This window comes from Roseovarius sp. TE539, assembly GCF_003298505.1.
In the GTDB taxonomy this organism is placed as follows: Bacteria; Pseudomonadota; Alphaproteobacteria; order Rhodobacterales; family Rhodobacteraceae; genus Roseovarius.
This window is the reverse complement of record NZ_QNGB01000006.1, coordinates 113,522-169,809: the sequence shown is the minus strand read 5'-3', so window position 1 is coordinate 169,809 and position 56,288 is coordinate 113,522. Positions and strand designations below refer to the sequence as shown.

The window sequence follows — 56,288 nt, the reverse complement described above, 5'->3', positions numbered from 1 at the left end:
AGGCGATGAAGTTCGGGCGCTCCGAGGCGCCGCTGAACGAACTTTCACGGATCTACCGCGGCACTCTTGCCGAGACCTTCGCCTGATCCTGCCACCGCTCGCGTCCACGCGGGCACGCGAGCGGTGCGAGAGGCGGGAACGAGCCCCGCCCCGCAAAAGGGACCAGTCAAGCCGTGCTTCAGGCGTTGGCTTCCCGGATCTTGTCCGCGGCTTCCTTGTTGTAGGCAACGCCGCTCTGATCGAAATACTGGTCGAGCTCCCCCGAAAGGGTCATCTCCGTGACGATGTCGCAACCGCCCACGAAATCGCCTTTCACATAGAGCTGCGGGATTGTCGGCCAGTCGGAATAATCCTTCACGCCCTGCCGGATCTCCTCGTCGGCCAGCACGTTCACGTCCGAGAACTCCACCCCCATGAAGTTCAGGACCCCCGCCACGCGGGACGAAAACCCGCATTGGGGCATCTCCTTGGTTCCCTTCATGAACAGGACAACATCATTGGATGTCACGGTCTCCTGGATACGGGTCTTGGCATCTGTCATCTGTTTTTTCCTTGCTCGCTGTCGTCATTTTGGTGGGTGTCGCCGTCCGCCTTGCGGGTTTCGAAACCATCCAGCTCGAAGCCGGGGGCTGACGGATCGAAAGGGAACGAGGCCCGCTTGTTCTCGGACGGACCATATCGCCACCAGCGGCTGAATTCCATCCATGCGGCCCAAAGGAATACAACGATGAAGGGCGCGAGAAGCAGGATCACGAACGGGTGGCTGGCAATGTCCACCGCTTCCGTGATCTCGAACGGGAATCTTCGGGATTCTTCGTCTGCCAAGTCGCGCTCCTTTCAGGGCGGGTTTCTTGCCCTCACTCCCTGTTGTCGGTCCGATCGTCTTCATCATGCCGTCCCCGGGAGGTCCTGCCGCCCTCCTCATCGTCGCGGGATGCGTGGACCCGGTCGCGCGGGCGCCGCTTGCCGGAGGAAACGAACCCCTTTGCGTATTGCTGCGGATCGCGGGTGACGCGGATCACGCCGCCATGTCCGCCCCCCATGCCGCCGGCATAGTAGCCCGAATCAATCAGCTGATCGCCCTCGCCCGGGTCGGTGCCGCGGCGGTTCTTGGCGGACTCGGCGCGTGCGCGGCTGCGCGCCAGAAGGCCCACCAGGATCACGATCAACGCGATCCCGCCCGGTATGACAAGCCAGTCCACCGGTCTACTCCGGCGCCTTTGTCGTCAGCGCCAGGGCGTGCAGATCGCCCGAAGGACCATCCATCCGGCCCTTCAGCGCGGCATAGACGGCGCGCTGCTGCTGCACCCGGTTCTTGCCCTTGAAGGATGGGTCAATCACCTCCGCAGCGTAGTGATTGCCGTCTCCGGCCAGGTCGGTGATTGTGATCTGCGCGTCCGGAAAGCTGGCGCGGATCAGATCCTCTATTTCCTGGGCTTGCATGGCCATATGCGCACTCCTCCGCTTGTGACCCACGATGTAGACCGCGTGCCGGCCCGGCGCAAGGCGTGCAGGTGCATGACCGGCGAACCGGCGCCGCAAGCCAGCCCCCGGCCGTCGTCCGCACGGCCTTGCGTCCGCCCGCCGGCTTGGCCATCCTGCGCCGTATGAGCATTGCCACCCGACAGCCCCGAAAGCCACGCACATGACACCGGCGTCTCCGCCGACATGGGGGCTTGTGGCCACGATAAAGGCCAACTCTCGCGATATTCTCGATTTTGCCGCCCATCATATCGCCCTTGGCGCGCACCGTCTGCACATCTACCTCGATGAGGACGCCCCGACAGCCCGTCGTGCCCTCAAGGCGCATCCCAAGGCCCGCGTCACCGTTACCGACGCCGCCTACTGGGCACGGCGCCGCGATGGCCGCCCGGAAAAACATCAGGCACGGCAATCCATCAACGCCACCCGCGCCTACCGTCGAAACCCACAGGTGGACTGGCTCTTGCATCTCGATGTGGATGAATTCCTTATCCCCGCCCGCCCGGTGAGCGCGCAGCTCGCGGCCCTGCCGCCCGGCACCCTCAGCGCCCGCGCCCGCCCGATGGAGGCGCTGGCCCCCGATCCCGACGACCCCCCGCCAGACGGGCTGATACATGCCCGTGCGCTCGCCCTCGATCCGGCCGTGCGGCGCCGGCAAACACGCGCCATCCATCCCGATTTCGGCGATGACCTTGACGGCGGCTTCCTGAGCCACGTCGCTGGCAAAGTCTTCACCCGCACCGGCCAGGACGGCATCGGCCTGCGCATTCACAACGCCCTGCGCGACGGCAGCCGCGATCCCGATTGCGTCGAATTGCCCGACTGCCCGCTCCTGCACCGCCATGCGCCCGATCTGGCGCATTTCCTCGCCGCTTTCCGGTTCCGCCACGCGCGCGGCTCTTACCGGTCGGAACTCAAGCCGGCGCGTGGCGGCGCCGGGCTGACCATGCATCAGTTTTTCGCGGCCCTCGAGTCCGAGGGCGGGAACGACGCGCTCGCCGCCTTCTTCCACGAGGTCTGCACCGCCACGCCGGCGCTGCGCGACAAGCTTTCCCGGCATGGGCTGCTGCGCGAGATCGCCTTCGATCCAGCCCGGACACGCCGCCGGATATTCCCCGACTTGCCCGCGGACGGCTGACCGGGCCGGCGCCCCTGCCACAATTCCCGCCCATCCGTGCGCCGCGCATTGACCCCTGCCCTTGTTTTCCGCTAAAGCACTTGCGATAGGGTCGCCCCAAAAGGGGCCGGCCGGGCCACGCGGGCCCTTATCCGATTTGTCCGACGGGCCGTGAAGGGTCCGTAAACCACGGAACCTCATGACCAAATTTTCTGAACTGAAGCTGAACCCAAAGGTTCTCAAGGCCGTTGAAGAAGCGGGCTACGAAACACCCACCCCCATCCAGGCCGGGGCGATTCCCGCCGCGCTCGAGGGGCGTGACGTGCTTGGCATCGCACAGACCGGAACCGGCAAGACCGCCGGGTTCACATTGCCGATGTTGTCGATGCTGGCACGCGGCCGGGCCCGGGCGCGCATGCCGCGCAGTCTCGTGCTCTGTCCGACCCGTGAACTCGCGGCTCAGGTGGCCGAGAATTTCGATACCTATTCCAAGCATCTCAAGCTCACCAAGGCGCTGCTGATCGGCGGTGTCAGCTTCAAGGAGCAGGACAAGCTGATCGACAAGGGTGTTGATGTGCTGATCGCCACACCGGGCCGCCTTCTCGATCATTTCGAACGCGGCAAGCTCCTGCTCACCGGGGTGCAGATCATGGTCGTGGACGAGGCCGACAGGATGCTCGACATGGGGTTCATCCCCGATATCGAACGGATCTTTTCGCTCACGCCCTTCACACGGCAAACGCTTTTCTTCTCGGCCACCATGGCGCCGGAAATCGAGCGTATCACCAACACCTTCCTGTCCGCGCCCGAACGGATCGAGGTCGCCCGCCAGGCCACCGCCAGCGAAACGATTGACCAGGGCGTCGTGATGTTCAAGCCCTCCCGCCGCGACCGCGCCGACAGCGAGAAACGCAAGGTGCTGCGCGCGATGATCGACGCCGAGGGCGGGGCCTGCACCAACGCGATCATTTTCTGCAATCGCAAGATGGATGTCGACGTGGTGGCGAAATCACTCGCCAAATACGGCTATGACGCCGCCCCGATCCACGGCGATCTGGACCAGAGCCAACGCACCCGCACGCTTGACGGTTTCCGCGCCGGCGACTTGCGTTTTCTCGTCGCCTCCGACGTGGCGGCGCGCGGCCTTGACGTACCGGCGGTCAGCCATGTCTTCAACTACGACGTACCCGGCCACGCCGAGGACTATGTTCACCGCATCGGCCGCACCGGCCGCGCGGGGCGGGAAGGCAAGGCGATGATGATCTGCGGCCCGCGCGATGAAAAGAACCTCGACGCGATCGAAACCCTGATCCAGAAGCCGATTCCGCGCCTCGAGAGCCCGCTGGCCGGGACCGCGACACCTGCCACCGACGCCAAGTCCGCGCCCGCCGCGACAACCGGCGCCGCCGACAAGCCCAAACCCCGGCGCAAGCCTGCGCGAAGCCGCAAGTCCGACAGGCCGGAAACGACACCGGCCTCGGGAACGCCCCGCGAAAACGCCGACTCCGCGCCGCCCGACGACACCGGGCGCCGCCAGCCAGAGGCGGCCACGCCACAACAACCGGACCCGGCGGAGACGCCCGTATCGCAGCCGGAGGCGGAAACCGCAGCAGAACAACCCCGCCGCAAGCAGACCGGCGGACGTGGCGGACGTGGCCGGGGCGAGCGCAAGGGCGGCGACAACAATGTCGTCGGGATGGGCGATCACCTGCCCCAGTTCATCGCGCTCAGCTTCGAGGAACGCCGCGCCGGCTGATCTGCGCCGGTCCGCTTCGGTCGCCCGCCATCCGGCAGCACGCCCGTGCGGCGCCTGAACGCCTTGAAAGGCGACGTCACGATCCTGGTCAAGGCTGCCTTGCAACCCCTTGAGAACGAACAAACATCAGCCCGACATGCGGCTGATGATGATCGTCGTTTCGGGTTTCTTTCCGATCTCGTTGAGGGCGCTTTGCCGCGCCACGCGCCGCAGCCCTTCCTCCAGCTTGTCGTCATCGGCGAGGATCTTGGCCCCGGCCCGGCCCATGAACTGGGAAAGGTCTTCCTCAAGAACCTCGACCAGCGGCGCGCGGCTCCGCCCGGTTTCCGCCAGGCCCTTGATTTCACACCAGGGCTCGCCAAGCGGATCATCCTCCTCATCGAGGATCACATTCACGGTAACGTGGCCGTTCAGGGCCATGCGGATGCGATCCCGCACGATCCCGTCCAGCGCACCCACCTGCACCGATCCGTCCAGGTAAGTCCGCCCGGTCTCGACATACTCCACCACACCCGGCTTTTCCGCACCCAGGTCCAGCATCGTGCCGTTGACCGCAAGAGCGCCCCGTAAGCCATTGTCATTGGCCAGTTTAACATGCTCACGAAGGTGCCGGTGTTCGCCATGCATCGGCACCACGACACCCGGTTTCATCAGATTGTGAAGGCGGATCAGGTCCGGTCGGTTGGCATGGCCCGAAACATGGTAGCGTTCGCTGCTGTCGTCGATCACGTCAACGCCCAGCTCACTGAACTGGTTGATAATCTTTATGACACCCCGCTCATTCCCCGGGATCGTCTTGGAAGAAAACAGGAAACTGTCGCCTTCTTTCATCGTAATCCCCTGAAACTTGCCCTGCGCCAGTTGCGCACTCGCCGCACGCCGTTCGCCCTGGCTTCCGGTGACGATCAGCATCAGGCTTTCGCGTGGAATTTCCTTTGCATTTTCAGGATTTACAGTCTTTGGGAATTCTTTCAGAACGCCGGTTTGAACCGCCGCCTCGATCATCCGGCGCATCGCCCGGCCCATGAGGCACACCGAACGTCCAGCACGTTGCCCCGCCTCCGCCAGGGTTTTGACCCGCGCAACGTTGCTTGCAAATGTCGTCGCCACCACCATACCTTTCGCCGCGCTCACCAGACCTTCGATAGCCGGCGCCAGGCTGCTTTCGGAACGGCCTTCATGGGTATTGAAAACATTGGTGGAATCGCAGATCATCGCGGTGATTCCGGGCGCGGCCACCTCGCGCCAGAGCGCTTCGTCAAAGGGCTCTCCGACGCCCGGATCGGTGTCGATCTTGAAATCGCCAGAATGCACGACGCGCCCCGCCGGGGTGTCGATCGCCAATCCTGAACTCTCCGGAATCGAATGGGAAATTGGAACAAAACCCACAGTGAACGGCCCCGCCGTCACGGTTTCGGGCCACGCACCCGCGGTACGCACCGCTTTCTCGGGGTGGCCATGTTCCTCCATCTTGCGACGCGCGATATTGGCCGTGAAGGCCCGTGCATGAATCGGCGCCCCCAACCGTTCGTAATAATGCGCCACCGCGCCCACATGATCCTCGTGGGCATGGGTGATGAAAATCCCGTCCAATCTTTCGCGGCGGTCCTGAAGCCATTGAATATCCGGGAAAATAAGGTCAACGCCAGGGCTGCTGTCCATGTCGGGAAAGGTCACGCCGAGATCCACGAGGATCAGACGCTCCTTGCCGGGCTTGCCATAGCCATACACATAGGCGTTCATGCCGATTTCACCCGCCCCGCCAAGTGGCAGATAGATCAATCTTTCACTGCTCATAGGTTGTTGTTGTCCTTGTTGTATTGGTAGATAACGGAAAGGCCGTGGATGGTCAGGAACTCATCGAAGTCGTCAAACAAATCCCCGGCCTGTGCAAATAGCGGCGCCAGTCCGCCGGTCGAGATCACCTTCATCGGGGTCTCGTATTCTCCCTTTATACGTTCACAAATGCCGCTGACCAGTCCGGCATAGCCCCAGAATACGCCGGATTGCATGCAATCCACCGTGTTCGTGCCGATCACCTTTTGCGGTTTGGTCACGTCCACATGCGGCAATGCGGCCGCCATCTCGTGCAAGGCCTGCAGTGACAGGTTGACCCCCGGTGCGATCACCCCGCCCACGTAGGCGCCATCATGGGCCACGACGTCGAACGTGGTGGCGGTGCCGAAATCGACGACGATGAGATCCCCACCATACCGCGCATAGGCCCCCGCGGCATTGACAAGGCGGTCCGGCCCGACGGTTGTCCCCTCGTCCACGCGCGGTTGCGCCGGCAGCATGCAGTCCGGCTTGCCGACCACCAGGGGCCGGCAATTGAAGTACCTGTCCGAAAGGACCCGCAGGTTGAAAACCACCCGTGGCACGGTCGAACTGATGATGACGGCGTTGATATCCATCTCGATGCGGTGATGTCGCAACAGCGAGGACAGCCATACGTAGTATTGGTCCGCCGTGCGCTGATGTTCCGTCGAAGCGCGCAGCGTGCAAAGGAAACGCGACCCGTCCCAGATCGCGAAGACGGTGTTGGTATTGCCGCAGTCAATCGCCAGAAGCATTATCCGACCCTCATTTCAGAAAAACACGTCGGCAGCGGAAAGCGTCACTCGCCCGCGCGGCGTGGATAGAACAAGATTGCCGGCGGCGTCCACAGTCTCGAATTTCCCGGCAATCTCCTCACGGGCGGTGCGCGCGGTTATTGCCTCGCCCAAGCGCGCGGCCTGGTCCAGCCACGCGGCGCGCACCGGTGCAAACCCGTAAGTGACAAGCTGCGCCTCGTGTCGCGCAAAAGCCGGCGCCAGAAGATCGAGGAAGGCCTCGGGCGCCACGTCCGTCCCGGTTTCGGAGAGAAGCGAAACGGGGCGCACTGCGCCCGCCTCCAGAGAGTCCGGCGCCGGTGCGCTCCGCAGGTTGACACCAAAGCCGATGGCGACATGGTCGATCCGCCCGGATGCGCTTGCGCTCTCCAGAAGGATCCCTGCCAGCTTGCCGCCGTTCAGCAACACGTCATTGGGCCACTTGAGGGCAAATCCCTCGGCCCTGCCGGTGACAGCCACGGTGGCGTCGAAAAGCGCCAGCGCCGCCACGAAGGATCGCAAGGCCACCAGTTCCGGCGCTCCCCCCACGGGCATCACCAGAGTCGCCGCGAAATTGCCCTGCGGATTGGCCCATGCCCGGCCGCGCCGGCCGCGCGCGTCAGTCTGATGTAGCCCCAGGATCCATTCGGGACCTTGCAGGGACGGTGCGATGCGTGCAGCTTCCGCGTTGGTGCTGTCCACCCGGGCAAGCACACGTCGTCCATAGCCGGCGGGCCAGCTGTTCACGGGCATCGCGCCTTCATCTTTCCGGAAACACTCCCGCCGGAGGCCCGCGCCCGGTACGGGCGCGTCACCGTCATGCGGCGCGCCCCCGGCGCGCCACCACCGGGAAACGATGCCCGACCTCTGCCCGGATCAGTTGACAAGTGTCGCCGCCGCAGCCTGCGCGACGCTCTCGACACCGAACATGTTGACGATACCGACAAGCATCACCGCCGAAGACGCCATCAACAAGCCCCACAAGACGGGTGAACGTCCGGCGTCCAGCGTTTCCCCCTCCTCGCCGAAATACATGTAATAGACGATGCGCAGGTAATAGAACGCGCCGATCACGCTGGCGATCACGCCGGCCACGGCCAGCCACACAAGACCCCCTTCATAGGCTGCGCGCAACACGTAGAGCTTGCCGAAGAACCCCAGGAGCGGAGGAACGCCCGCGAGGCTGAAAAGCAGTACCAGCATGGCCAGCGCCCGTCCCGGATGGGCCCGGGAATAGAGATTGAGGCTGGAGATGTCGGTTACGGGCTGCCCGTCACGTTCCATTGAAAGGATGAAGGCGAACGTCCCGACGTTCATTGTGACGTAAATCGCCATGTAGATCAGCATTGCCTGCACCCCGAAGACCGTCCCGGCAGCCAGCCCCATCAGCGCATACCCCATGTGCGCGATCGAGGAATAGGCCATCAGCCGCTTGATATCGGTCTGCCCGATCGCGGCGACCGCCCCCAGGAACATCGACAACACGCTGAGCAGCGCCAGGATTTGCTGCCAGTCCCGCACCACGCCTCCGAACGCGTCATGGACCACACGCGCAAACAGCGCCATCGCCGCCATCTTGGGCGCGGTGGCGAAAAAGGCCGTGATCGGCGTGGGCGACCCTTCATAGACATCCGGCGTCCACATGTGGAAGGGCACCGCCGAAATCTTGAAGGCAAGCCCCGAGACCACGAAGACAAGTCCGATCAGAAGCCCCAGCGGAGCCTGGCCCTGGGCCGCGTCGATGATCCCGGAAAAGAGGGTCGTGCCGGCGTAGCCGTAGGTCAGCGACGCCCCGTAGAGCAGCAACCCGGAACTGAGTGCGCCAAGAACGAAATACTTCAATCCGGCTTCCGTGGACTTGGCGCTGTCCCGCCGCAGCGAAGCGACGACATAAAGCGCCAGCGACTGAAGCTCGAGCCCCATGTAGAGCGCCATCAGGTCGCCCGCGCTGACCATCATCATCATTCCGACCGCCGAAAGCGCCACGAGGAGCGGAAACTCGAATCTCAGCAAGTCACGCCGGGCCATGTATTCCTGCCCCATCACCAGCACCGCCGCGGCGGAGACAAGGATCGTGACCTTGGCAAATCGCGCGAAACCGTCGTCATGGAACATCCCGTCGAAGGCCACCCGGGTGCCGTTTCCCGTAGCCCCGATCCACAGCGCCATGACGCCCAGAAGCGCCGCCGTCAGCCATACCAGCAGCCCGGCCATACGATCCTGCCCCGAATAGGCCGCGAAAAGGAGCGCGGCCATGGCATAGACCGAGATCACGATCTCGGGCAGGATAATGTTGAGATCAGCCTGCATCGTCAGACCCTCCGGTTCAATGCGACGTCTCTGCCAGCTGCGCGGCGCTGTGCGCCTCCGCCAGGGCAGTGTCGTAGTTGGAAATCAGTGCCTCTACGGAAGGCCCGATGATATCGGTCACTAGGCTGGGATAAACGCCAAGCAAAAGCGTCATCGCCACCAGCGGTGCAAAGATCGCCCGCTCGCGCCGGCTCATGTCGGTGATGGATTTGAGGCTTTCCCTGATCAGTTCGCCCATCACCACACGGCGATACAGCCAGAGCGCATAGGCCGCCGACAGGATGACGCCCGAGGTGGCCACCAGCGCAACCCAGGTATTGACCTGGAAGATGCCGAGCAGGGTCAGGAATTCCCCCACGAAACCCGAGGTGCCCGGTAACCCGACATTGGCCATGGTGAACAGCATGAAGATCAGCGCATAGGCCGGCATGCGGTTGACCAGCCCGCCATACGCGTCGATCTCGCGGGTGTGCATCCGGTCGTAGATCACGCCCACGCACAGAAAGAGCGCGCCGGAAATGAAGCCGTGGCTGATCATCTGGAAGATCGCGCCGTCGATCCCCTGCTGATTGGCCGCGAAGATGCCCATGGTGACATAGCCCATATGCGCGACCGACGAATAGGCGATCAGCTTCTTCATGTCCTCCTGCGCCAGGGCCACGAGAGAGGTATAGACGATGGCGATCGCCGACATCCACAGGATCAGCGGTGTCAGCACCTCCGCGCCTACCGGGAACATCGGCAGCGAGAAGCGCAGGAACCCGTAGCCGCCCATCTTGAGCAGGATCGCGGCCAGCACCACGGACCCTGCGGTCGGCGCCTGCACATGCGCGTCCGGCAGCCACGTGTGTACCGGCCACATCGGCATCTTGACGGCGAAACTGGCAAAGAATGCGATGAACATCAGCGTCTGCATGCCGCCGATGATCTGGATGCCCATCAGACTGAAACTTTCCGACGCGAATTCATGGCGCATCAGGGTCGGGATGTCGGTGGTGCCGGCCTCGGCGAACATCGCGACCATCGCCACCAGCATCAGGACGGATCCGAGGAACGTGTAAAGGAAGAACTTGAAAGAGGCATAGATGCGTTCCTTGCCGCCCCAGATCCCGATGATCAGGAACATCGGGATCAGCCCGGCTTCGAAGAACAGGTAGAACAGCACCAGGTCGAGCGCCATGAAAACGCCCAGCATGAGCGTTTCCAGCACCAGGAAGGCGATCATGTATTCCTTGACCCGCTCGGTCACATTCCACGAGGCGGCTATGGTCAGCGGCATGATGAACGTGGTCAGCAGCACGAAGAGCACGCTGATACCGTCCACGCCCATCTTGTATTTGAGCCCGAGCAGCCATTCGCGCTCTTCCACGAACTGGAACCCGGTATCCTGAGGATCGAACTGCGCCAGGATGAACAGCGACACCAGGAAGGTCAGCGTCGTCGCCACAAGCGCGACCCACTTGGCATTCCGCTGTGCAGCCTCGTTTTCCCCGCGCAGGAAAATTGCCAGAATCGCCGCCGCGATCAGGGGGATGAAGGTGACGATGGAAAGCAGGTTGTCCATTACTGGCCTCCCCCGGAAATCGTGAGCCACGTGATCAGGACCGCGATGCCGATGACCATGGCGAAGGCATAGGTGAAGATGTAACCTGATTGCGCCCGCCCCGCGAGACGCGTGAAGAAGGGGATGATCCCCATGGCGACCCCATTGAGGAACCCGTCTATCACGCCACCGTCACCGCGCCGCCAGAGAGCGCGGCCAAGGGCCTTTGCCGGACGCACGAGAATGGCGTCGTAGATCTCGTCGAAATACCACTTGTTTAGCAGGAACAGATAAAGAGGCCTCTGGTTCTCGGCCAGCTTGCGGGGCATCGAGGGATCCCAGATATAGAACCACAATGCCGTGATCAGACCGATCAGCATGGCGATGAACGGGCTCAGCTTGACCCATGTCGGAACGTAATGCGCCTCGTGCAGGACCGTGTTGTCCGGCGCGATGAAGATCGCCGCCTCGCCCGGACCGCTTTCCATCACGTAATGCAGTTCAGAGGCTTTCGGACTGCGTTCGGCCACCGCCTCGACCAGTTCCTGTGTCGGCTCGCCGTATTTGCCGCCGAAGAACTTCACCACCTCGTTGGTCTTGCCGAAGAAGCTGCCGTACCAGATCGCCCCGGCAAAGATCGCGCCAACCGCCAGCACGCCGAGGGGCACCAGCATGACCTTCGGGCTTTCATGGGCATGCTCGTGCGTGTGCTTGTCGCCGCGCGGATCGCCCCAGAAAGTCATGAACATCAGCCGCCAGCTGTAGAAGCTGGTGAACAGGGCGGCGATGACGAGCATCCAGAAGGCAAAGCCGCCCGCCGTGCCGGCATAGGCGCTTTCGATCACCGCGTCTTTCGAGGCGAAACCGGCAAAGCCGATCCACCCCGTCAGCGGAATGCCCACCCCGGTGATCGCCAGCGTGCCGATCAGCATGGCCACGAACGTATAGGGCATCTTGTGACGCAGGCCACCATAATGACGCATGTCCTGTTCGTGATGCATCCCGTGGATGACCGACCCGGCACCAAGAAACAGCATGGCCTTGAAGAAGGCGTGGGTGAGAAGATGGAACATCGCCACCGAGTAGACCCCCACTCCGGCCGCGACGAACATGTATCCCAGCTGGCTACAGGTCGAATAGGCGATGACCCGCTTGATGTCGTTCTGGACCAACCCCACGGTCGCCGCGAAGAATGCGGTACTGGCGCCGATGAAAGTCACCACGGCCAGCGCCTCCGGCGCGTATTCAAACACCGGCGACATCCGGCAGACCAGGAACACGCCCGCCGTGACCATCGTCGCGGCGTGGATCAGCGCCGACACCGGGGTCGGGCCTTCCATCGCGTCGGGCAGCCACGTATGCAGGAAAAGCTGTGCCGATTTTCCCATAGCTCCCACGAACAGAAGGAACGCGATCAGGTTGGCCGCGTTCCAATCCGTCCACAGGAATGTCAGTTGCGTCTCCGCCAGTTCCGGCGCCGCTGCAAAGATATCGTCAAAACGGATCGAATCGGTCAGGAAGAAAAGCGCCATGATCCCGAGCGCGAAGCCGAAGTCGCCCACGCGATTGACCACGAACGCCTTGATCGCCGCCGCGTTGGCCGAGGATTTCCGGTAATAGAAACCGATCAGCAAGTAGGAGGCCAGACCGACCCCTTCCCAGCCGAAAAACATCTGCGCCAGATTGTCGGCGGTCACCAGCATCAGCATGGCGAAGGTGAAGAACGACAGGTAGGCGAAGAAACGCGGCCTGTAGCTTTCGGTCTTGTCGTCGAAGTTCTCGTCATGGGCCATGTAGCCCATGGAATAGAGATGCACGAGCGCCGACACCGTGGTCACCACGATCAGCATGATCGCCGTCAGTCGGTCAAGCCGGATCGCCCACGCGGTATTGAGGGTGCCCGATTGCACCCAGTCAAGCACATGAATGAAATGGGTCTGTCCGTCGTGGCCCAGAAAAATCACCCAGCTGAGCGCGCAGGACAGGAACAGAAGACCGGTGGTCAGCCATTGCGCCCCGGCATCACCGATGATCCGCCAGCCGAACCCCGCGATGATGGCCCCCACAAGCGGCGCGAACAGGATGATCGTTTCCATCACTTCAACCTTTCATCACATTGACGTCTTCCACGGCGATGGTGCCGCGGTTGCGGAAGAAGCACACCAGGATCGCCAACCCGATCGCCGCTTCGGCGGCGGCCACGGTGAGTACGAAAAGGGTGAAGACCTGCCCCACAAGATCGCCCGCATGGCTGGAGAAGGCCACGAGGTTGATATTGACCGACAGCAGCATCAATTCGATCGACATCAGCAGTATGATCACGTTCTTCCGGTTCAGGAAGAGGCCGAAAATGCCGATGACGAAAAGCGCCGCCGCGACCGTCAGGTAATGTTCAAGTCCGATCATGTCTGTCCCTCCGGGCCTTTGCCCGATTTTTCGTCCGTTTCAGCCACCCGGAACGCAACGGGCGCGTTTTTTATCTTGTCCTCCCGGGATTGCCCCGGGATTTTCCGCCGGTCCAACGGGCCCCGGATCAGGCCCGGGACGAGCCGGCCCTCCTCAGAGGCCCTGACCCGGTTTCACGTCCTTCAGTTCCATCGCTTTCGCCGGATCGCGGTACATCTGTGCCAGCACGTCCTGACGCTTGATGTCCTGACGGTGGCGCAGGGTCAGGACGATCGCACCGACCATCGCCACCAGCAGGATGAGCCCGGCGAGCTGGAACAGCAGGAAATACTTGTCGTAAAGCAGCAGGCCAAGCGCCTCGGTGTTATGGCGGTCATCAGGAATTACAGCAGCGCGCGCGCCCTTGGCGCCCTCTGCCGTTTCCCAGCTTCCGAACGCCAAACCCAGCTGCATCAAAAGGATCACGCCTATCAGCAATGCCAGCGGCATGTATTTCGCCATCTCGGCCTTGAGTTCGGCGAAATCGACATCGAGCATCATCACGACGAAAAGGAACAGCACCGCGACGGCGCCGACATAGACAATGATAAGGAGCATCGCCACGAATTCGGCCCCGAGAAGCACGAACAAGCCGGCGGAACTGATGAAGGCAAGTATCAGCCAGAGAACCGAGTGGACGGGATTGCGGCTGATAACGGTGAACAGCCCCCCCACCAGAACCGAAACCGCAAAAAGATAGAATGACAGCGCCGCGATAGTCATGTCCCGGGTTCCTCTTTCCTGTCCTCTTCCAGCACCTCCCGCGCGATCTCCATCGCCCGGGTCATGGACGGGATCCCCGCGAACATCGACATCTGCGCGATGGTCTCGGCAATCTCGTCCTTGGTCGCCCCTGCTTCCAGCGCGTGGCGCACGGTCATCCGCACATGCGTATCGCTCTGGGCCCCCAGCATCGTCAACCCCGCCAGCGTCAGAAGCAGCCGCGTCTTGGCGTCCAGCCCGTCCTTGTTGAGCCCACGCCCGAAACTCATCTCCATGAATTCCTTGGGCATCGTCGGCCACATCTTTTCCAACCCCTTGGGCGAGAAAGATTCAAGGGCAGGGTTCATGGCCTTCGCCATCTCCTGCGCCTGCGCCATCATCAGCTCGAAGGGGTTTTTCTGATCGGTCATCTGTAAGGTGCGTCCAGTTCGAGATTGCGGGCGATCTCGGCTTCCCAGCGGTCGCCATTCTCCAGAAGTTTCGCCTTGTCGTAGAAAAGCTCTTCACGCGTCTCGGTGGCGAATTCGAAATTCGGGCCTTCCACGATCGCATCTACCGGACACGCCTCCTGGCAGAAACCGCAATAGATGCACTTCGTCATGTCAATGTCGTAGCGCGTGGTTCGGCGCGAGCCGTCATCACGCGGTTCGGCGTCGATCGTGATGGCCTGTGCGGGGCAAATCGCCTCGCACAGCTTGCACGCGATGCAGCGTTCCTCGCCGTTGGGATAACGCCTGAGCGCATGCTCCCCCCGGAATCGCGGGGAAAGAGGCCCTTTTTCATGCGGATAGTTCAAGGTTGCTTTCGGTGCGAAGAAATACCTGAGCCCCAGCCCGAAGCCCTTGATGAAATCCTTGAGCAGGAAATACCCCGCCGCACGGCCATAGTCGATTTGCGTCATGTCTCAGCTCCTGGGATGTTCCAGCCGGGTCTCGCCGGCGGTCGCATGACCTTGCCAGCGCGTCTCATAGTCGCTTTGCAGCGCAATGTCAGGCAAGTGTGACGTTTCCGTTTTTTCCACTTCGTAATACAGATAGGTCCGGCCCGGCCCGATCTTGCCCCGCAGGCGCAGCCGCCGCCCGGTGATCGCCGGGTCGCTGAGCCGGACGTGGCCAAACCCCTCGATGTCCGGATCAATCGGAATGGCCCGGCAGTCGATGACCCGGCAGTTGCAGGCACGGTGCCAGAATGTCCAGACCAGTTCGGGGTTGAACTGGTACATGCCATGCCCGTGCCACCCGTTAAGACCGTTGTTCGAAATCAGCCGCCCGCCCGGCCTGAGCATCCGGTACACGCATTCCAGCGCATTGGGCACGTTGAACACATGTTCGATCGTGCCGCCGTCCAGAATCATGTCGAATTGCCCTTCAAGCTCGGGCGGTGGCAGATGATTGAGATCGTGCAGCACCGTTGCGCCTTCGTAGTCCGAGAAATCCATCGTCTCGACGTCGCCGAAGCCCAGCTTGCGAAGAAGCGTTTCGGCATAGCCGTCTTCTTGAAGGAAATCGGAATATGCCACCTCGATCCTGTTGCGCCGCAGGGACCGCTTGTAGTGCCGTCGCTGTTTTCCCTGGACCTTGAACCCCTGACGGCCCAGCATCAGCGTCCGACCGTCCGGTTGAAACCGGGTCGAAAGCTCCACGAGCCTGTCAAAAAGGACATAATCCACACCCACGGGGTATCAGCCTCCCATAGCCCAACGGGCCCAGAACCCGCCCAGGACCTCGAATTTTGCCAGGAACGACACGATAACCACCCAACCCAGGCTGAGCGGCAGGAACACCTTCCAGCCGATGCGCATCAGCTGATCGTAGCGGTAACGCGGGGTGATGGCCTTTATCATCGCGAAGATGAAGAAGAAGAAGAACATCTTTCCGACCATCCAGATCGCCCCGTCGGGCAGGCCCGGGATCGGGCTCAGCCAGCCGCCGAAGAAAAGCAGCGACGTGAGCGCGCACATCAGGAAGATGGCGATGTATTCCCCGGCCATGAAGAGCAGGAAGGGCGTTGCGGAATATTCCACCTGATAGCCAGCCACCAGTTCCGATTCCGCTTCCGGCAGGTCGAATGGTGGCCGGTTGGTTTCCGCCAGCGCCGAGATGAAGAACAGGAACACCATCGGCAGGTGCGGCAACCAGTACCAGCCGAAGAAGCCGTACGCCGTGTCCTGTGCCGCGACGATGGACCCGAAATTCATGCTCCCGGTCGAGATGATGACCCCGATGATGATCAGCCCGATCGAGACTTCATAGGAAATCATCTGCGCGGCCGAGCGCAAAGACCCGAGGAACGGGTACTTTGAGTTCGAGGCCCACCCCCCCATTATCACGCCATAAACTTCAAGAGAGGAAACCGCGAAGACATAGAGAATCGCGACATTGATATCCGAAAGAACCCAGTTCTCGTTGAACGGGATCACCGCCCAGGCGATCACCGCCAAAACGAAACTTGTAAGCGGTGCCAGCAGAAAAACGGTACGGTCGGCGCCCGCCGGAACGACCACTTCCTTGACCACATATTTCAGCGCGTCGGCGATCGTTTGCAGAAGTCCGTAAATACCCACCACGTTGGGGCCGCGGCGCATCTGTACCGCAGCCCAGATCTTGCGATCACCATAGACCAGCACGAGCAGGCTGATCATGACGAAGCCCAGCACGGCCAGGCACTGCGCCACGATGATCACCGCAATCCCGAGCGGGGTTGTAAAGAAGTCTGCCATCAGTCCCTCATACCATCGGTATTCCGTTTTCCGCGCAATCCGCGGCGACGACTTCGGCGTCGATCGTCTTCAGCCCGCGCGGCAGCGCCGACGATATCGTATAAACCGCATCGCCGCGCCAGATTCCACCCTCTTCGGAAATATTCGTTCGAACGTGCCGTGCGAATCCGTACCCCCGGATGAGCGCGTATTGCGCCGCCGCGCATTCCGCGTAACGGTCAACATCCGTTCCGTCGCGGGCCCCGCCCATGGTGACGTGGAAATTCACCAGATCCCCGTCCAGAAGCCGCGTCTCAATGCCCCGATAATCCGGTTTGAACGCCGTCTCGTTGTCACCGGGTGCCGCCTCGCAGCCCGAAACCGCGCCCGCAAGCACCACCGCCACGGGCGGAGACAGGGCCACGCGCCGCATCACTCCGCCGCCATCCGGCCGTCCCGGCGCGCGCGGGCCTCGGCGCTGAGTTGCGCCATCAGCTCGCTGGCCCGCGCGATCGGGTTGCTCAGGTAGTGATCCGAGATCGCCCGCCCCATCTGTCCGCTGCCCAGTTCGATGGACGGAACCAGTGTCCAGTCGTTTTCGGGAACTTCGTCTATGCGCGCAAGGTGCGGAACCTCTTCGACCAGCGCCCGGCGCAGTTGCGGCAGGCTGTCATAGGGCAGGACCGATCCGATCTCACCCGACAATGCACGCAGGATCGCCCAGTTTTCCTTGGCCTCGCCGGGCGGGTGGCCGGCCCTAAGCGCCAGTTGCGGGCGCCCCTCGGTATTGACGAACAGCCCTTGTTCTTCGGTATAGGCCGCCGCCGGCAGGATCACGTCGGCACGGTGTGCACCACGATCCCCGTGGCTGCCCTGGTAGATGACGAACGGACCGTCCGGGACCGCGATTTCGTCAGCGCCCAGGTTGTAGACAACGTCTGCCCCGTCAAGGGCCGCATCCACACCGCCTTCGGTCGTGCAGCCGGCATCCATTGCCCCCACGCGCGCCGCGGCCGTATGCAGAACCAGAAGCCTGCCGCCCAGTTTTTCGGTCAACTGCATGGCCTGGCTCATGACGGCCGCGCCGTTGCCGTCACACACGCCACCCTGACCGAGAATCACCAGGGCGCCCTCAGTCGGCTCGGCCCCGTTGACCAGACGCAGAAGATAGCGGTTTCCGGCCCCCAGTTGCGTGGCGTCATATGTCAGGTCTGCGTGCTGGCCAACATGGGTCACCTCGGCGCCGCGCAACCAGGCCTTGCGGATGCGCGCATTGAGAACCGGTGCCTCGTCCCGCGGGTTCGTGCCGATGAGATAGATCGCCTTCGCGGTGTCGATATCCTCGATCCGGGCGTTCCCGACATACGCTGATCGGTTATCACGCGGCAGCCTTGCACCATCGGTGCGGCATTCGACCTTGCCACCCTGCCCCCCGACAAGCTGACGCAAGGCAAAGGCCGCCTCGACCGGGGCCAGATCTCCGACCAGCCCGGCGACGCTGCCGGCGCCCCTGACCGCCTGTGCGGCCGTTTCAAGGGCTTCCCCCCAGCCGGCCGGGCGCAGCTTGCCGTTCTCGCGCACATAGGGCCTGTCAAGACGCTGGCGGCGCAGCCCGTCCCAGACGAAACGGGTCTTGTCGGAAATCCATTCCTCGTTCACCCCGTCATGGTTGCGCGGCAGGATACGCATCACTTCGCGTCCCTTCGTGTCGACCCGGATATTGCTGCCGAGCGCATCCATGACATCGATCGTCTCGGTCTTGGAAAGTTCCCACGGCCGTGCGGTGAACGCGTAAGGCTTCGATGTCAGGGCCCCCACCGGGCACAGGTCGATGATGTTGCCCTGCAGTTCCGAATCCAGCGTCTCGCCCAGATAGGACGTGATCTCGGCATCCTCTCCACGTCCGGTCTGGCCCATCTTGCTGATACCGGCGACCTCGGTCGTGAAGCGCACGCAGCGGGTACAGGAAATGCAGCGCGTCATGTGCGTTTCGACCAGCGGACCGAGGTCGAGATCGTCCACCGCGCGCTTGGGTTCGCGGAAGCGGCTGAAATCGACACCGTAGGCCATGGCCTGATCCTGCAGGTCGCACTCGCCGCCCTGGTCGCAGATCGGGCAATCCAGCGGGTGATTGATGAGCAGGAACTCCATCACCCCCTCGCGGGCCTTTCGCACCATCGGCGTGTTGGTCTTGACATGCGGCAGTTCGCCCTCCGGGCCGGGCCGGAGATCCTTGACCTGCATCGCGCAGGAGGCGGCCGGTTTCGGCGGACCCGGTGTCACCTCGACAAGACACATCCGGCAATTGCCCGCGATGGACAGCCGCTCGTGATAGCAGAAACGCGGGATTTCCACCCCGGCTTGTTCACAGGCCTGGATGAGGGTCATGCGCCCGTCAACCTCGACCTCGGAGCCGTCAATCAGGATTTTGCGTAGGTCAGCCATGGTTGCTCACTTTGCTTTCAGAAATATGCCGATCGAACTGCCATTGGCGATCTCGGCCTGACCGAGGGCGCAGAACGTGTCGGGACGGGACGGATCGACCCCCTTTGCGGCCAGGTAGGCTTCGCCCTTGCGGCGCAATCTGGCCTCTTCTTCGTCGCTGTCGACATAGGCGTCGATCTCGGCGTCGGAATACCCGCGGGCGCGGGCCATCCGTTCAAGGCCCTTCATGTAGATGAGCGCCTTGAATACGCGGCCCTGGATACTGTCGCAATTCTTCCGTATCTCGTCGGCGATACCCACGGCCAGAAGTCCCGCATTGATGTCATCCTCCGACGAGAGGCCCGGCCGCGCATCGGCCGCCGCGGCAGCGCCGAACCCCACGCCGGACAGCACGGTCAGTATCATAACAAAGCGCATGACGGACCTCCTTTTGCACGATGCGGAGGACATGTTGACACACGCCTCCCCACGGCGCAGGGACCAACACCCCCGCCTGTCATGCAATAACAGGCAGCGTGTATCCTGCATATGGTGATGGTTCCACCTACCATTCCCTGCACCGTCCGGAAAAGATCAGATCACCGCCGCTGCGCAGAAGCGCCGCTTCGGGTGCGTCCGGCCCGCCATTTTTCCAGGCAATGTCGGAACTGCCAAAAGTTTCCACGCAGAACCGCACCCCTTCGTGGCGTCCCGCCTCGCGGGCGCCGGCAAGCCCCTGCTCCGTATTGCGCACGCTGACCGTGAAGGCCCGGCGATCATCACGATCCTCCTGCAGCTTGACGGGATAATAGTTGCCATCGAACAACGTTCGATCACCCGGCTTGCCGCAGGCCGCCATGGCAAACGCCCCCGCCAGACAAAAAAGGCCGATGCGGATACGCGCCATCGTCATTCCTGAAATGCCTCCCGGATCGCCATCGCGGCCACCGCCTGTGCGTATACTGCCATCGCATCGGTCATTTCATCATGCCTTCCTGACGTTCCATCATCCTCTCAGCCGCCGCTCTGACACAGCACGTCATAGCGCGCCAGCCCGTCCTCAACACCAAGGACCAGAGACACCAGAACGGTGCGTTCGCCACAGGCCAGCCGTTCGGCGAAGCCGACCGCCTGCGCCAGTTCCGCATCACCGATCAGGTTGCCGTCCCGCCGCTTCATGCCGATCAGCACCTGTTCCGCCCGAATGGATTTGCCGGCATCGCTGTTCAGGGTCACGGTACGACGCTCGGCTGTCGCCTCGTAAGTCTTCGACCGCACTGTTTCGGCGGCCGCCGGTCCCGCCGCACACAACAATGCCGCCATGATCGCATGTCCCGCCAATCCGATCCTGCGCTTCATGTGCATATCTCCTGCCTTCAGCCAATCATTCAGCCCGCCACCCGCGTGGCGTGCGCCTTCATTCGGCCGCGACCGCGCTGACGCGGCCGGATTTCTGCGCCTTGATGCGATCCTCGATCTCGTCCCGGAAATTCCGGATCAGGCCCTGAATGGGCCACGCCGCGGCATCGCCCAGGGCACAGATCGTATGCCCCTCGACCTGCTTGGACACATCGAACAGCATGTCGATTTCCTCGACCTCGGCTTCGCCCCGGACCAGCCGGTCCATGACCCGCATCATCCATCCGGTCCCTTCCCGGCAGGGTGTGCACTGTCCGCAGCTTTCGTGCTTGTAGAACTTGGAAAGCCGCCAGATCGCCTTGATGATGTCCGTCGACTGATCCATCACAATGACCGCCGCCGTGCCCAACGAGGAGCCGCACTCCTTCAGACCGTCGAAATCCATCACCGCGTCGCGAATGTTCTCGCCGCGGACGCACGGCACCGAGGAGCCGCCGGGAATCACTGCCTTCAGGTTGCCCCATCCGCCACGGATACCGCCACAATGGGTTTCGATGAGTTCCTCGAAGGAGAGCGACATCTCGTCCTCGACCACACACGGCGTGTTCACATGCCCCGAGATCGCATAGATCTTGGTGCCGGTGTTGTTGGCGCGCCCGAAGGAGGCGAACCATTCGGGGCCGCGCCTGAGGATCGTTGGCACCACGGCGATAGATTCGACATTGTTGACCGTGGTCGGGCAGCCGTAGACACCCGCCATCGCGGGAAACGGTGGCTTCATCCGCGGCATGCCCTTCTTGCCCTCCAGGCTTTCCAGAAGCGCGGTTTCCTCGCCGCAAATGTAGGCGCCGGCACCGTGGGTCAGGTAAAGATCGAAATCCCATCCGGAACCGCAGGCATTCCGTCCGATCAGCCCGTCCTCATAGGCTTCGTCAATCGCCGCCTGAAGAACTTCCCGTTCCCGGATGTATTCCCCGCGGATATAAATGAAACAGGCATGCGCGTTCATCGCGAAACTTGCGATCAGGCAGCCTTCGATCAGGGTGTGCGGATCGTGGCGCATGATCTCGCGGTCCTTGCAGGTTCCGGGCTCGGATTCGTCTGCATTGACAACCAGATACGCTGGCCGGCCGTCGCTTTCCTTGGGCATGAACGACCATTTCAGGCCGGTCGGAAAGCCGGCACCGCCGCGCCCGCGCAGCCCGCTGGCTTTCATCTGCTCAACGATCCAGTCCCGGCCCTGCCGGATCATCCCGGCGGTGCCGTCCCAATGTCCCCGCGCCCTGGCGCCCTTCAGGCTGCGGTCATGCATCCCGTAAAGGTTGGTGAAGATGCGATCTTCGTCTTTCAGCATCCCGTTACCCCTGATTGCTCTGGCGCGCACGCCAGATTTGGTAGATCAAAATGAAGGCCCAGACAAAGCCGGCCAGTGCCAGCAGGTCGAACAGTGCCCTGGTCCGGTTGTCCAATCCCATCTGTCCGCCGATGAACGTCGCGAGAGCCCACAACACGGCCGTTCCCGCGATAACCAACGCGGTGAACCGGCCCTTTCGCGCAATCTGTTGGTCGCCGTCCGCCATCGTCATCCGCTTCAGTAAACGTCGCCGTCCCCGACCCGTTTGGAAAATTCGGTTTCACCGCCAGCGGCAAGCACCTTTGCCTGCTCCACCCAGCCGTCGCGGCTGACCCTGCCCTTGAAACCCTTTATGTTTCCGTCAACCCAGGCCACCTCCTCGTCGTCCCAGGCTGCGATCTGGTCGAAATGATAAAAGCCCATACCGTTCAGCATCTGCTCCAGCTTGGGACCGACGCCCTTGATCTGCTTGAGGTCGTCGGGCCGGCCGCCGCGCGCAGCCTCCAGGGCCGCAGGCCGCCGGCCCTCGCTATCCCCGCCGCGGGCGTCATCGCCATCGGCCGCCGATGCGCCGCTGCCGGAGCCGTCACCGCCTTCGTAACGCCATTCCCCCTTGCGCTGCGCAAGTTCTTCCTCGCCGTCGAGAACCGTTCCCGAGGCCACTTTGGGCGCCTCCTCGTCCTTGTCTTCGGGGTCTCCCGACCCGGTGGCGCCAACCGCATCCTGCGCCTTGCCCCGCACGGTTTCCACGGTCTCGGAGGCCTTTTCTTCTGCCGCCCTGGCCGCGGACTCGGCCTTTTCCTCGGCGGCCTTCGCGGTTTTCGCGGCCTTTTCCTCGGTGGCTTTCGCGGCTTCGGCCGCCTTGTTCTTGGCCGCCTCGGCGGCGCCGGCCGCGCGATCCCTGACCGATCCCGCAGCGGACGCCGCGCTGGCGGCGGCATCATCGGAAGAAAGGATACGTCCGCCGGTGCAGAAGATCCGGGTCGTCGCAAGCCCGAGCAACGCCGCCAGGGCAACGCCGATCAGCAAGGCCACCAGAAACCCGGTGGCCGACGCGACAGACACCAGCACCACCAGACCGATGATTGCGGCAAGTGCCCAACAGATCAATCTGCAGGTATCAAAACTTTCGGAATTCGACATGTCTCATAACCCTCCAAGTGGTATGATGCCGGACAATATCAATAAATATCGTCCCGTTTGGCGCGTTTCGAGAACTCGGTCTCGTCGCCCGCTGCCAGCCTTCCTGCCTGTTTGACCCAGTTGTCGCGGGTCACCCGCCCCTTGAAGCCCGTCAAATTTTCATCGACCCAGGCTATTTCGTCCGCACTCCATCCAGCGATCTGATCGTAATGAAAGAAACCCATTGAATTCAATAGATTTTCAAGCTTCGGTCCGATACCCTTGATCATCTTGAGATCATCCGCGCCCCCTTCCCGCGGCGCATCGAGAACCGCCGGGCGCTTCCCGGGGCCGGGCCCGGCCTCTTCCTTGTCGCCCATTTTCTCGGGCGCGGGTTTCGGCGTCGTCTCGCCGGACGACTCCGCCGCCGCGGGGGCCTGTCCGGCCTTCGGGCTGTCCGTCCGCGCCGGGGGGGTCGGCGCCGCGATTTCGGGCGCGGACGGATCATGGTTCGCCCCCTTCTCGCGCCACGGAGTCAGCAGCGGACCTTCGGACCCATCGATCCGTTTGACCGTATCGCCAAGCTGCATGGCCAATGCCACACTGGCATTGAACTTCGTACGGCCGCTTTCGAAGTCCTTCAGGCTGGTCAAACCGGTCTCGGGCTCGGAAGCATACCGCCCGTTCTGGGGCCCGGGCTCCGGCACCCTGCCACCGGCCAGCGCGTCGATGATGTCCCCCAGCCGGTCGGCTGTCAGATCCTCGTAATAATCCTTGCCGATCTGCGCCATCGGCGCATTGGCACAGGCGCCCAGGCATTCGACCTCTTCCCACGAGAACTTGCCGTCCTCGCTCAGTTCATGCGGATTGGCGGCGATCTTTTCGCGGCAGACGCCGACCAGATCCTCGGCACCGCATATCATGCAGGAGGTGGTGCCACAGACCTGGATGTGCGCGACGCTGCCCACCGGCTGAAGATGAAACATGAAGTAGAATGTCGCCACCTCCAGCGCGCGGATGTAATCCATGTCCAGCATGTCGGCCACATGCTCGATCGCGGGCCGTGTCAGCCAGCCCTCCTGCTCCTGGGCCCGCCACAGCAGCGGGATGATCGCGCTGGCCTGGCGGCCATCGGGGAACTTGGTGACCTGCGCCTCGGCCCACGCCTTGTTGTCGGGCGTGAAGGCGAAGCTTTCGGGTTGCTCTTGGTGCAATCTGCGCAGCATGGCTCTTTCGGTCCTAGAAGATATGGCGGCGGCGCGGTCCGCGGGTGCGGGCGCCTCCGGCGGGAGTATTTCGGGAAAGATGAAGATCCGAAGCAGCCATCGCGATCACCTGTCGATCTCCCCGAAAACGACATCCATCGTGCCGATGATCGCTGCCACGTCGGCCAGCTGATGCCCGCCCGCCACATGATCCATGGCCTGCAGATGCGGAAAACCGGGCGCCCGCAGCTTGGCGCGGTAGGGCCGGTTGGTGCCATCGGCGACCAGGTAGACGCCGAACTCGCCCTTGGGCGCCTCGACGGCGGCATAGACTTCGCCCTCGGGGACGTGGAAGCCCTCGGTGTAGAGCTTGAAGTGATGAATGAGCGCCTCCATCGAGGTCTTCATCTCGCCGCGCGAAGGTGGCGTGACCTTGCCCCGCGCGAGGATGTCGCCCCGCCCTTCGGGTGCGCGCAGTTTCTCGATGGCCTGATGAATGATGCGCAGCGATTGGCGCATCTCCTCCATCCGGACGAGGTACCTGTCGTAGCAGTCTCCGTTCTTGCCGACGGGGATGCCGAAATCGAATTCATCATAGCATTCATATGGCTGGGCGCGGCGCAAATCCCATGCCATGCCGGACCCGCGCACCATCACCCCCGAAAATCCCCAGTCGAGGGCATCCTGTTCGCTCACCACGCCGATATCCGCGTTGCGCTGCTTGAAGATGCGGTTCTCGGTGAGCAGGCCATCGATATCGTCGATGACGCCCGGAAATTCCTTCGCCCACGCTTCCATGTCGTCGAGAAGCTCGGGCGGGAGATCCTGGTGCACACCGCCGGGGCGGAAATAGGCGGCGTGAAGCCGCGCTCCGCAGGCGCGCTCGTAGAAGATCATGAGTTTCTCGCGCTCCTCGAACCCCCACAGAGGTGGCGTGAGCGCGCCGACATCCATCGCCTGGGTGGTGACGTTGAGCAGGTGGTTCAGGATCCGCCCGACCTCGCAGAAGAGGACCCGGATGAGGCTGGCGCGGCGCGGCACCTCGACACCCGTCAGCTTCTCGATGGCCAGGCACCAGGCGTGTTCCTGGTTCATCGGCGCCACGTAGTCCAGCCGATCGAAATAGGGCAGGTTCTGCAGGTAGGTGCGGCTTTCCATCAGCTTCTCGGTGCCGCGGTGCAGAAGCCCGATATGCGGATCGCAACGCTCCACGATCTCGCCGTCAAGCTCCAGCACCAGGCGCAGCACCCCATGGGCCGCCGGGTGCTGGGGCCCGAAATTCAGGTTGAAGTTGCGGATCTTCTGTTCACCGGTCTGGGCGTCTTCGAATCCTTTGGAACCGTCCATCTTCTACCTCACACAGCCTGTAGGCGAGCAAAATGGTCCGCCACATTTGTTTGCTTTCAGAGCTTCGCGTGGAAAACGTGTCAGTTTCAAATTCATTTTCATGCCCGGTCCCCGCCGATCTGATCCTTGAAGGCCATCACCCAAAGCAGGATGATCGCTCCCAGGGGAATGATAGCGGCCAGCGAAACCCAGTTCGGGATACCGAACTTCGGCAGCAGCCGCCAGAACGGTATCACAACCAGAGCCGCGATAATCAGAAACCACAGCATCCCGAAGCCTCCCATGCCGGCACCGCCGGCGCCATAACCACCCATCATTTCCTGGCCTCATCCTTCTCGTCGCCGGGAAGGACGTATTCCGCCCCCTCCCAGGGCGACATGAAATCGAACTGCCGGTATTCCTGAACAAGGTTCACCGGCTCGTAGACCACCCGTTTCTGCACCTCGTCATACCGCACCTCGGTATAGCCCGTCGTCGGAAAATCCTTGCGCAGGGGATGCCCGCGAAAGCCGTAATCCGTGAGGATGCGGCGAAGGTCCGGATGACCCGAGAAGAGGATCCCGAACATGTCGAACACTTCGCGTTCGAACCAGTCGGCGCATTTGTGAATGCCGGTGATCGACGGGACCATGTCCTCCTCGCGCACGGCGACCCTCAGGCGGATGCGCTGGTTCTGGTACATGCTGAGGAAATGGTACACGACGTCGAACCGCTTGGGGCGTTCGGGATGATCCACGGCCGTGATGTCCACAAGGGTGGAGAACCGGCACGAGGAATCCGATTTGAGATAGTCCACCAACCCCACGATATTGGGCAGCGCGACCTCGACTGTCAGCTCGCCCTGCGGCGTGACCTCCCAGCCCAGCACACAATCCGAGCGCTGCGCCTCGATATGGGACCCAAGGACCTTCATTGCCTCGCTCATTTGCTGCCCTCCCGCAGGATCTCGTCGTGGAACGTCGCCTCGGCGTCGTGTTCCCGGAAAAACGCCAGCATGAATTCCGGGATCACCGCCATTTCGGGGCTGTCCCCGGCGAAGTGGCGGATCGCGTCCATGCTGTCCCACGAGGTCAGCACCGTCATCCGGCAGGGATCATCCTGGCGCGCGGCCTGAACGGATATGCCGCGGAACCCTTCGACGCCCCGCATGGATGGCAGGACACGCGCCTCAAACGTCTCTTTCCACGCCGCGATATCCGCACGGTCCACCCTCGCCTCCCAGCGTCTGACCACCGCCGCGCTCATCGCACGATCGTCCCGGTGCGCCGGATCTTGCGCTGAAGCTGCATGATCCCGTAAAGCAGCGCCTCGGCTGTCGGCGGACAGCCCGGCACGTAAATGTCCACCGGCACGATCCGGTCGCATCCGCGCACCACCGAATAGCTGTAGTGATAATACCCCCCGCCATTGGCACACGACCCCATCGAGATCACGTAGCGCGGCTCGGGCATCTGGTCATAGACCTTGCGGAGCGCGGGGGCCATCTTGTTGCACAGCGTGCCGGCGACGATCATCAGGTCGCTCTGGCGCGGACTGGCGCGCGGCGCGGTGCCGAAACGCTCCATGTCGTAGCGCGGCATGGAGGTGTGCATCATCTCGACCGCGCAACAGGCGAGGCCGAAGGTCATCCAGTGAAGGCTGCCGGTGCGTGCCCAGTTGATGATGTCCTCGGTCGACGTGACCAGGAACCCCTTGTCCTGGAGCTCACGGTTCAGCTCCTGGGTTGCGGGATCGCGCACGAAGGCGTCGCGATGCGCCTCGACGGGCACTTCGCTGGACGGGCCCGACTTCACACGTTCGCTCTGCGCGCCCTGACCCTGCGTTTCGGTCACGGTCGCGTTGCCGGTATCTTCGCTTACTCCCATTCCATCGCTCCTTTGCGCCATTCATAGGCAAATCCGGCTGTCAGCACGCCAAGGAACACCATCATCGACCAGAAGCCGACCATGCTCACATCCTTGAAGGCCACCGCCCAGGGAAACAGCATCGCGATTTCCAGATCGAAGATTATGAACAGGATCGACACGAGGTAGAACCGCACGTCGAACTTCATCCGCGCATCATCGAACGCGTTGAACCCGCATTCATAAGCGCTGACCTTTTCGGGGTCCGGGTGGCGGACCGCCAGGATCACCGCGGCCAGTATCAGGACCAGTCCCAGACCGATCGCGATGGCGAGAAAGACGAGAATGGGAAGATATTCCCTGAGCATCTCTTCCAAGAGGCGGCTCCTTTCATGCACGGCAGGCATTACGTGGCTACACAGGCTCCCTCACGGTTTAACCCTGCCCCATGGTGCGGTCAACCAACGGCGCACATATTCCCCTGCGCCGACGTCCCGCAGCCGTGCCATGGCGGCAAAACAGGTCTCAGCCCGCCCAGCCGGGCTTGCGCCCGTCGAAAAAGGCCGTGATTCCCTCCGGTGCCTCCTCGCCGGCCCAGCAGGCGGCCAGTTCTCTTATGGTATGCTCGATAACCGCATCGTCAATGCGCGGCCCCAGACCGCGCAGCAGCGCCTTGGACCGCGCGACCGCGCCCGGCGCGCAATGCAGATAAGGCTCGACTTCGGCTTCGACCGCCTTGTCCAGCTCCTCTGCGGGCACCGCGCGGGCCAGAAGGCCCAGTCCGACCGCTTCCGCGGCCCCGAACCGACGCCCCGACATGAACACGCGCCGGGCCATGGCCTCGCCCATGCGGGCACAGACATAGGGGCCGATGGTGGCCGGGATCAGGCCCAGCCGCGTCTCGGTCAGCGCCATGCAGAGGTGATCGGCTCCAATGGCAACGTCGCACACGCTTGCCAGCCCGACACCGCCACCGAAGGCATTGCCCTGCAGCCGCCCGATCAACGGTTTGGGGAGGGTGTTCAGGGCGTGCAGCATATGTGCCAGCTTCGCGGATTCCGCCTCGCGTGTCTGCGCCGCGGCATCCAGCTGGTCCCGCATCCATGACAGGTCGCCCCCCGCGCAGAAAGTCTTGCCCCTGGCCGCCAGCACCACCACCCGGACAGCCTCGTCCGCACCCAGATCAAGGGCTGCGGCATGCAGCTCCGCGATCATCCGCGCCGACATCGCGTTGTGCTTTCCGGCCCGGTCCAGCCAAAGGGTCGCCACGCCACGCGCATCCGTCTCCAATCCGATCGTCTGTTCCGTCATCCCGGTCTCCGTCGCATCGCAGAGGCCCGGCCGGGGGACACCACCGGCCCGTCGCCTCAAGTTCCGTTTTCCGCCACCGGGCCGGACCGCATGGCGCGGGCCGTCTCTGCCGCGTCGTTCAGGATGTCGCGGTCCAGCCCAGTGTCGTATCCGAGCGCCACCAAACGGTCATGCACCGCTTCGGTGGCCACGTTGCCCGCCGCGCCGGGCGCGAACGGACACCCCCCAAGGCCACCGACCGCAGCATCGAAGACCCGCATGCCCCGCGCCAGCGACGCCTCGATATTCTCCAGCGCCCGTCCACCGGTGGCATGGTAGTGTCCGGCCAGCCGCGCCGCCGGCACCACCCCCAGCACCGCCGCCAGCATGGCGTCCACCCGCTCGGGCGTGCCGGCACCGACCGTGTCCCCCAGGCTGATCTCGTAACAGCCCATTTCCGCCAGCCGCGCGGCCACATGCGCGACACTCGCCGGTGCAACGGGGCCATCATAGGGGCATTCCACGACGCAGGAAACATAGCCGCGCACCGGGAGTCCAGCTTTGCGTGCCGCCTCCGTCACCGGTAAGAACCGTTCCAGGCTTTCCTCAACAGTGGCATTGATATTCGCCCGCGAAAATCCCTCGGAGGCCGACCCGAACACGGCCACCTCGTCGGCACCGGCCGCCGACGCCCTTTCAAACCCCTTGATGTTCGGGGTCAGCGCGGCATAGCTGATCCCCGGCGCCCGCGCGATCCCTTCCAGAACCGCGGCCGAATCGCCCATTTGCGGTACCCATTTCGGACTCACGAAACTGGCCACCTCGATGCGCTTGAAACCGGCGGTGCTCAGTTTGTCGACAAGCCCGATCTTGTCGACAGTGGGGATCTGCCGGGCCTCGTTCTGAAGGCCGTCGCGCGGGCCCACCTCGAATATTTCCACTGTTTCAGGCATCTGCGGGGACCTCGTAGAAGGGCTTCTCGTAAAGCCGCGAGCTGTCCGGCCCGGGCAGGGAGGCCTGGAACGCAGGACGCGCCGTGATGCGATCAAACCACGCGGCCGTTTCCGGAAATCCATCCAGCCGGGCGAAATGGCGCGCCATGTAGACAGCCTGCCCCACCGCAATATCGCATGCCGAGAATCCTCCGGTCAGCAGGCAGTCGCGGTTTTCCACCGGCGTCGACAAGCGCGCCTCGATCGCACCGTAGCATTTCTTCACGCGGGCCGCTTCCAGCTTCATGACGACGGGGCTGCGCATCGCGTCCTCGTAGAGCATGATGTGCTGCTGGGTCAGGCTGGCAACATGCTGACTGAGCGTTTCGGCAAAATGCACCCAGACCAGCCAGGCCATGCGGTCCATGTCGCCCGGCAACCTGCCGAGACCGGTTTCGGGGTAGCGTTCGCAAAGATACTCGATCATCGCCCCGCTCTCGAACATCCTTTCGCCCTCGATCTCCAGTGCCGGGACCCGGCCCGCCGGCGACAGGCTGAGGAATTCGGGCCGTCGCAGGGTCTTGTCGAAGGGCAGTTCGACAACCCGGAAATCGACACCCAGTTCGTTGAGAAGCCACAGCACCCGCATCGAACGGGATTGCGGCGCGTGATGCAGGGTGATCATGCCGCGCCCTCCCCGTCGGTGTCCAGCCGTACCAGCGCGGTGCCGGCGCTGACCTGCGCGCCCTGCGTGACCAGAACCTCGGCAACCACGCCGTCCCGGGCCGCAAGCAGGCTGTGCTCCATTTTCATGGCCTCCAGAACCGCCAGCCGGTCGCCCGCATGCACACGATCACCCGGTGCCGCGGTCACGAGTTTCACCAGCCCCGGCATCGGTGCCTCGATGACCCCGGGGTCACCAACCGCGAGACTGTCATGCTCCAGCGGATCAACCACCTCGAAGCCCAGCCCATACTGCGCGAAGATCGTTATCTCGGGGCCCGAGACCGCCACCGGCGGGGCCGCCTCTCCATCAAGCTGCCAACGCCCTCCGACGCGCCGCGCCTCCACCACCGCCCCATCCAGGTCAACATCATGGGCATGTGCCGAATGGCTTCGCACGCGCGGTGTCATCTCGTCGCCGGCGCGCCGCAGCGTCACAGCCCGCCTCAGCGGTGTCCACAGCGAAAAGCCCGTGTCAGGCGCCTCGGCCTCCAACAGGTCCAGCGCCGCAAGCGCCGCAAGCGCCACCTCGACCGGCCCTGCCTCCGGCTGCACGACAAGATCGTCCAGATCCCGGGCGATCAGGCCGGTATCCACATCGCCCCGCACGAAACCCGGATGCGCCGCCAGGGCGCCCAGAAAGGCAAGGTTCGTCATCGTGCCCGCCACCTCGCACCGGCGCAACGCCGCCGAAAGCCGACGCAGCGCACCGGCCCGTGTCGCACCGTGGGTGACCAGCTTGGCGATCATCGGATCGTAATGCGGGCTGATCACGTCGCCGCCGCGCACCCCGCTGTCGGCGCGCGTTCCCTCTGGGAACGACAGGTGGCTCAGCGTCCCCGTCGCCGGCAGGAACCCTTTCGGGACGTCCTCGGCATAAAGCCGTGCCTCGAAGGCGTGCCCGTGGATGGCCAGATCCTGCTGGCGCATGGGCAAGCCCTCGCCACCGGCCACGCGCAATTGCCACTCGACAAGGTCCACGCCGGTGATCGCCTCGGTCACGGGATGCTCGACCTGCAGCCGGGTATTCATCTCCATGAACCAGAACCGGTCCGGTCGCAGGCCGTCGGACGCGTCAACGATGAATTCGACCGTCCCCGCCCCCGCATACGCTATTGCTTCCGCGGCCCGCACCGCCGCCTGCCCCATCGCGTTGCGCATCTCTTCGGTCATGCCCGGCGCCGGGGCTTCCTCGATCACCTTCTGATGGCGCCGCTGAAGGGAACAATCGCGCTCGAACAGGTGCAAGGCGCGGGTGCCGTCACCGAAGACCTGCACCTCGATATGGCGCGGCTTGGCGACGTATTTCTCGATCAGCACATCGGCATTGCCGAAGGCGGTGGCGGCCTCGCCGCGGGCGCTTTCCAGCGCCGCGTCGAAAGCGCCGGGCGTCTCCACCAGGCGCATGCCCTTGCCGCCTCCCCCCGCGACAGCCTTGATCAGCACCGGATACCCGATCTCCGCGGCCCGCGCGGCAAGCTCACCGGCCTCCTGATCGGCACCGTGATAACCCGGCACGACCGGCACCCCCGCCCCCTCCATCAACGCCTTGGCGGCATCCTTGAGTCCCATGGCGCGGATCGCCGCCGCCGACGGCCCGATGAAGATCAGGCCGGCTGCCTCCACCGCCTCGACGAAATCCGGGTTCTCGCTCAGGAACCCATAGCCCGGATGGATTGCCTCCGCCCCCGTCTCCAGCGCCGCCGCGATGATGCGCTCCCCGTTCAGATAGCTTTCGCCGGGGGCCGCGCCGCCGATATGCACGGCCCGGTCGGCCAGCGCCACATGGCGGGCGGCACGGTCGGCGTCGGAATAGACCGCCACGGTGCCCACCCCCATGGCGCGCGCCGTCTCGATCACCCGGCAGGCGATCTCGCCCCGGTTCGCGATCAGGATGGTCTCTAACATGGCCCGCACCTCCGGCTTCATCTTTCCACAAATACTCGCCCCCCGACATCGCCGCCCTCACATGCGGAAGACGCCAAAGCGCGTTTCCTCCACCGGCGCGTTGAGGGCCGCGCGCAAGCTGAGCGCCAGCACCTCGCGGCTCTTGCGCGGGTCGATGATCCCGTCATCCCAAAGCCGCGCAGAGGCATAAAGCGGGTGCGACTGGCGCTCGAACATCTCGATAGTGGGGCGCTTGAATTCCGCCTCCTCCTCGGCCGACCATGTCCCGCCCTTGCGCTCGATGGCATCGCGGCGGACCGTGGCCAGCACGCCCGCAGCCTGTTCACCGCCCATCACCGAGATCCGTGAATTCGGCCAGGACCACATGAAACGCGGCTGATAAGCCCGTCCAGCCATGCCATAATTTCCCGCTCCGAAGGAGCCGCCGACAACCATGGTCACCTTCGGCACACTGGTCGAGGCGACCGCCGTCACCATTTTCGCCCCGTGCCGCGCGATCCCTTCGTTCTCGTATTTGCGTCCGACCATGAAACCGGTGATGTTCTGCAGGAAGATAAGCGGAGTCCGGCGCTGCGAGCACAATTCTACGAAATGCGCTCCCTTCTGCGCGGCCTCGCTGAACAGAACGCCGTTATTGGCCACAATCCCGACCGGAATGCCCTGCAGATGCGCGAAGCCGCAGACCAGCGTCTCGCCGAACCGTGCCTTGAATTCATCGAAATACGAGCCATCCACGACCCGTGCGATCACTTCGCGGATGTCATAGGGCGTGCGCAGGTCAGCCGGCACCACGCCGGGGATTTCGTCCGGGTCATGCGCGGGCGGCTCGCTCGCCTGCAGCGGCAGCGCCTCCAGCCCGGGCCGGTGCCCGGCGCTAGGTCCGCTGCCTAGATTTTCCACCGCGCGGCGCGCCAGCGCCAGCGCATGAGCGTCGTCCTCGGCCAGGTAATCCGCCACCCCGGACAGGCGGGTGTGCACATCGCCGCCGCCAAGATCCTCGGCGCTGACCTCCTCGCCGGTCGCCGCTTTCACGAGGGGTGGCCCGGCCAGGAAGATCGTGCCCTGCTGCTTGACGATGATCGAGACGTCCGACATCGCCGGCACATATGCGCCCCCCGCGGTACAGGAGCCCATCACCACCGCGATCTGCGGGATCCCCGCGGCCGACATCCGCGCCTGGTTGTAAAAAATGCGCCCGAAATGGTCCCGGTCGGGAAACACCTCGTCCTGGTTGGGCAGGTTGGCGCCCCCGGAATCCACCAGGTAGATGCAAGGCAAACGGCATTCCGCCGCTATTTCCTGAGCGCGCAGGTGCTTTTTCACCGTCATCGGATAATAGGTGCCGCCCTTTACCGTGGCATCGTTGCACACGACCATGCAGTCTCGGCCCCTCACCCGGCCCACCCCGGCGATCACCCCGGCGCAGGGGGCAGCCCCGTCGTAAAGCCCGTGTGCCGCGGTCGCCCCCACCTCCAGGAAAGGACTACCGGGATCGAGCAGGTTGGCCACCCTGTCGCGCGGCAGCATCTTGCCCTTCGAGAGATGTCGCTCTCGGGCCGCATGCCCGCCGCCCGACGCCGCGATGGCCGCGGCCTCCCGGATCTCGCGCAGCGCCTCCGCGTGCCGTGACATGTTGGTGCGAAATTCCTCAGAGGATGGAATTGCCCTGCTTCGAAGCTTCATGGCTCCCCCTTCCGGCGGGCCTGTCCGGCGCCACCCGCCGTCCCGCCGCGCATGACTGGTGTTGCAACATGGCCGCAGTGCGGCAAAAGCCGGGGTCGCAACCGTCCGGATTGATTCAGGTCAATGCCCGAATTCCGATGACGCGCAACGTGACGCCACGTTCGCAAAGGAATGGAAGAATGAAAAAGACACTCTCTGCTCTCTATCTCACCACCGCACTCGTCTGTGGTGCCGCCGCCCCCGCGCTCGCCCAGCAGAAAGGGGACATGACCCTCGGCCTCGGCCTGCACTGGATCGAACCCGATTCCAGCGCCAGCACCACCACCGCGGGACCGGTCAAGGTCGATGGAAACGCCCGCCCCACATTGACCTTCGAGTACTTCCTCGCGGACAATGTGGGCCTCGAGGTGCTGGCCTCGTGGCCGTTCGAACATGACATCAATCTTGTCGGCACCGGAAAAATCGGCGAAACCAAGCACCTGCCGCCGACCGTCTCGCTGCAATACCACTTCACCAACAAAAGCAAGATCACGCCATTCGTGGGCGCCGGCCTCAATTACACCTATTTCTTCGACGACACCTCGCCGCTCGGCGCGCTGAGCCTCGATGAATCCTGGGGGCTGGCGCTGCATGCGGGGGCCGATTTCGCCATCAACGAGAAATCCTCGTTGCGCCTCGACGTGCGCTACATCGACATCGAGACCGATGTCAGGCTGGGTGGCGCGCCCATCGGCAAGGTCAAGATCGACCCGTGGGTCATTGGCGCGGCCTACGTGATGAAATTCTGAAACCGCCATCATGACGGGGGACGCGAAGGGGCCGGCCGCTGTGCCGGCCCCTTCGATTTCGCAGTGCCGACCGGTGAAGGCGGAGGCTGCCGCGGTCATGGCTGCACCTCCGGTCTTGCCTTGGGTCTGACCGGCGCGGCGGCTTCGGCCCATCCCGCCGCCACCGCCGGTGCAGCCCGATCCAGGAACCGCGCCACCTGCCAGGCCAATACCGCAAGGCGGAGGCGCGCGTTGGCCTGCCGCGCTTCGCACCAAACCTCGTGCAGGGTGTCGGCACCGGCGCAATCGGGCCCTGCCGAGCGCCCGTGCGCCAGGGCCAGGACACGCCGGTAAAGCCGGTCTGCAAACCCTGTCGGAACCTCCACAGTTTCGGACGGCGCCTGCAGATGCTGCAACACCACCGAACGCAGACTGTCCTGAACCGCGGCCAGGTCGCGTTGACAGCCGATCCGGTCTTCAGACCTGTCACAGCGAACGATCCCGACGGTTCCACAGAATTCCACCCCGCGGACTCCGGCAATGTCGAGCAGCGGTTCTTCCACCTGCCGCGCCCTCAGGGCCGACAGGGCACGCTCGTAGCGCGCGACTTCGGAATTCATGCAGGTCTCGAAATCCGGCAGGCTTTCTTCCCCGGCAATGGCAGCGCCACAGACCAGCGCGGGGGCCAGCGCCCGCAGGAGAAATCCCGGCAGTTTACCCTTCATCAGCCACCTCCGCCGCGGCGCGCGCTTTCAGTTCCTTTCGGATCACCTTGCCGGTGACAGTCATCGGCAACGCGTCCAGAAACATGATTTCCCTTGGATAAGAGTAGCTTGCCAAACGGTCTTTCACCCAGTTGCGAAGCTCGTCAGCTGTAACCTCGCAGCCCATTTTCCGAACCACGTAGGCCTTCACGATCTCGGTGCGCAGCGCGTCGGGCTTTCCGACCACCCCGACCGTGGCGACAGCCGGATGCGTCAGCAGGCAGTCCTCGATCTCGGCCGGTCCGATCCGGTACCCCGACGAGGTTATGACATCGTCCTCCCGTCCCCGAAAGCAGAGATGATCCCCGTTCCAATAGCCGCGGTCACCGGTCAACATCCAGTCGCCACGGAATTTTTCCGCCGTCGCCGTCGGCCTTTGCCAGTATTCCAGCATCATCGACGCCGATCCGCGTCTTATGGCGATATCACCCTCGCCCTCAGTCGCGTGCCCCCGCGGGTCCAGGACCGCGATCTCGTGGCCGGGCACGGCCCGCCCCAGACATCCCGGCACCGGGCTGAAAAGGGTCGCGCAGGATGACGCCACCATGTTGCATTCGGTCTGGCCATAGAACTCATTGATGGTCAGGCCAAAAGCGCGTCGCCCCCAATCCAGCATCTCCGCTCCCAGGGGCTCACCACCGCTCGCGACCGACCGCAGGCCGTCGATGTCCACCTCCGCCGCTTTCAACATCCGCAATGCGGTAGGCGGTAAAAATACATTGCGTACAGAGCCTTCCCTGATGATTCTCATGCAATCCTCAGGATCGAAGCCCTTCAGGCGCGCAGCCACCACAGGCACGCCGATGGCCAATCCGGGCATCAGGACGTCGAACAAGCCCCCGATCCACGCCCAGTCGGCGGGTGTCCAGAGGCAGTCTCCCGGCGCGCCGAGGAAATCATGACTCATCTCCACCCCCGGCAGGTGCCCGGTGAGCATCCGGTGCGCGTGCAACGCACCTTTCGGGCCACCGGTGGTCCCGGATGTGTAGATCAGGACGGCCGGGTCTTCCGCGGCAGTATCCGCGGTTTCGGCACGGCCTTCGGTCAGCTCCGCGTTCTCCGGCACCAAGGGCACGACATCTTCGAGTGCATTCAGAAGCTTCGCCCCCTCGCCATCGCTCACGACGATCCGGGCGCCGGAGTCCGTTACCCGGGAAATCAGGGCATCAAGCTTGAAGAGTTTGAATAAAGGCACTGATATTGCGCCAACTTTCCAGATTGCTATATGCGCTGCAGCACACCAGGGATCCTGACTGCGCAACACGCCGACGCGGTCTCCGCGGATCACGCCACGCGCCTGCAGCTCCAGCGCCAGCGCATCCGACATGGCCTGCAATTCGCCATATGTCACATCCCGCCGGCCAGTGCCGAGATCAATGATCGCCACGCGCTCCGGCTCGGCCTCCGCCCATGTGTCGCAGACCTGCGTGGCCATGTTCAGGCGTGGCGGCAGGTTCCATGAGAACCCGGCGCGCAACGCGTTCCACGACGGGGCCGCGCGCAGCATCGGACGCGCCTGCCCGCTCATGTCCGGTTCTCCGGGTCGCCGCCGGGCCGGCTGGTATGGGTCAGGCGGCCATAACGATCCACGAAGTAAGCGTATTCCCGCCTCTCCGGGCCACAGATGACCACCAGCCACAGACCGTCCGATCGCGCCGGTTGCGCCCGGCAATCCGAGCGCCGCGCCTCGGCGCCGCGTTCGTCCATGTAACGTGCCGCGATCCGCTCGATCACCTCGGACTCGGTGGTACTCACCGCGCGCCAGCCCAGCAGGAGCCCGATCCCGGCAACACCCGCGATGACAGCCGCGATCGGCGCGAATATGAGGCGGCGTTGCTTCACCCCATCGCCCCGACCATCTCGCGTCCGACCAGCATCCGGCGAATCTCGCTCGTGCCCGCACCGATCTCCATCAACTTGGCATCACGGAAGATGCGTGCGACCGGCGCGTCGTTGAGAAACCCTGCCCCGCCCATGGCCTGCACCGCCTGGTGGGCCTGTTTCATCGCCTCCTCCGAGGCATAGAGACAGCATGCCGCGGCATCCTGACGGGTAACATCGCCCCGGTCGCAGGCCTTGGCCACCTCGTAGACGTAAGCGCGCGCACTGTTCATTGCGGTGTACATGTCCGCGATCTTGCCCTGCATCAACTGAAAGGATCCAATCGGCTGACCGAACTGCTTGCGTTCGGCCATGTAAGGCATGATCTCGTCAAGGCAGGCGGCCATGATCCCGGTGCCGATCCCCGCCAGCACCACCCGCTCGTAGTCCAGCCCCGACATCAGCACGCGCACGCCGCGCCCCTCCTCGCCCAGCACGTTCTCGAACGGCACCTCGACATCCTCGAAGATCAGTTCGGCGGTATTGGAACCGCGCATGCCCAGCTTGTCGAAGTGCGGAGAGGTCGAGAACCCCTTCATCGTCTTCTCGACCAGGAAGGCGGTGATACCCTTGGCCCCGGCCTCGGGATCGGTCTTGGCATAGACGACCAGCGTGTCGGCATCCGGCCCGTTGGTGATCCAGTACTTGCTGCCGTTGAGCCGGTAGTGATCGTTGCGCCGCTCGGCGCGCAGTTTCATGCTGACGACATCGCTGCCCGCCCCCGCCTCGGACATGGCGAGCGCCCCCACGTGTTCGCCGCTGACAAGCCCGGGAAGGTACTTGCGTTTCTGCTCCTCGCTGCCATTGAGCTTGATCTGATTCACGCAAAGGTTCGAATGCGCCCCATAGCTCAGCGACACGGAGGCCGAAGCGCGCGCGATCTCCTCGACCGCGACGACATGGGCAAGATAGGACATGTCGGCGCCGCCGTATTCCTCCGGCACGGTGATGCCCAGCAGGCCCAGATCCCCCATCTCCGGCCACAGGCCGGGCGGAAAGACATTGTCACTGTCGATTCGCGCCGCATCGGGCCGGACCCGATCCTGTGCCCATTTGTGGACCATCTCGCGCAGGGCATTCACGTCCTCGCCCAGATCGAATTTCATCACCGCATTGAACATCGCCCCGGTGCCTCCCGGCATTTATTGAACACTTGTTCATTTCAATACTCCAAACCGCATAACGGGTCAATCCCGGCGGCCACGCACCCACCCCACGATAGCGCAGCAACGCCGGATTGCCCATCGTCACGGTGGTGGTCCCGGGGCCGGGCCGGCAAGCGGGCGCCCGCTCCGCTGTTGGAGCCGGGCTCACGAACTCACGGCATCCGGCGCCGGAATCGTTCGATTTCGGCAATTCAAACGGCGTTTGCGTACCGGACACTCAATCCGCGGCCTGCTCCTGCCACACCGCACCCACCTCGGCGCGGATGATCCGCGCGATCTGCGCGCAATCCTCAAGGCTGAAGGTCAGCGGCAGCCGCATGTCGATAATGGCGCGCAGGATACGGTCAGTTGCAGGCATTGGCGGTGCGGGGGCATAATGCCAACTGTCATACCGGCTGGTGAACCCGACCGGCTCTGCCGCGCCGAACCACTTGAGCTCGACCCCGCGTGCGCCACACCGTTCCAGAACCCGTGCGACATGTGTCTCGGACCATCCCAGAAGCAGGAACTGGATCGAGGAACCGACGATGCTTTCCTCCTCCGGGCGTTCGATCACCGTCAGACCGGGCGTGCCGCGCAACCCCGCCTCGACGGTGCGGTAGCGCGCATTCCATCCCGTCACCCGGGCCGGCAGCATCCGCAGTTGGGGCCGCAGGATCGCGGCGCGCAGATTGTCCATCCGCCCGGAAACATTGGGAGTGTCATACTTGACCCGCTCGAACGCCTCGGGGCCCGGTGCGGCCTTGTGTCGTTCGTAATGCATGTACGATCCCGACAGGATCACGGCCCGCGCCATGACGTCGGCGTCATCGGTGATCAGGAACCCGCCCTCACCGGAATTCACGTGCTTGTAAGTCTGGGCAGAGTAGCAGCCGATCAGCCCGTGCCGCCCCGAAGGCACCCCCCGCCACGCAGCGCCCATCGTGTGGGCGCAATCCTCGATCACCGCGATGCCGCTGGCGTCGCTGATTTCCATAACCCGGTCCATGTCACAGATATGTCCACGCATGTGGCTGAGCAAAAGAACGTCCGCCTGTCCGGCCTTTTGCTCGAGGTCATCCAGATCCAGGGTCAGCGCCTCGGTCACGCCCACATAGACCGGCTTGGCGCCCACGCTTGCGATTGCGCCGGGCACCGGGGCCAGCGTGAAGGCGTTGCTGAGCACCCTGTCGCCCGGGCCCACCCCCAATGCGCGCAGGGCCGTGGCCATTGCGTACCCGCCTGAAGCGACGGCCAGAGCATAGCGCGCCCCGGTCAGGTCGGCGAACTCCTGTTCCAGTAGAGCCGTCTCGCCGGTTTCGTCGGGCGCCACGTTGTAACGGTGCAGCCGGCCGTGACGCATCACCTCGAGCGCCGCCGCGATCCCTTCTTCGGGGATCGGTTCCTGCTGCGTGAAGCTTCCCTTGAAAATCTCGCTCATGCCAATGTTTTGGGGCCAAGGCAGGCACAGGTCAATGGCGCGGAGACCGGAAACCGCGAAGTTCGGGAATGCCAAAGACAACCTGCGCCATTGACGAAACGGTCAACCGATTAGCTGACGAACGACACCGGGCAGAGCATCATAGGTCTCGATCACCGCGTCAGGCTCCAGATCGGCAACCGTTGCACCGGCAGGCCCGAATCCGACGAGGACAGATGGCACGCCCGCCGCACGAGAGGTTTCACGGTCCGTGACCGTGTCGCCAACCAGCAGCGCCCGCGCCGGATCGCCGCCGGCCCGTCGCACCGCCTCGCGGAGCGGTTCCGGGTCGGGCTTGCGGACCGCAAGCGTATCAGCCCCGATCAGCGCCTCGCCAAAGGCCGGCATGACCCCCAGCCTGCCAAGCAGCAGACGCGCAAGAGCTTCGGGCTTGTTGGTACAGATCGCAACCGCGTACCCTGTCCCGCACAGCGCCTCGACCGCGGGCATCGCGCCGGGGTAGAGCGTGGTGTGGACGTCGATCGACTCCGCGTATGCCTCAAGCAGAACCGGATAGTGCCGGTCGATCAGGGCCTCGTCCCATGCATGCTCCAGCCGGTCGAATCCCGCCCGCAACATCGCGCGCCCGCCCTGAAAGGCAGTTGCCGCGTCATCCCGCGGGTGCAGGACGGCATCCGCGACACCAAGCCTGGCAAAACACGTGTTGGCCGCGGCGATGAGATCGCCACTGGTATCGGCCAGCGTTCCGTCCAGATCGAAAACCACCGTCCGCATGCGGCCTGTCCTTTCGCCGATTGGCACGATCCCGCGCAAACCTGTTACAGCGCGAAATCCGGTTTGATCAGTGGCGCCCTTGCGCCCCTGTGGCCAGCAGATAAAAGGGGCGGGAGGCAATTACAAAGAGAATTCGCATGGGGCTGGCTCTGATCATACTTGCTGCCGGCAGGGGCACGCGCATGAAATCCGACCTGCCCAAGGTCCTGCACCGGATCGCCGGTGCCCCCATGCTGGTCCATGCCATGAAAGCAGGCGAAACACTGGCGCCCGACGAGACGGTGATCGTTGCCGGATACGGGGCGGAGGCCGTCGGCGCCGCGGCGCGGGATCGCGCGCCCGACGCCCGGATCGTTCTGCAGACCGAACAACGCGGCACAGCCCATGCCGTGGCGCAGGCCGCCCCGGCGCTTGACGGGTTTGACGGTGACGTGATCGTCCTGTTCGGTGACACGCCGTTCATCAGCGCCGAAACGCTTGCCCGCATGGCCGAGGCAAGGTTGCACCATGATATCGTGGTGCTGGGCTTCGAAGCCGCCGATCCGGCCCGCTACGGGCGGCTGGTGATGCATGGCGACAACCTTGAAAGGATCGTGGAGTTCAAGGATGCCCGGGCCACGGAACGCGCCATAGGTTTCTGCAACAGCGGGGTCATGGCCGCCCCGGCGGCGCTTCTGTTCGACCTGGTGGCGGAGGTCACGGATGATAACGCCGGCGGGGAATTCTATCTCACGGATATCGTGGCGATCGCCCGGGCGCGCGGGCTTTCGGCCACCGCCGTGGCCTGCGACGAGGCCGAAACACTGGGGATAAACTCACGCACCGACCTGGCGGCAGCCGAAGCAGCCTTTCAGGACCGGGCCCGCACGATGGCGATGGACGCCGGTGTGACGCTGGTGAATCCGAACAGCGTGCATTTCTCTCACGACACGGTGATCGGCCGCGACACGGTGGTCGAACCCAACGTGGTTTTCGGCCCGGGCGTGACCGTCGCGGAGGGCGTGCAACTGCGGGCTTTTTCGCATCTCGAAGGGTGTCACGTCGGCTCCGGCGCCATCGTGGGTCCCTATGCGCGGCTGCGGCCGGGCACGGATCTGGGAGAAGAGGCCCGCATCGGCAACTTCGTGGAAACCAAGAACGCCACGATCGGCACGGGCACCAAGATCAACCACCTTTCCTATATCGGTGACGCCACGCTGGGGTCGGGCGCGAACATTGGCGCCGGCACGATCACCTGCAACTACGACGGCGTGATGAAACACCACACCGAGATCGGGGCGCGGGCCTTCATCGGGTCGGACACGATGCTTGTGGCCCCGGTCAGCGTGGGAGACGACGCAATGACCGGCAGCGGATCGGTGATCACGCGCGATGTCCCCGGCGGTGCGCTGGCCCTGTCCCGTCCCGCGCAGGAGAACAAGCCGGGAATGGCGCGGAAATTGCTTGAACTATTGAAGAAAAAGAAATCTCAACGCGACCGGGGTGATGGGTGATGTGTGGAATCGTTGGCGTCCTTGGCCACCATGAAGTCGCGCCAATCCTTGTCGAGGCGTTGAAGCGCCTGGAATATCGCGGTTATGACAGCGCCGGGATCGCAACCGTGAACGAAGGCGCGCTGGACCGCCGCCGCGCGGTTGGCAAGCTGGTCAACCTGTCCGATCTCCTGGTCCACGACCCGCTGGCCGGCAAGGCCGGGATCGGGCATACCCGCTGGGCGACACATGGCGCACCCAATCTGTCCAACACCCATCCGCACAAGGCCGGGCCGGTGGCCGTTGTCCATAACGGGATCATCGAGAATTACCGCGAATTGCGTGCTGAACTGGCCGACAACGGGGTCTGCCACAGCACCGAGACGGACACCGAAACCGTGGCGCTTCTGGCGCAACAGCACCTCGCGGCCGGTCTGCCCCCGCGTGAGGCGGCACTCCGGACCATCGGCCAGCTGGAGGGCGCCTATGCGCTGTGCTTCCTGTTCCACGGCGAGGAAAACCTCCTGGTCGCGGCCCGCAAGGGCAGCCCGCTGGCGATCGGGCACGGCCGCGGCGAGATGTTCGTCGGCTCGGATGCCATCGCCCTGGCCCCGCTGACCGACAGGATCACCTACCTCGAAGAGGGGGATTGCGCCTTCGTGACCCGCGACGATCTCGAGATCATCAATTCCAGCGGCGATCGTGCCAACCGGCCCGTGACCAAGATCCGCGTTGATACAGCGCGCGTGGACAAGGGGGGGCACAGGCATTTCATGGCGAAGGAAATCGCCGAGCAGCCCACCGTCATCGGCGACGTGCTGAACCATTACCTGGTCGACGAGGGGCGCGATATCGCCCTGCCTGGCGACGGCGTGGATTTTGCCGCCATCGACCGTCTGGTAATGGTCGCTTGCGGAACCGCCCACTACGCCTGCATGACTGCGAAATACTGGTTCGAGCAGTTGGCCGGTCTGCCCGTGGACGTGGATATCGCGTCCGAGTTCCGCTACCGCGATCCCCCGGTCAGCCCCGACAGCGCGGCCGTTTTCGTTTCCCAATCCGGTGAGACCGCCGATACCCTTGCGGCGCTGCGTTACTGCGAGGGGCGGGCAGGACAGCTTTTGTCGGTGGTCAACGTCACCCAGAGCTCGATCGCGCGCGAAAGCGACCTGGCCCTACCCATTCATGCCGGGATCGAGATCGGCGTCGCCTCGACCAAGGCCTTCACCTGCCAACTCACCGTCCTGCTTTTGCTGGCGCTCAAGGCCGCAAGGGCGCGCGGGCGCATCGACGCCGAGGACCTTGCCGACCGTCTTTCGGCCTTGCGCGGTCTGCCCTCGGCACTCAACCACGCGCTTGAGACGGACATGATGATCCAGAACGTTGCCCGGCGGCTTGCAAAAACCGAGGATGTTCTTTTCCTGGGTCGCGGCCTGATGTATCCGCTGGCACTTGAGGGATCACTTAAAATGAAGGAAATCAGCTATATACATGCCGAAGCTTATGCTTCGGGAGAGCTGAAGCACGGCCCCATCGCCCTCATCGACGGCAAGATGCCGGTGGTGGTCATCGCCCCGCGTGACGGTATTTTCGAAAAGACGATCTCGAACATGCAGGAGGTGATGGCCCGGAATGGCAAGATCGTTTTGATCACCGATCCCCCCGGCGCCGAGGCTGCCGGAGACGGGGTATGGCAGACCCTCGTGATGCCGCGCATCGACGCGATGCTCGCGCCTATCCTTTATGCCGTGCCGGCGCAATTGCTGGCTTATCACACCGCCGTCGCAAAGGGCACGGATGTGGACCAGCCGCGCAACCTTGCAAAGTCCGTGACCGTCGAGTGACCCTGCCCCGGACTGACGCATCGGCCTCAATCGGACTTTCGGAACACCCTGATCTTCGGCAGTCCGGTCAGATCGGCGCCGACAAGTCGCATCGCCGCCAACGAAAGCCGGCTTCCGGCGCCACGCGGAGCATCGACCGGAATGAGCTCTACCCGTGACGATTTTCCCGTCTCGGCGTAAAGGACACGTCCCTTGCCGCGCTCCGTGACAAGTGGTGTCTCGATCCAGAAACCCGGCCTTGTGACCGCACCGAGCGAGGCTATCGTCGTCCCCAGGTCGGTTTCCCCGGCATTGGCCCCGGCGGTTGCGGCAGTGGCCCGCTCCGACCGGCTGGAGGTATCGAACGCCTCGGCGGTGCGCGCCTCGTCTGGCCCCGTCCCCGGGCGGGCGCGCGGACGCAGGATGTCATCAGGCAGCGGATCGACGCTCTCGCTCTCCGGTTGGGTTTGCCGAAACGGATTCAGCGCTTCCAGACGGGCACAGCCGGACAGAACGAAAACCAGCGCGATGATCGCAAGGACATGTTTCATCATCGTCACTATGCCCGCCGTCCGGATCGGCTTCAATCATGAAGATCGCCCTTGCCGCCGCCGTTCCCAGACCATAGGTTCTCCCCATGACCGCACCTCTCGTTGATCCTTTCCATCGCGCCATTTCCTACCTGCGTGTCTCGGTGACGGACCGCTGCGACTTCCGCTGTGTCTACTGCATGTCCGAGAACATGACCTTCCTGCCGAAGAAGGAGCTTCTGACACTCGAGGAACTGGACCGCATGTGTACCGCATTCATCCGCATGGGGGTGGAAAAACTGCGGATCACCGGCGGCGAGCCCCTGGTGCGGCGGGACATCATGACCTTCTTTCACGCCATGGGCCGCCATCTCGAGAGCGGGGCGTTGCGCGAATTGACCCTGACCACCAATGGCAGTCAGCTGGTGCGTTTCGCTGACGACCTCTTCGCCGCCGGGGTGCGCCGGGTAAATATCTCGCTCGACACGCTCGATGAGAAGAAGTTCGCCGACATAACACGCTGGGGCCGTCTGCCCCAGGTTCTCAAGGGCATCGACGCGGCTCAGAAGGCGGGTCTGAGGGTCAAGATCAACACCGTTGCACTCAAGGGGTTCAACGAGGATGAACTTTTCGCGCTTGTCGAATGGTGCGCGGCCCGTGACATGGATCTGACCTTCATCGAGGTCATGCCGATGGGTGATATCGGCAATGAGGACCGGCTTGGCCAGTACTGGCCCCTCAGGGAACTCCGGGCCACGCTCGGCGAGCGTTACAGCCTGACCGATCTTGCCGAACGCTCCGGCGGGCCGGCCCGGTATGTGCAACTTGACGAGACCGGGCAGAAGATCGGCTTCATCACGCCGCTCACGCATAATTTCTGCGAGAGTTGCAACCGTGTGCGCCTGACCTGCACTGGTGAACTCTACATGTGTCTGGGGCAGGAGGACATGGCCGATCTGCGCGCGCCCCTGCGCAACCACCCCGGTGACGACGCCCCGCTTGAGGCCGCGGTCCGTGCCGCCATCGCCCGCAAGCCCAAGGGCCATGATTTCGATTATTCACGTCAAAGCGTCGACGGGCGGATGTCGCGCCACATGAGCCACACGGGGGGCTGATGCCGGCCTCCGGTCCGCCGGCGCTGATCCGTCTCTACGGAACCGCCGCCGACATGGCCGTGCCGCTGGCCTACCGCCGTGTCGCGGCCAAGCTGCGTGCACAGGGAACCGACCCGGGCCGCCTGCGTGAAAGGCTGGGTCATGCCACGCAAGCCCGCCCCGACGGTCCGCTGCTGTGGTTCCATGCCGCCAGTGTCGGCGAGAGCCTGTCTGTCCTGCGCCTGATCGCGCGGATGGGAGAAACGCATCCGGGCCTCTCCTTCCTTCTGACCAGCGGCACCGCCACCTCGGCGCAGGTTCTGGAAGGGCGCCTGCCGCCCCGTTGCATCCATCAGTTCGCACCGCTTGACGGGCGGCGCCCGATGGGCCGTTTCCTCGCCCATTGGGCACCCTCGGCGGCGATATTCGTGGAAAGCGAACTTTGGCCGAACATGCTGAGAACAAGCCATGCCGCCGGTATCCCGATGGCCCTGCTGAATGCGCGCATCTCCGACACCTCGGCGCGCAACTGGAAACGCTTTCCGCAAGCGGCACGTCACCTCATGGGGCTGTTCCGGCTCATTCATACCCAGGACGCCCGCACCACGAGGCACCTGCACGATCTCGGTCTGGGACACGCCGTCACCGGGCAGAACCTGAAATCCGTCTGCGGCCCGCCACCCTTCGACGCCGCCGAACTGGACAGCCTGCGCGCCGCGCTCGATGGCCGGCCCTGCTGGGTCGCCGGGTCCACCCATCCCGGCGAAGAAGAGGTGATGCTGGCCGCACAGGCCAGTCTGCTGAAAGATTTCCCGGATCTTCTGCTCGTGCTGGTGCCGCGCCACCCGGACCGCGGCGACGCCATCGAGGCCCTGATCGCGCGCGCCGGACTCGCGGTGGCGCGTCGAAGCCATGCGGCGGCGCTCCGACCGGATGTCCAGGTCTACCTCGCGGACACGATGGGCGAGACCGGGCTGTGGTACAGGCTGGCGCCCATCACCTGCCTCGGAGGGTCCTTCACGCCGGTGGGCGGGCACAATCCTTTCGAACCCGCCTATGCCGGGTCGGCGGTCCTGCACGGGCCGCTCTATGCGAATTTCACCCGCGCCTATGCCGATTTCGCAACGGCCGGCGGCGCCGTGGAGGTGCCCGGCGCCGCCGACCTGACCCGCGAACTGGGCGCGCTTCTGGGCAATACCGAACAACTCGAACAACGCCGCGCAGAGGCGCGCGCCTTCGCCGCCGCGCAGGACGACATGCTCGAAGCCCTGACTGAAACGCTGTCGCACAGGCTCGACCTGGGCCACGGTGCAAAGGGCACCTGACGCAGGGACCGCATGACAGAACTGATCGTGACCAACTTCAACCGCAATTTCACCGGCGTCTCGGCCACGGCCGCAGCGGTGGCGCGCACCCAGGCGGCACAGTTCGACATGGTGCTGGCCGGCCAGCCGTTGCCGGGGTGTCCGGACCCGGTCAGCCCGGCCGCCGCCATGCGCCTGTCCAGGACCCCGGCACCGGGGCGCCCCTTCGTGATCTGGCATGTGCGCCGCAACCCCGAGATGCGCGCCGCCCTCTGGGCGCGGGATGTGTTGCGCCTGCCGGTCCGCATCGTCTTCACCTCCGCGGCGCTGCGCCGGCATTCGGCCCTTCCGCGCTGGCTCATTTCGCGCATGGACGCGGTGATCGCAACCACCGAACGGGCGGCGGGACACGTGCCGCATGTGCGCGCCGTCGTTCCGCACGGGGTGGACACCGCCCGTTTCTTCCCCGCCCGGGACCGCACTGCCGCCTGGGCGGACACCGGCTTTCCGGGCACCGCCGGACTCGCCACCGTGGGCCGCGTCCGTCCCGAAAAGGGCACCGACAGATTCATCGACGCGATGATCGCCCTGTTGCCGTACCACCCCGGGCTCACCGCCCTCGTGATCGGGCGCGCGGCCAGGGGCGATGCCGCCTTCCTTTCAACGCTCAAGTCGCGGGTCGCCGCCGCGGGCCTGTCGGGGCGGATCCTCTTCCCCGGAGAAATGGCGCCGGACGCCCTGCCCGCGCTCATGCGGGCCCTGTCGGCGGTGGTGCAATTGCCCCGCTACGAAGGTTACGGCATGGCGCCGCTCGAAGGAATGGCCTCCGGCGTACCGTTCGTCGCCACCGACCAGGGCTATTACCGGAGCTTTGCCGGTCAGGGGGCCTGCGGTGTCATCACCGAAGGGAACGGCGCGGCGGCCGCGCTGCACGACCTGCTCTGCGACACCCGTCGTCACACCGCCATGTCCCGGGCCGCAAGGGAACGCGCCGAGGCCAATTTCAGCGTGGCACTGGAAGCGGACGGCATCGCGGCGGTCTACGACCGGCTCTGGTCGGACGGCTGAACGGCCCGTTTCTTCTGGCCGGAAATATCCCGGGGGAGGCGCCGCGACAGCGGCGGCGGGGGCAGCGCCCCCTTGCCGTTTCCGGTTCAAATCGGCATGCGCCGCTCCGCGATCTCCACCCACCAGCTGCAACCTGCCGGGATCGTTTCGTCGTTGAAATCGTATTCGGGATGATGGACCATCGCCGTGTCGCCATTGCCCACCAGGATGTAGGCGCCGGGACGGTCCTCCAGCATGTAGGCGAAATCCTCGCCCCCCATCACCAGCGGGGCCGCGTCGCACTGGCCGGAGACGGCCCTGGCGGCCTCCGCGGCGAACGCGGTCTGCGCCTCGTGATTGACCATGACCGGGTAATTGCGCTCGTAGGTCAGGGTCGCGGCGCCACCGAATCCTGCCGGTATCGTGTCGCACAGCGCCTGCATCCGCGCCTCGGCCAGGTCGCGCATCGCGTTGCTCAGCGTGCGGACAGTGCCCATCAGGGTCACTTTCTGCGGAATCACGTTGAAGGCATGCGACGACGTCTCCACCGATGTGACCGAAACCACGATCTGCTCGGTCGGATCTGCGTTGCGGCTGGCGATGGTCTGCAACGCCGTGATCAACTGACTGGCCATCACCACCGGATCCACCGTGCTGTGCGGCTTGGCGGCATGTCCGCCGCGCCCTTCCAGTTCGATCCCGAACAAATCCGTGGCGGCAAAGAACGGCCCTGGCCGGATCGCGAACTGCCCCACGGGCACGCCGGGCCAGTTGTGCATGCCATAGACCTCCTGGATACCGAACCTGTCCATCAGCCCGTCCTCGCACATCTCGCGCCCGCCGCCACCGCCCTCTTCGGCGGGCTGGAAGATGACCACGACGGTGCCATCGAAATTGCGTGTTCCGGTAAGGTATTGCGCCGCTCCCAGAAGCATCGCGGTATGTCCGTCATGGCCGCAGGCATGCATCGCACCGTCGGTGCCGCTGGCATAATCGAGGCCGGTCGCCTCATGAATTGGCAGCGCGTCCATGTCCGCGCGCAGGCCGATCACCTTGCCCGATCCTGTCTTGCGTCCCTGAATCACGCCCACCACGCCGGTGCGGCCGATCCCCTCGACCACCTCGTCACAACCGAAGCTGCGCAGCTTGTCGGCCACCAGCGCGGCGGTGCGATGGGTTTCGAACAGGATCTCCGGATGGCTGTGGATATCGCGGCGCCATTCGGTGATTTCCGCATGCGTTTCGGCGAATCGGTTCTTCACGGGCATGTCGTGACTCCTTGGGATGGGCCGCATCGCGGCCCCTGCCCGGCTTCAATAACCGCTTTCGTCGACAAGCACAAAGTGTCCCGGGGCGGCCTCGTGGTAAACACCGGAGCCGGGCCGCCCGCCGCCGGTACGCCCGCGAGGGGGCGCCCCGAAAGGCCGATCGGGCCATTGCGGGGCGGGTGCATCAGGATCCGGCACCGGCACCGCCCGCAGCAGGGCCTGCGTATAGGCATGGCGCGGGCTGCCAAGCACCGCGTCGCGCGGCCCCCGTTCCACGATCCGGCCCCGGTGCATGACCGCGATCTCGTGGCTGATGCGCTCGACCACCCCCATGTCATGACTTATGAACAGATAGGACAGTCCCCGTTCCGCCTGCAATTCCTCCAGAAGCTCCAGGACGCGCGCCTGCACGGTCGCGTCCAGTGCGCTCACCGCTTCGTCGGCCACGATCAGGGCCGGGTCCGGGGCGAGGGCGCGGGCGATGGCCACACGCTGACGCTGGCCGCCCGACAGTTGGTGGGGATAGCGCCGCATCAGGCCCCGTGGCAGCGCGACCCGATCGAGCAGCGCCGCGGCCCTTTCCGCACGCTCGGCGCGGCCCACACAGATGTTGCGCAACGGCTCCTCGATCTGCGCGGCAAGGGTCATGCGCGGGTCGAGGCTGCCATGGGGATCCTGGAAAACCATTTGCGCACGCATCCGTGCCCGGCGCAGGGCCGCGCCCGAAAGCGACAGCATGTCCTGCCCGCAAAGCGCCACCCGCCCCCCTGAAACCGGGCCGAGACGCAGGATGGCCCGCCCGGTGCTGGATTTGCCGCACCCCGATTCGCCCACCAGTGCCAGGGTCCGCCCCCGCGCGATGGCAAAGGACACGTCCCGGACCACGCAAGGGGCCGGAGCCCGCTGCCGCAACACCCGGCCGCGGGCCGGGTAACGCACGCTCAGCCCGGCAACCTCAAGCACCGGCGCCGCCCGTCCCGGGTCGGCCGCATCGTGCCCGATGTCCCGCGGCAACGCGGATCGCCCGGACCCAAGGCGCGGCGCGGCCTCCAGAAGGGCGCGGGTCTCGGCGGCGCGTGGCGATGCGAAAACGCGGCGCGCCGGACCCTCTTCAACCTTGCGGCCATGCGCCATCACCACAACCCGGTCGGCGATCCGCGCCACGACCGCCATGTCATGGGTTATGAACACAATCGCCGTCCCCGTCTCGCGCCGCAGCCGATCCAGAAGCGCGAGTATCTCGGCCTGCGTGGTCACGTCCAGCGCCGTGGTCGGTTCATCGGCCACCAGAAGCCGCGGACGGCAGGCCAGCGCCATGGCGATCATCGCCCGCTGCCGCATTCCACCCGAAAGCTCGTGCGGATAGTATCCCAGGCAGGCCGACGGATCAGGCAGGCGCACCTGCCGGAAAAGATCGAGCGCCCGCGCCCGCGCGGCGGCGGCCCCGAGGCCCTCGTGGCGCCGCAACCCTTCCGTCACCTGCCGCCCCAGGGTCAGCACGGGATTGAGCGCCGTCATCGGTTCCTGAAAGATCATGGCGATGTCGCGGCCCCGGATGCCGCGCATCCTCGCTTCGCCCGCGGCCAGCAGATCCAGGGGACCGCCCCCACGCACCGTCAGCATGATGCGCCCCGCCTCGATACGCCCGCCGTCCCGGGCGATGAGGCCCATCAGGGCCAGTGCCGCGGCGGATTTTCCGGCCCCCGATTCCCCGACGATGCACAGGCACTCGCCCGCCGCGACCTCGAACCCGAGATCCGCGATCGCCACCGTGTCACCGAAACTCACCTTGAGGCCCTCGATCCGGGCAATGGGCTGATCTGTCACGGGGGCGGACTCCGATTGTGCACGGATGCCATTGTGACGGTATCCGCAGCGCCGGAGGAGTGTCAAATACCTGAAATCGCGGCCACCTGGCCTTGCAATATCGGCATGGGCGGTTTGTGATGATGCGGCGCCCCGTGGCGCCCGGACGAAACAGGACAGGAGATCCGAATGCCCGCCCGTGCCTGCCCGCAATCGCTGTGTGCCGTGCTTCTTTTCCTGGCGCTGGCCGGGGGTGTGCCCCTGACCGCGCAGGCCGGGCGTGGTGAGGACGGTATCCTGAGGATCCTCTATTGGCAGGCGCCGTCGATCCTCAACCCCTACCTGTCGGGTGGCACCAAGGATATCGAGGCCGCCAGCCTTGTCCTTGAACCCCTGGCGCGCTTCGATGAAACGGGCCGGATCGTCCCGTGGCTGGCCGAAACCGTCCCCACTCAGGAGAACGGCGGCATCAACGCCGACCGGACCCGCATCACCTGGCGCCTGCGTGACGGGTTGAAATGGTCCGACGGAAGCCCCGTCACCGCCGAGGATATCCGCTTCACTTGGCGCTACTGCACCGCCGAGGGTGGCGGCTGCGCCCAGGCCGAGAAATTCGCCGGCGTGGCCGATGTTTCGGTGGTGGACCCGCGCACCGTCACGGTGATCTTCGATGCGCCGCGGCCCTATCCCTACGGCCCCTTCGTGGGCGCCGCCGCCCCGATCCTCCAGAAAGCGCAATTCACCGGCTGCCTCGGGCCGCGCGCCCCCGGATGCACCGAGGCCAATTTCGCACCCGTGGGCACCGGCCCCTTCACGGTGGCGGAGTTCAGACCCAACGACGTGGTGCGCTATCTTGCCAACCCGCACTACCGTGAGCCTGCCAAACCCGCCTTCGGCGAAGCGGTCCTCAAGGGCGGAGGCGGCGCCGCGGCAGCCGCGCGCGCAGTTCTGGAAACCGGCGAATTCGATTATGCGTGGAACCTGCAGCTGGCGCCCGATGTCCTCGGGGCGATGGCGGCCTCGGGGCGCGGGCGGCTGGTTTCGGCTTTCGGCACGATGGTGGAACGCATCGTCATCAACTTCACCGATCCCGACCCGGCGCTTGGCGATGCGCGCTCCACGCGGGCACATCCGCATCCCGTCCTGTCCGACCGCAGAGTCCGCCGGGCGCTGTCGATGGCCATCGACCGGGCGATTCTGACCGAGATCGGCTACGGGCGCGCCGGCCGGGTGACCTGCAATCTGGTGCCGGCGCCGGAAATCTATGCCTCGGACAGCAACCGCGCCTGCCGGGAACAGGATCTCGCCGGCGCTGCCGCACTTCTCGAAAAGGCCGGCTGGACCGACAGCGACGGCGACGGCACCCGCGAGAGGAACGGCCGCGAGCTGCGGCTCACCTTCCAGACCTCCACCAACGCGGTCCGGCAGGATTTCCAGGCCGTCATCAAGCAATGGTGGCGCACAATCGGTGTTGAAACGGACCTGCGCAACATCGACGCCAGCGTCTTTTTCGGCAGCGACCCCGGCAGCCCCGACACTTTCCAGAAATTCTTTGCCGACGTACAGATGTTTGCCGGCACCTTCGATGGCACCGATCCGCAGGCCTATCTCGCCAACTGGACCTGCGACGAGGCCCCGCAACCCGGCAACCAGTGGCAGGGCAGCAATATCGGACGCTGGTGCGATCCCGAGTATGACGCCCTGGTGGCCGAAATGGCCGGAACCGCCCGGATCGAGGAGCGCGCGGCCCTGGCGCGGCGCCTGAACGACATGATCGTGCAAGACCACGCCGTGCTGCCACTGGTCGACCGCGGCCGCGTCTCGGCGGTGGCCGCCGATCTGGGCGGGGTGCGGCTGAACACATGGGACAGCGAATTGTGGAACATCGCCGACTGGCACCGGACCGGCGAATGAACGGCCCGACGAAGCGGGGCACGGCATGCTGAGCTATGCGCTGCGCCGGGTTGCGATGTCAGTGCCGGCGCTGCTGGTCACGGCGCTGATCATTTTCCTTCTGCTTGACCTGGCGCCGGGCGACCCGATGGCGCAGGTTCCCCTTTCGGTCCCGCCCGAGATCAAGGAGCGCATGCGCGAGGCGCTCGGCCTCGGGGAGCCGACGCATATCCGTTTTGGCAAATGGCTCTGGCAGTTCTTCGCGGTGGAACCGATGGTGTGGCTCGACGCCGTTCTCGGCACCGACCTGGCACAGGACCGGCAGCGCGTGATCAGCTGGCAGACACGTTCGCCGGTCATGGACATCGTCGTCGAGCGGATGCCGCAGACTCTCTGGGTGGTGGGCATGGCCTATGTCCTCGGCATCCTCGTTGCGCTGCCGATCGGCATTCTTGCCGCCTATCGGCAATACTCGGTCTTCGACCAGGTCGGAACCCTGCTGACCCTGGTCGGCTATTCGGTGCCGCCCTTCTTTTCGGGGGTGCTGGCCATCGTGATCTTCTCGGTCCATCTCGGCTGGCTGCCCTCGATCTACGACACCACGCACCGGGTGACCGACTGGCACAGCTTCACAATACAGGTGCGGCAGATGATCCTGCCGGTGATGGTGCTGGCGGTTCAGACAACCGCTCAGATCAGCAGGTTCATGCGCGCGGCGATGCTCGACAGCCTGCGGCAGGATTATGTCCGGACCGCGCGCGCCAAGGGCCTGAACGAATGGACGGTCGTCTTGGTGCATGTGCTGCGCAACTCGATGATCCCCGTCATCACGATCATCGCGCTCGGTCTGCCGCAGGTTTTCGGCGGCGCGATCATCACCGAACAGATCTTCAAGGTGAACGGGCTGGGGCAACTTCTGATCACCTCGATCATGGCCGGCGACTTGCCGATGGTGCAGACGGTGACCTTCATGCTTGCGGTGCTGATCGTGGCGTTCAACATCGTCGCCGATCTTCTCTATGGTCTGCTCGATCCGCGGATCCGCCATGACTGAACCTGCCGCACCCGGCCGCAACCGCGCGCTCTTGCGCCGTTTCACCCGCCATCGGGGCGCGGTGGCCGGCGCGGCGGTGTTCCTGGCGATCGTGGCGGCGGTTTGGCTGGGGCCGTTTCTGTGGCGGGTGGACCCGGCCGCAATCGACATCCTGGCCCGCAACCGCGGACCCGCTCCGGCCCACCCGCTGGGCACCGATCAACTGGGGCGCGACATGCTGGCCCGGCTTCTGGCGGGCGGGCGCATATCAGTGGCGGTGGGGCTCGCGGCGATGGCGTTGTCGCTGGGGCTGGGCGGGCTTGTCGGGCTGCTGGCGGGCTGGGTCCGGTGGCTCGACGGGGGGCTCATGCGGCTGACCGATCTCTTCCTGTCCCTGCCGTTGCTGCCCTTGTTGCTGGTCATGGTGATGCTCTTTCGTGAGTCGCTGGCCGCGGCCTTCGGGCCGCAAACCGGGATCTTCCTTCTGATCGTCTTCGCCATCGGCATCACCAGCTGGATGCCAACGGCGCGTTTGGTCCGCGCTGCGGTACTGGAAATCCGCGAGCGCGACTTCATTCTCGCCGCGCACGCCGCGGGTACGGCACATGTCGCCATGGTAACCCGCCATATCCTGCCCAACGTAATGTCGCCGGTGCTGGTGTCGGCCACGCTTGGCATCGCCAACGCCATCGTCACCGAATCCGCGCTCAGCTTTCTGGGCCTCGGCTTTCCGCCCGATTTCCCGACATGGGGCCGTCTGCTCAGCGATGCGACCGTATATCTGCAAACCCATCCGGGACGGGTGATATGGCCCGGCGCCGCCATCTCGCTGACGGTGCTGGCAATCAACTACACGGGAGACGGGCTGCGCGACGCGCTGGATACCCGCCACAGGATGACGGGGCCTTCGCGGATCTGACCGCGGGTCAGTCCATCCTAGACCGGATACTGCGGATAAGCCACCAGACCAGACCGAGCACAGGCAGGGTTATCGCCGCGGTGATCATGCCCTCGCTGACCCCCAGACCCGGCGCGAGCGGATACAGCAGATACCCGCCGAGCGACACGGCGTAATAGCTGATCGCGACCACGCTCAGCCCTTCCACCGTCTTTTGCAGCCTGAGTTGCAGGTCGGCGCGGCGATCCATGCTTTCCAGCAATTTCTGGTTCTGTGCGCTGCGCTCCACGTCGACCCGGGTACGCAGCAGCTCGCCGGCGCGCATGGCACGGTCGGCCATCGCCCCGAGCCGCGACTGCGACGACCGGACCGTGCGCATCGCCGGTTCGTAGCGTCGCAGCATGAATTCCGCAAAGGTCTGCCGGCCCTCGAACCGATCCTCGCGCAGAACTTCGATACGGCGGCGCACGATGCTTTCATAGGCACCGGTGGCCCCGAACCGGAACGAAGCCCTCGCCAGCATGCCCTCCAGCTCGGATGAAACCGAAAGCAGCCTTTCCAGCGTTTCCTCGGGCGGTTTGGCCCCTGTCGTCATGTCGCCGGTCAGCTGGCTGAGTTCCTGGTCGATCTCCCCCATCCGCGGCGCCATTTCCTTGGCGCGAAAAAACCCCAGCATCGACATCGTCTTGTAAGTCTCGATCTCGCAAAGCCTCTGCACGATCCGCCCGATCCGGCGCTGGCCCGTGCTGGGCGCCACGGTAATGGCAAACCGCTGATGGCCCGCCGGATCGATCCGGAAATCCGCTGCGATGACCGCGGCGTCATCGAGAACCCGCGCAACCGCAACACTTTCGGGCACGAACCAGTCCGCGATCTCTTCGCGGATCGCCTCGTCGCTGCACCACGGCGCGATGCGGATCAGGGCGGACGTGATCCGCGCACCCGGCGCCTGTACCAGCCAATCCTCTGGAAACACCTCGAAATCCGCCGGATCGAATGGCCGGCTGCTGAGACCCTTGGTGAAGGTCATGAAGGTGACGAACTCGGTATGGCTTTCCCATTTCAGGGTATGGCGCCCGATGGAGCCCGAATAATGCGTCGCGCCCGGTTCTGGATGCGGTGCACCGTAGTGCTCCAGAAGGGCGGTCAGATGGGCACGGTCGGCGCCGCGATCGCGGCCGGCCCCGTTCTCGGGATGCTTTATGGCCAGAAAGCAGGCCGTACAGGGCGCATTGACCGACGGGAAGGGCCGGGCATGCAGCTCGTTGGTGAGCCGGAAGCGCAGAGGATGATCCTCGATCGGGGGCATGAAACCGGTCTCCGGAACTGTTTGCAGGCAAACTAGCCCGTCCCACGCAGGGGTTAAACCTTTTTTGCTCGTCAAACCAATGATTTAACGGCGCACAATCGTATACTGCCCAAAAACCGGACACCACCCCGGGCGCCTCCGGCGGGAGTATTTGGGAGAAAGATGAAGCGGCCGGTCTCCTTC

58 protein-coding genes (1 of these 58 cut by a window edge) are annotated in these 56,288 nt (G+C 64.4%); 12 read left to right on the top strand and 46 right to left on the bottom strand.

Going from position 1 to position 56,288, the window contains the following annotated elements:
- Positions 1-86, top strand: the end of a protein-coding gene (purL, locus tag DQW77_RS06445; RefSeq protein WP_113257363.1) for a phosphoribosylformylglycinamidine synthase subunit PurL. It extends 2,080 nt beyond the left edge of the window; only the last 86 of its 2,166 coding nucleotides appear in the window; its start codon lies off the left edge, out of view; its stop codon occupies positions 84-86.
- Between the two features lie 92 nt (positions 87-178).
- On the opposite strand, the gene grxD is transcribed toward purL, so the two are convergent.
- The 4 genes from grxD to DQW77_RS06425 are packed head-to-tail and all read right to left on the bottom strand — an operon-like array spanning position 179 to position 1,449.
- Positions 179-541, bottom strand: coding sequence for a Grx4 family monothiol glutaredoxin (gene grxD / locus DQW77_RS06440; RefSeq protein WP_113257362.1), 363 nt, complete (start codon positions 539-541; stop codon positions 179-181).
- A complete protein-coding gene (locus DQW77_RS06435; RefSeq protein WP_113257361.1) occupies positions 538-825 on the bottom strand; it encodes a hypothetical protein in 288 nt (95 codons plus the stop codon). Before DQW77_RS06435 ends, grxD begins: the two co-directional genes overlap by 4 nt.
- 32 nt (positions 826-857) lie before the next feature.
- On the bottom strand, positions 858-1,202 hold the full coding sequence (locus DQW77_RS06430; RefSeq protein ID WP_113257360.1) for a hypothetical protein: 345 nt from the start codon (positions 1,200-1,202) through the stop codon (positions 858-860).
- Positions 1,203-1,206: 4 nt separating this feature from the next.
- A complete protein-coding gene (locus DQW77_RS06425) occupies positions 1,207-1,449 on the bottom strand; it encodes a BolA family protein (RefSeq protein WP_113257359.1) in 243 nt (80 codons plus the stop codon).
- A 196-nt stretch (positions 1,450-1,645) separates the two neighbouring features.
- On the opposite strand from DQW77_RS06425, the gene DQW77_RS06420 reads away from it, so the two are divergent.
- On the top strand, positions 1,646-2,620 hold the full coding sequence (locus tag DQW77_RS06420) for a glycosyltransferase family 2 protein (RefSeq protein WP_113257358.1): 975 nt from the start codon (positions 1,646-1,648) through the stop codon (positions 2,618-2,620).
- A gap of 178 nt (positions 2,621-2,798) precedes the next feature.
- On the top strand, positions 2,799-4,355 hold the full coding sequence (locus DQW77_RS06415) for a DEAD/DEAH box helicase (RefSeq protein ID WP_113257357.1): 1,557 nt from the start codon (positions 2,799-2,801) through the stop codon (positions 4,353-4,355).
- A gap of 126 nt (positions 4,356-4,481) precedes the next feature.
- On the opposite strand, the gene DQW77_RS06410 is transcribed toward DQW77_RS06415, so the two are convergent.
- The 32 genes from DQW77_RS06410 to DQW77_RS06255 form a co-directional block, all read right to left on the bottom strand.
- Positions 4,482-6,152, bottom strand: a complete 1,671-nt coding sequence (locus DQW77_RS06410; protein WP_113257356.1) for a ribonuclease J — start codon at positions 6,150-6,152, stop codon at positions 4,482-4,484.
- Complete coding sequence (locus DQW77_RS06405) at positions 6,149-6,928, bottom strand: type III pantothenate kinase (protein ID WP_113257355.1); 780 nt, start codon at positions 6,926-6,928, stop codon at positions 6,149-6,151. Before DQW77_RS06405 ends, DQW77_RS06410 begins: the two co-directional genes overlap by 4 nt.
- Positions 6,929-6,943: 15 nt before the next feature.
- The gene (locus tag DQW77_RS06400; protein WP_181711203.1) at positions 6,944-7,693 is read right to left on the bottom strand and encodes a biotin--[acetyl-CoA-carboxylase] ligase; all 750 of its coding nucleotides are present in this window, start codon (positions 7,691-7,693) and stop codon (positions 6,944-6,946) included.
- Between the two features lie 129 nt (positions 7,694-7,822).
- A complete protein-coding gene (nuoN, locus tag DQW77_RS06395) occupies positions 7,823-9,256 on the bottom strand; it encodes an NADH-quinone oxidoreductase subunit NuoN (protein ID WP_113257353.1) in 1,434 nt (477 codons plus the stop codon).
- 16 nt (positions 9,257-9,272) lie between these two features.
- Positions 9,273-10,820, bottom strand: a complete 1,548-nt coding sequence (locus DQW77_RS06390) for an NADH-quinone oxidoreductase subunit M (protein ID WP_113257352.1) — start codon at positions 10,818-10,820, stop codon at positions 9,273-9,275.
- Positions 10,820-12,895, bottom strand: coding sequence for an NADH-quinone oxidoreductase subunit L (nuoL, locus tag DQW77_RS06385; RefSeq protein ID WP_113257351.1), 2,076 nt, complete (start codon positions 12,893-12,895; stop codon positions 10,820-10,822). The genes DQW77_RS06390 and nuoL overlap by 1 nt, the downstream gene beginning before the upstream one ends.
- Positions 12,896-12,899: 4 nt before the next feature.
- Entirely contained in the window at positions 12,900-13,205 is a 306-nt protein-coding gene (nuoK, locus tag DQW77_RS06380) for an NADH-quinone oxidoreductase subunit NuoK (RefSeq protein ID WP_113257350.1), read from the bottom strand.
- A gap of 153 nt (positions 13,206-13,358) precedes the next feature.
- Positions 13,359-13,967, bottom strand: coding sequence for an NADH-quinone oxidoreductase subunit J (locus DQW77_RS06375; RefSeq protein WP_113257349.1), 609 nt, complete (start codon positions 13,965-13,967; stop codon positions 13,359-13,361).
- Positions 13,964-14,377, bottom strand: a complete 414-nt coding sequence (locus DQW77_RS06370) for a carboxymuconolactone decarboxylase family protein (RefSeq protein ID WP_113257348.1) — start codon at positions 14,375-14,377, stop codon at positions 13,964-13,966. Before DQW77_RS06370 ends, DQW77_RS06375 begins: the two co-directional genes overlap by 4 nt.
- Positions 14,374-14,868: an NADH-quinone oxidoreductase subunit NuoI gene (gene nuoI, locus DQW77_RS06365; RefSeq protein ID WP_113257347.1), complete on the bottom strand. Its 495-nt coding sequence runs from the start codon at positions 14,866-14,868 to the stop codon at positions 14,374-14,376. Before nuoI ends, DQW77_RS06370 begins: the two co-directional genes overlap by 4 nt.
- A 3-nt stretch (positions 14,869-14,871) precedes the next feature.
- Positions 14,872-15,642: a trans-aconitate 2-methyltransferase gene (locus DQW77_RS06360; RefSeq protein ID WP_113257346.1), complete on the bottom strand. Its 771-nt coding sequence runs from the start codon at positions 15,640-15,642 to the stop codon at positions 14,872-14,874.
- A gap of 6 nt (positions 15,643-15,648) precedes the next feature.
- The gene (gene nuoH, locus DQW77_RS06355; protein ID WP_113257345.1) at positions 15,649-16,686 is read right to left on the bottom strand and encodes an NADH-quinone oxidoreductase subunit NuoH; all 1,038 of its coding nucleotides are present in this window, start codon (positions 16,684-16,686) and stop codon (positions 15,649-15,651) included.
- 7 nt (positions 16,687-16,693) lie between these two features.
- Positions 16,694-17,098 (bottom strand): hypothetical protein, encoded by a 405-nt coding sequence (locus DQW77_RS06350; protein ID WP_113257344.1) that lies wholly within the window; start codon positions 17,096-17,098, stop codon positions 16,694-16,696.
- Positions 17,098-19,110 (bottom strand): NADH-quinone oxidoreductase subunit NuoG, encoded by a 2,013-nt coding sequence (gene nuoG, locus DQW77_RS06345; protein ID WP_113257343.1) that lies wholly within the window; start codon positions 19,108-19,110, stop codon positions 17,098-17,100. The genes DQW77_RS06350 and nuoG overlap by 1 nt, the downstream gene beginning before the upstream one ends.
- A gap of 6 nt (positions 19,111-19,116) precedes the next feature.
- Positions 19,117-19,527 (bottom strand): DUF5333 domain-containing protein, encoded by a 411-nt coding sequence (locus DQW77_RS06340; RefSeq protein WP_258523721.1) that lies wholly within the window; start codon positions 19,525-19,527, stop codon positions 19,117-19,119.
- A 127-nt stretch (positions 19,528-19,654) separates the two neighbouring features.
- The gene (locus DQW77_RS06335) at positions 19,655-19,996 is read right to left on the bottom strand and encodes a hypothetical protein (RefSeq protein ID WP_147094936.1); all 342 of its coding nucleotides are present in this window, start codon (positions 19,994-19,996) and stop codon (positions 19,655-19,657) included.
- A 107-nt stretch (positions 19,997-20,103) separates the two neighbouring features.
- Positions 20,104-20,448: a hypothetical protein gene (locus tag DQW77_RS06330; RefSeq protein WP_147094935.1), complete on the bottom strand. Its 345-nt coding sequence runs from the start codon at positions 20,446-20,448 to the stop codon at positions 20,104-20,106.
- 58 nt (positions 20,449-20,506) lie between these two features.
- Complete coding sequence (nuoF, locus tag DQW77_RS06325; RefSeq protein WP_113257340.1) at positions 20,507-21,802, bottom strand: NADH-quinone oxidoreductase subunit NuoF; 1,296 nt, start codon at positions 21,800-21,802, stop codon at positions 20,507-20,509.
- Between the two features lie 4 nt (positions 21,803-21,806).
- Complete coding sequence (locus DQW77_RS06320; RefSeq protein WP_113257387.1) at positions 21,807-22,028, bottom strand: DUF5337 domain-containing protein; 222 nt, start codon at positions 22,026-22,028, stop codon at positions 21,807-21,809.
- An 11-nt stretch (positions 22,029-22,039) separates the two neighbouring features.
- Positions 22,040-22,945, bottom strand: coding sequence for an endonuclease (locus DQW77_RS06315; RefSeq protein WP_113257339.1), 906 nt, complete (start codon positions 22,943-22,945; stop codon positions 22,040-22,042).
- Between the two features lie 38 nt (positions 22,946-22,983).
- Positions 22,984-24,150, bottom strand: a complete 1,167-nt coding sequence (locus DQW77_RS06310) for an NADH-quinone oxidoreductase subunit E (RefSeq protein ID WP_113257338.1) — start codon at positions 24,148-24,150, stop codon at positions 22,984-22,986.
- Between the two features lie 105 nt (positions 24,151-24,255).
- Entirely contained in the window at positions 24,256-25,476 is a 1,221-nt protein-coding gene (locus DQW77_RS06305; protein ID WP_113257337.1) for an NADH-quinone oxidoreductase subunit D, read from the bottom strand.
- 98 nt (positions 25,477-25,574) lie between these two features.
- Positions 25,575-25,793 (bottom strand): hypothetical protein, encoded by a 219-nt coding sequence (locus tag DQW77_RS06300; protein WP_258523720.1) that lies wholly within the window; start codon positions 25,791-25,793, stop codon positions 25,575-25,577.
- On the bottom strand, positions 25,790-26,401 hold the full coding sequence (locus DQW77_RS06295; protein WP_113257336.1) for an NADH-quinone oxidoreductase subunit C: 612 nt from the start codon (positions 26,399-26,401) through the stop codon (positions 25,790-25,792). Before DQW77_RS06295 ends, DQW77_RS06300 begins: the two co-directional genes overlap by 4 nt.
- On the bottom strand, positions 26,398-26,721 hold the full coding sequence (locus DQW77_RS06290) for an antibiotic biosynthesis monooxygenase (RefSeq protein ID WP_113257335.1): 324 nt from the start codon (positions 26,719-26,721) through the stop codon (positions 26,398-26,400). The genes DQW77_RS06295 and DQW77_RS06290 overlap by 4 nt, the downstream gene beginning before the upstream one ends.
- Positions 26,718-27,341 carry an NADH-quinone oxidoreductase subunit B family protein gene (locus DQW77_RS06285; RefSeq protein ID WP_220124950.1) on the bottom strand — a complete coding sequence of 208 codons (624 nt, stop codon included), beginning with the start codon at positions 27,339-27,341 and terminating at the stop codon, positions 26,718-26,720. The genes DQW77_RS06290 and DQW77_RS06285 overlap by 4 nt, the downstream gene beginning before the upstream one ends.
- Complete coding sequence (locus DQW77_RS06280) at positions 27,332-27,697, bottom strand: NADH-quinone oxidoreductase subunit A (RefSeq protein ID WP_113257334.1); 366 nt, start codon at positions 27,695-27,697, stop codon at positions 27,332-27,334. Before DQW77_RS06280 ends, DQW77_RS06285 begins: the two co-directional genes overlap by 10 nt.
- A gap of 148 nt (positions 27,698-27,845) precedes the next feature.
- Entirely contained in the window at positions 27,846-28,631 is a 786-nt protein-coding gene (locus DQW77_RS06275; protein WP_113257333.1) for a crotonase/enoyl-CoA hydratase family protein, read from the bottom strand.
- 56 nt (positions 28,632-28,687) lie between these two features.
- Positions 28,688-29,563, bottom strand: a complete 876-nt coding sequence (locus tag DQW77_RS06270; RefSeq protein ID WP_113257332.1) for a hydroxymethylglutaryl-CoA lyase — start codon at positions 29,561-29,563, stop codon at positions 28,688-28,690.
- The gene (locus DQW77_RS06265; RefSeq protein ID WP_113257331.1) at positions 29,556-30,227 is read right to left on the bottom strand and encodes a glutathione S-transferase family protein; all 672 of its coding nucleotides are present in this window, start codon (positions 30,225-30,227) and stop codon (positions 29,556-29,558) included. Before DQW77_RS06265 ends, DQW77_RS06270 begins: the two co-directional genes overlap by 8 nt.
- A complete protein-coding gene (locus tag DQW77_RS06260) occupies positions 30,224-32,173 on the bottom strand; it encodes a biotin carboxylase N-terminal domain-containing protein (protein ID WP_113257384.1) in 1,950 nt (649 codons plus the stop codon). Before DQW77_RS06260 ends, DQW77_RS06265 begins: the two co-directional genes overlap by 4 nt.
- Before the next feature lie 57 nt (positions 32,174-32,230).
- A complete protein-coding gene (locus tag DQW77_RS06255; RefSeq protein ID WP_113257330.1) occupies positions 32,231-33,856 on the bottom strand; it encodes a carboxyl transferase domain-containing protein in 1,626 nt (541 codons plus the stop codon).
- A gap of 179 nt (positions 33,857-34,035) precedes the next feature.
- On the opposite strand from DQW77_RS06255, the gene DQW77_RS06250 reads away from it, so the two are divergent.
- Positions 34,036-34,644: an OmpW family protein gene (locus tag DQW77_RS06250; protein ID WP_113257383.1), complete on the top strand. Its 609-nt coding sequence runs from the start codon at positions 34,036-34,038 to the stop codon at positions 34,642-34,644.
- A 95-nt stretch (positions 34,645-34,739) separates the two neighbouring features.
- Here the strand turns inward: DQW77_RS06250 and DQW77_RS06245 are convergent, their stop codons facing one another.
- From DQW77_RS06245 to DQW77_RS06220, 6 genes are all read right to left on the bottom strand, one after another.
- Entirely contained in the window at positions 34,740-35,348 is a 609-nt protein-coding gene (locus tag DQW77_RS06245) for a hypothetical protein (RefSeq protein WP_113257329.1), read from the bottom strand.
- On the bottom strand, positions 35,338-36,915 hold the full coding sequence (locus DQW77_RS06240) for an AMP-binding protein (RefSeq protein ID WP_113257328.1): 1,578 nt from the start codon (positions 36,913-36,915) through the stop codon (positions 35,338-35,340). The genes DQW77_RS06245 and DQW77_RS06240 overlap by 11 nt, the downstream gene beginning before the upstream one ends.
- Positions 36,912-37,229, bottom strand: a complete 318-nt coding sequence (locus tag DQW77_RS06235; protein ID WP_113257327.1) for a hypothetical protein — start codon at positions 37,227-37,229, stop codon at positions 36,912-36,914. The genes DQW77_RS06240 and DQW77_RS06235 overlap by 4 nt, the downstream gene beginning before the upstream one ends.
- The gene (locus DQW77_RS06230) at positions 37,226-38,389 is read right to left on the bottom strand and encodes an isovaleryl-CoA dehydrogenase (protein WP_113257382.1); all 1,164 of its coding nucleotides are present in this window, start codon (positions 38,387-38,389) and stop codon (positions 37,226-37,228) included. Before DQW77_RS06230 ends, DQW77_RS06235 begins: the two co-directional genes overlap by 4 nt.
- Positions 38,390-38,651: 262 nt before the next feature.
- Positions 38,652-39,854 carry a DegT/DnrJ/EryC1/StrS aminotransferase family protein gene (locus DQW77_RS06225; RefSeq protein ID WP_113257326.1) on the bottom strand — a complete coding sequence of 401 codons (1,203 nt, stop codon included), beginning with the start codon at positions 39,852-39,854 and terminating at the stop codon, positions 38,652-38,654.
- A 102-nt stretch (positions 39,855-39,956) separates the two neighbouring features.
- The gene (locus DQW77_RS06220) at positions 39,957-40,628 is read right to left on the bottom strand and encodes an HAD-IA family hydrolase (protein WP_113257381.1); all 672 of its coding nucleotides are present in this window, start codon (positions 40,626-40,628) and stop codon (positions 39,957-39,959) included.
- Between the two features lie 137 nt (positions 40,629-40,765).
- Here DQW77_RS06220 and glmU point away from each other — a divergent pair, with 137 nt between their 5' ends.
- Both glmU and glmS read left to right on the top strand, forming a co-directional pair.
- Positions 40,766-42,121: a bifunctional UDP-N-acetylglucosamine diphosphorylase/glucosamine-1-phosphate N-acetyltransferase GlmU gene (glmU, locus tag DQW77_RS06215; RefSeq protein WP_113257325.1), complete on the top strand. Its 1,356-nt coding sequence runs from the start codon at positions 40,766-40,768 to the stop codon at positions 42,119-42,121.
- The gene (gene glmS, locus DQW77_RS06210) at positions 42,121-43,944 is read left to right on the top strand and encodes a glutamine--fructose-6-phosphate transaminase (isomerizing) (RefSeq protein ID WP_113257324.1); all 1,824 of its coding nucleotides are present in this window, start codon (positions 42,121-42,123) and stop codon (positions 43,942-43,944) included. The genes glmU and glmS overlap by 1 nt, the downstream gene beginning before the upstream one ends.
- 26 nt (positions 43,945-43,970) lie before the next feature.
- Here the strand turns inward: glmS and DQW77_RS06205 are convergent, their stop codons facing one another.
- Positions 43,971-44,477 (bottom strand): hypothetical protein, encoded by a 507-nt coding sequence (locus tag DQW77_RS06205; protein ID WP_258523723.1) that lies wholly within the window; start codon positions 44,475-44,477, stop codon positions 43,971-43,973.
- Between the two features lie 83 nt (positions 44,478-44,560).
- Between DQW77_RS06205 and moaA the strand changes: the two genes are divergently transcribed.
- From moaA to DQW77_RS06190, 3 genes are read left to right on the top strand one after another with little or no spacing between them, the layout of a single operon-like run.
- Positions 44,561-45,568 (top strand): GTP 3',8-cyclase MoaA, encoded by a 1,008-nt coding sequence (moaA, locus tag DQW77_RS06200; RefSeq protein WP_113257323.1) that lies wholly within the window; start codon positions 44,561-44,563, stop codon positions 45,566-45,568.
- Complete coding sequence (locus DQW77_RS06195; protein WP_113257322.1) at positions 45,568-46,872, top strand: 3-deoxy-D-manno-octulosonic acid transferase; 1,305 nt, start codon at positions 45,568-45,570, stop codon at positions 46,870-46,872. Before moaA ends, DQW77_RS06195 begins: the two co-directional genes overlap by 1 nt.
- A gap of 12 nt (positions 46,873-46,884) precedes the next feature.
- Complete coding sequence (locus DQW77_RS06190) at positions 46,885-47,919, top strand: glycosyltransferase family 4 protein (protein ID WP_113257321.1); 1,035 nt, start codon at positions 46,885-46,887, stop codon at positions 47,917-47,919.
- 86 nt (positions 47,920-48,005) lie between these two features.
- On the opposite strand, the gene DQW77_RS06185 is transcribed toward DQW77_RS06190, so the two are convergent.
- Both DQW77_RS06185 and DQW77_RS06180 read right to left on the bottom strand, forming a co-directional pair.
- Positions 48,006-49,166 carry a M20 aminoacylase family protein gene (locus DQW77_RS06185; RefSeq protein WP_113257320.1) on the bottom strand — a complete coding sequence of 387 codons (1,161 nt, stop codon included), beginning with the start codon at positions 49,164-49,166 and terminating at the stop codon, positions 48,006-48,008.
- A gap of 45 nt (positions 49,167-49,211) precedes the next feature.
- Positions 49,212-50,993, bottom strand: a complete 1,782-nt coding sequence (locus DQW77_RS06180; protein WP_113257379.1) for an ABC transporter ATP-binding protein — start codon at positions 50,991-50,993, stop codon at positions 49,212-49,214.
- Between the two features lie 168 nt (positions 50,994-51,161).
- Here DQW77_RS06180 and DQW77_RS06175 point away from each other — a divergent pair, with 168 nt between their 5' ends.
- From DQW77_RS06175 to DQW77_RS06165, 3 genes are read left to right on the top strand one after another with little or no spacing between them, the layout of a single operon-like run.
- Positions 51,162-52,886: a peptide ABC transporter substrate-binding protein gene (locus DQW77_RS06175; RefSeq protein WP_113257319.1), complete on the top strand. Its 1,725-nt coding sequence runs from the start codon at positions 51,162-51,164 to the stop codon at positions 52,884-52,886.
- Positions 52,887-52,911: 25 nt separating this feature from the next.
- The gene (locus DQW77_RS06170) at positions 52,912-53,919 is read left to right on the top strand and encodes an ABC transporter permease (protein ID WP_113257318.1); all 1,008 of its coding nucleotides are present in this window, start codon (positions 52,912-52,914) and stop codon (positions 53,917-53,919) included.
- On the top strand, positions 53,912-54,817 hold the full coding sequence (locus DQW77_RS06165; protein ID WP_258523718.1) for an ABC transporter permease: 906 nt from the start codon (positions 53,912-53,914) through the stop codon (positions 54,815-54,817). The genes DQW77_RS06170 and DQW77_RS06165 overlap by 8 nt, the downstream gene beginning before the upstream one ends.
- Positions 54,818-54,824: 7 nt before the next feature.
- Here DQW77_RS06165 and DQW77_RS06160 read toward each other — a convergent pair whose 3' ends face one another.
- Complete coding sequence (locus tag DQW77_RS06160) at positions 54,825-56,105, bottom strand: DUF3422 family protein (RefSeq protein WP_113257316.1); 1,281 nt, start codon at positions 56,103-56,105, stop codon at positions 54,825-54,827.
- Between the last annotated feature and the right edge of the window lie 183 nt (positions 56,106-56,288).

Bases quoted from the DNA above. Each gene is read 5' to 3' on its own strand.
- grxD (WP_113257362.1), bottom strand. From the start codon at position 541: ATGACAGATGCCAAGACCCGTATCCAGGAGACCGTGACATCCAATGAT.
- DQW77_RS06425 (WP_113257359.1), bottom strand. From the start codon at position 1,449: ATGGCCATGCAAGCCCAGGAAATAGAGGATCTGATCCGCGCCAGCTTT.
- DQW77_RS06420 (WP_113257358.1), top strand. From the start codon at position 1,646: ATGACACCGGCGTCTCCGCCGACATGGGGGCTTGTGGCCACGATAAAG.
- DQW77_RS06415 (WP_113257357.1), top strand. From the start codon at position 2,799: ATGACCAAATTTTCTGAACTGAAGCTGAACCCAAAGGTTCTCAAGGCC.
- DQW77_RS06410 (WP_113257356.1), bottom strand. From the start codon at position 6,152: ATGAGCAGTGAAAGATTGATCTATCTGCCACTTGGCGGGGCGGGTGAA.
- DQW77_RS06405 (WP_113257355.1), bottom strand. From the start codon at position 6,928: ATGCTTCTGGCGATTGACTGCGGCAATACCAACACCGTCTTCGCGATC.
- nuoN (WP_113257353.1), bottom strand. From the start codon at position 9,256: ATGCAGGCTGATCTCAACATTATCCTGCCCGAGATCGTGATCTCGGTC.
- DQW77_RS06390 (WP_113257352.1), bottom strand. From the start codon at position 10,820: ATGGACAACCTGCTTTCCATCGTCACCTTCATCCCCCTGATCGCGGCG.
- nuoL (WP_113257351.1), bottom strand. From the start codon at position 12,895: ATGGAAACGATCATCCTGTTCGCGCCGCTTGTGGGGGCCATCATCGCG.
- nuoK (WP_113257350.1), bottom strand. From the start codon at position 13,205: ATGATCGGACTTGAACATTACCTGACGGTCGCGGCGGCGCTTTTCGTC.
- DQW77_RS06375 (WP_113257349.1), bottom strand. From the start codon at position 13,967: ATGACTATCGCGGCGCTGTCATTCTATCTTTTTGCGGTTTCGGTTCTG.
- DQW77_RS06370 (WP_113257348.1), bottom strand. From the start codon at position 14,377: ATGACCGATCAGAAAAACCCCTTCGAGCTGATGATGGCGCAGGCGCAG.
- nuoI (WP_113257347.1), bottom strand. From the start codon at position 14,868: ATGACGCAAATCGACTATGGCCGTGCGGCGGGGTATTTCCTGCTCAAG.
- nuoH (WP_113257345.1), bottom strand. From the start codon at position 16,686: ATGGCAGACTTCTTTACAACCCCGCTCGGGATTGCGGTGATCATCGTG.
- DQW77_RS06350 (WP_113257344.1), bottom strand. From the start codon at position 17,098: ATGCGGCGCGTGGCCCTGTCTCCGCCCGTGGCGGTGGTGCTTGCGGGC.
- nuoG (WP_113257343.1), bottom strand. From the start codon at position 19,110: ATGGCTGACCTACGCAAAATCCTGATTGACGGCTCCGAGGTCGAGGTT.
- DQW77_RS06340 (WP_258523721.1), bottom strand. From the start codon at position 19,527: ATGCGCTTTGTTATGATACTGACCGTGCTGTCCGGCGTGGGGTTCGGC.
- DQW77_RS06335 (WP_147094936.1), bottom strand. From the start codon at position 19,996: ATGGCGCGTATCCGCATCGGCCTTTTTTGTCTGGCGGGGGCGTTTGCC.
- DQW77_RS06330 (WP_147094935.1), bottom strand. From the start codon at position 20,448: ATGAAGCGCAGGATCGGATTGGCGGGACATGCGATCATGGCGGCATTG.
- nuoF (WP_113257340.1), bottom strand. From the start codon at position 21,802: ATGCTGAAAGACGAAGATCGCATCTTCACCAACCTTTACGGGATGCAT.
- DQW77_RS06320 (WP_113257387.1), bottom strand. From the start codon at position 22,028: ATGGCGGACGGCGACCAACAGATTGCGCGAAAGGGCCGGTTCACCGCG.
- DQW77_RS06315 (WP_113257339.1), bottom strand. From the start codon at position 22,945: ATGTCGAATTCCGAAAGTTTTGATACCTGCAGATTGATCTGTTGGGCA.
- DQW77_RS06310 (WP_113257338.1), bottom strand. From the start codon at position 24,150: ATGCTGCGCAGATTGCACCAAGAGCAACCCGAAAGCTTCGCCTTCACG.
- DQW77_RS06305 (WP_113257337.1), bottom strand. From the start codon at position 25,476: ATGGACGGTTCCAAAGGATTCGAAGACGCCCAGACCGGTGAACAGAAG.
- DQW77_RS06300 (WP_258523720.1), bottom strand. From the start codon at position 25,793: ATGATGGGTGGTTATGGCGCCGGCGGTGCCGGCATGGGAGGCTTCGGG.
- DQW77_RS06295 (WP_113257336.1), bottom strand. From the start codon at position 26,401: ATGAGCGAGGCAATGAAGGTCCTTGGGTCCCATATCGAGGCGCAGCGC.
- DQW77_RS06290 (WP_113257335.1), bottom strand. From the start codon at position 26,721: ATGAGCGCGGCGGTGGTCAGACGCTGGGAGGCGAGGGTGGACCGTGCG.
- DQW77_RS06285 (WP_220124950.1), bottom strand. From the start codon at position 27,341: ATGGGAGTAAGCGAAGATACCGGCAACGCGACCGTGACCGAAACGCAG.
- DQW77_RS06275 (WP_113257333.1), bottom strand. From the start codon at position 28,631: ATGACGGAACAGACGATCGGATTGGAGACGGATGCGCGTGGCGTGGCG.
- DQW77_RS06270 (WP_113257332.1), bottom strand. From the start codon at position 29,563: ATGCCTGAAACAGTGGAAATATTCGAGGTGGGCCCGCGCGACGGCCTT.
- DQW77_RS06265 (WP_113257331.1), bottom strand. From the start codon at position 30,227: ATGATCACCCTGCATCACGCGCCGCAATCCCGTTCGATGCGGGTGCTG.
- DQW77_RS06260 (WP_113257384.1), bottom strand. From the start codon at position 32,173: ATGTTAGAGACCATCCTGATCGCGAACCGGGGCGAGATCGCCTGCCGG.
- DQW77_RS06255 (WP_113257330.1), bottom strand. From the start codon at position 33,856: ATGAAGCTTCGAAGCAGGGCAATTCCATCCTCTGAGGAATTTCGCACC.
- DQW77_RS06250 (WP_113257383.1), top strand. From the start codon at position 34,036: ATGAAAAAGACACTCTCTGCTCTCTATCTCACCACCGCACTCGTCTGT.
- DQW77_RS06245 (WP_113257329.1), bottom strand. From the start codon at position 35,348: ATGAAGGGTAAACTGCCGGGATTTCTCCTGCGGGCGCTGGCCCCCGCG.
- DQW77_RS06240 (WP_113257328.1), bottom strand. From the start codon at position 36,915: ATGAGCGGGCAGGCGCGTCCGATGCTGCGCGCGGCCCCGTCGTGGAAC.
- DQW77_RS06230 (WP_113257382.1), bottom strand. From the start codon at position 38,389: ATGTTCAATGCGGTGATGAAATTCGATCTGGGCGAGGACGTGAATGCC.
- DQW77_RS06225 (WP_113257326.1), bottom strand. From the start codon at position 39,854: ATGAGCGAGATTTTCAAGGGAAGCTTCACGCAGCAGGAACCGATCCCC.
- DQW77_RS06220 (WP_113257381.1), bottom strand. From the start codon at position 40,628: ATGCGGACGGTGGTTTTCGATCTGGACGGAACGCTGGCCGATACCAGT.
- glmU (WP_113257325.1), top strand. From the start codon at position 40,766: ATGGGGCTGGCTCTGATCATACTTGCTGCCGGCAGGGGCACGCGCATG.
- glmS (WP_113257324.1), top strand. From the start codon at position 42,121: ATGTGTGGAATCGTTGGCGTCCTTGGCCACCATGAAGTCGCGCCAATC.
- DQW77_RS06205 (WP_258523723.1), bottom strand. From the start codon at position 44,477: ATGATGAAACATGTCCTTGCGATCATCGCGCTGGTTTTCGTTCTGTCC.
- moaA (WP_113257323.1), top strand. From the start codon at position 44,561: ATGACCGCACCTCTCGTTGATCCTTTCCATCGCGCCATTTCCTACCTG.
- DQW77_RS06195 (WP_113257322.1), top strand. From the start codon at position 45,568: ATGCCGGCCTCCGGTCCGCCGGCGCTGATCCGTCTCTACGGAACCGCC.
- DQW77_RS06190 (WP_113257321.1), top strand. From the start codon at position 46,885: ATGACAGAACTGATCGTGACCAACTTCAACCGCAATTTCACCGGCGTC.
- DQW77_RS06185 (WP_113257320.1), bottom strand. From the start codon at position 49,166: ATGCCCGTGAAGAACCGATTCGCCGAAACGCATGCGGAAATCACCGAA.
- DQW77_RS06175 (WP_113257319.1), top strand. From the start codon at position 51,162: ATGCCCGCCCGTGCCTGCCCGCAATCGCTGTGTGCCGTGCTTCTTTTC.
- DQW77_RS06170 (WP_113257318.1), top strand. From the start codon at position 52,912: ATGCTGAGCTATGCGCTGCGCCGGGTTGCGATGTCAGTGCCGGCGCTG.
- DQW77_RS06165 (WP_258523718.1), top strand. From the start codon at position 53,912: ATGACTGAACCTGCCGCACCCGGCCGCAACCGCGCGCTCTTGCGCCGT.
- DQW77_RS06160 (WP_113257316.1), bottom strand. From the start codon at position 56,105: ATGCCCCCGATCGAGGATCATCCTCTGCGCTTCCGGCTCACCAACGAG.